This is a genomic window from Pseudonocardia sp., from assembly GCF_035305885.1.
In the GTDB taxonomy this organism is placed as follows: Bacteria; Actinomycetota; Actinomycetes; order Mycobacteriales; family Pseudonocardiaceae; genus Pseudonocardia.
Window position 1 is genome coordinate 1 of sequence record NZ_DATGOP010000076.1, and the last position, 56015, is coordinate 56015.

55 protein-coding genes, 1 tRNA gene and 1 pseudogene are annotated in these 56015 nt (G+C 73.7%); 28 read left to right on the forward strand and 29 right to left on the reverse strand.

Annotated features, from left to right (window positions below; genetic code table 11):
- From VKZ81_RS15820 to VKZ81_RS15845, 6 genes and pseudogenes are all read left to right on the forward strand, one after another.
- A pseudogene (locus tag VKZ81_RS15820) lies at positions 1-301 on the forward strand (hypothetical protein); the annotation flags it as partial.
- Positions 298-1611 carry a glycosyltransferase gene (locus VKZ81_RS15825; protein ID WP_324242327.1) on the forward strand — a complete coding sequence of 438 codons (1314 nt, stop codon included), beginning with the start codon at positions 298-300 and terminating at the stop codon, positions 1609-1611. The pseudogene VKZ81_RS15820 and the gene VKZ81_RS15825, both read left to right, overlap by 4 nt.
- Entirely contained in the window at positions 1608-3557 is a 1950-nt protein-coding gene (locus VKZ81_RS15830) for a right-handed parallel beta-helix repeat-containing protein (RefSeq protein WP_324242328.1), read from the forward strand. Before VKZ81_RS15825 ends, VKZ81_RS15830 begins: the two co-directional genes overlap by 4 nt.
- A 26-nt stretch (positions 3558-3583) precedes the next feature.
- Positions 3584-4939, forward strand: coding sequence for a right-handed parallel beta-helix repeat-containing protein (locus VKZ81_RS15835; protein WP_324242329.1), 1356 nt, complete (start codon positions 3584-3586; stop codon positions 4937-4939).
- Between the two features lie 106 nt (positions 4940-5045).
- Positions 5046-5444, forward strand: a complete 399-nt coding sequence (locus tag VKZ81_RS15840) for an STAS domain-containing protein (RefSeq protein ID WP_324242330.1) — start codon at positions 5046-5048, stop codon at positions 5442-5444.
- Between the two features lie 115 nt (positions 5445-5559).
- Positions 5560-6930 (forward strand): amidase, encoded by a 1371-nt coding sequence (locus VKZ81_RS15845; RefSeq protein ID WP_324242331.1) that lies wholly within the window; start codon positions 5560-5562, stop codon positions 6928-6930.
- Positions 6931-6938: 8 nt separating this feature from the next.
- Here VKZ81_RS15845 and cds1 read toward each other — a convergent pair whose 3' ends face one another.
- Positions 6939-8054, reverse strand: coding sequence for an L-cysteine desulfhydrase Cds1 (gene cds1, locus VKZ81_RS15850; RefSeq protein WP_324242332.1), 1116 nt, complete (start codon positions 8052-8054; stop codon positions 6939-6941).
- Positions 8055-8180: 126 nt separating this feature from the next.
- Here cds1 and VKZ81_RS15855 point away from each other — a divergent pair, with 126 nt between their 5' ends.
- Positions 8181-8573, forward strand: a complete 393-nt coding sequence (locus VKZ81_RS15855; RefSeq protein WP_324242333.1) for a group I truncated hemoglobin — start codon at positions 8181-8183, stop codon at positions 8571-8573.
- Positions 8574-8597: 24 nt separating this feature from the next.
- Here VKZ81_RS15855 and VKZ81_RS15860 read toward each other — a convergent pair whose 3' ends face one another.
- On the reverse strand, positions 8598-9908 hold the full coding sequence (locus VKZ81_RS15860; RefSeq protein WP_324242334.1) for an alkaline phosphatase PhoX: 1311 nt from the start codon (positions 9906-9908) through the stop codon (positions 8598-8600).
- 419 nt (positions 9909-10327) lie between these two features.
- On the opposite strand from VKZ81_RS15860, the gene VKZ81_RS15865 reads away from it, so the two are divergent.
- From VKZ81_RS15865 to VKZ81_RS15875, 3 genes are all read left to right on the forward strand, one after another.
- Positions 10328-11113: a coiled-coil domain-containing protein gene (locus tag VKZ81_RS15865; protein WP_324242335.1), complete on the forward strand. Its 786-nt coding sequence runs from the start codon at positions 10328-10330 to the stop codon at positions 11111-11113.
- A 285-nt stretch (positions 11114-11398) separates the two neighbouring features.
- On the forward strand, positions 11399-11812 hold the full coding sequence (locus VKZ81_RS15870) for an STAS domain-containing protein (protein WP_324242336.1): 414 nt from the start codon (positions 11399-11401) through the stop codon (positions 11810-11812).
- A 139-nt stretch (positions 11813-11951) separates the two neighbouring features.
- Complete coding sequence (locus tag VKZ81_RS15875) at positions 11952-12245, forward strand: WhiB family transcriptional regulator (protein ID WP_324242337.1); 294 nt, start codon at positions 11952-11954, stop codon at positions 12243-12245.
- Between the two features lie 68 nt (positions 12246-12313).
- Here VKZ81_RS15875 and VKZ81_RS15880 read toward each other — a convergent pair whose 3' ends face one another.
- Together VKZ81_RS15880 and VKZ81_RS15885 are read right to left on the reverse strand one after the other, a co-directional pair.
- The gene (locus VKZ81_RS15880; protein ID WP_324242338.1) at positions 12314-12829 is read right to left on the reverse strand and encodes a hypothetical protein; all 516 of its coding nucleotides are present in this window, start codon (positions 12827-12829) and stop codon (positions 12314-12316) included.
- 204 nt (positions 12830-13033) lie between these two features.
- On the reverse strand, positions 13034-14761 hold the full coding sequence (locus VKZ81_RS15885) for a SpoIIE family protein phosphatase (RefSeq protein WP_324242339.1): 1728 nt from the start codon (positions 14759-14761) through the stop codon (positions 13034-13036).
- A 68-nt stretch (positions 14762-14829) separates the two neighbouring features.
- On the opposite strand from VKZ81_RS15885, the gene VKZ81_RS15890 reads away from it, so the two are divergent.
- Complete coding sequence (locus VKZ81_RS15890; RefSeq protein ID WP_324242340.1) at positions 14830-15549, forward strand: FadR/GntR family transcriptional regulator; 720 nt, start codon at positions 14830-14832, stop codon at positions 15547-15549.
- Here VKZ81_RS15890 and VKZ81_RS15895 read toward each other — a convergent pair.
- Genes VKZ81_RS15895 through VKZ81_RS15910 form a run of 4 tightly spaced genes read right to left on the reverse strand, consistent with a single transcriptional unit; the run spans position 15542 to position 20018 of the window.
- The gene (locus tag VKZ81_RS15895; RefSeq protein ID WP_324242341.1) at positions 15542-16945 is read right to left on the reverse strand and encodes an Nramp family divalent metal transporter; all 1404 of its coding nucleotides are present in this window, start codon (positions 16943-16945) and stop codon (positions 15542-15544) included. The two genes, VKZ81_RS15890 and VKZ81_RS15895, sit on opposite strands and share 8 nt — an antisense overlap.
- Positions 16946-16996: 51 nt before the next feature.
- Positions 16997-18502, reverse strand: a complete 1506-nt coding sequence (locus VKZ81_RS15900; RefSeq protein ID WP_324242342.1) for a tripartite tricarboxylate transporter permease — start codon at positions 18500-18502, stop codon at positions 16997-16999.
- Between the two features lie 2 nt (positions 18503-18504).
- A complete protein-coding gene (locus VKZ81_RS15905; protein ID WP_324242343.1) occupies positions 18505-18999 on the reverse strand; it encodes a tripartite tricarboxylate transporter TctB family protein in 495 nt (164 codons plus the stop codon).
- Positions 18996-20018, reverse strand: coding sequence for a tripartite tricarboxylate transporter substrate binding protein (locus VKZ81_RS15910; RefSeq protein WP_324242344.1), 1023 nt, complete (start codon positions 20016-20018; stop codon positions 18996-18998). Before VKZ81_RS15910 ends, VKZ81_RS15905 begins: the two co-directional genes overlap by 4 nt.
- Positions 20019-20170: 152 nt before the next feature.
- Between VKZ81_RS15910 and VKZ81_RS15915 the strand changes: the two genes are divergently transcribed.
- Positions 20171-21121, forward strand: coding sequence for a 2-hydroxyacid dehydrogenase (locus VKZ81_RS15915; RefSeq protein ID WP_324242345.1), 951 nt, complete (start codon positions 20171-20173; stop codon positions 21119-21121).
- Here VKZ81_RS15915 and VKZ81_RS15920 read toward each other — a convergent pair.
- Genes VKZ81_RS15920 through VKZ81_RS15935 form a run of 4 tightly spaced genes read right to left on the reverse strand, consistent with a single transcriptional unit; the run spans position 21111 to position 25328 of the window.
- Complete coding sequence (locus VKZ81_RS15920) at positions 21111-23582, reverse strand: ABC transporter permease (protein ID WP_324242346.1); 2472 nt, start codon at positions 23580-23582, stop codon at positions 21111-21113. The two genes, VKZ81_RS15915 and VKZ81_RS15920, sit on opposite strands and share 11 nt — an antisense overlap.
- Positions 23582-24295 carry an ABC transporter ATP-binding protein gene (locus tag VKZ81_RS15925; RefSeq protein WP_324242347.1) on the reverse strand — a complete coding sequence of 238 codons (714 nt, stop codon included), beginning with the start codon at positions 24293-24295 and terminating at the stop codon, positions 23582-23584. The genes VKZ81_RS15920 and VKZ81_RS15925 overlap by 1 nt, the downstream gene beginning before the upstream one ends.
- The gene (locus VKZ81_RS15930) at positions 24292-25044 is read right to left on the reverse strand and encodes a M15 family metallopeptidase (protein ID WP_324242348.1); all 753 of its coding nucleotides are present in this window, start codon (positions 25042-25044) and stop codon (positions 24292-24294) included. Before VKZ81_RS15930 ends, VKZ81_RS15925 begins: the two co-directional genes overlap by 4 nt.
- A complete protein-coding gene (locus VKZ81_RS15935) occupies positions 25041-25328 on the reverse strand; it encodes a hypothetical protein (RefSeq protein WP_324242349.1) in 288 nt (95 codons plus the stop codon). Before VKZ81_RS15935 ends, VKZ81_RS15930 begins: the two co-directional genes overlap by 4 nt.
- A 146-nt stretch (positions 25329-25474) precedes the next feature.
- On the opposite strand from VKZ81_RS15935, the gene VKZ81_RS15940 reads away from it, so the two are divergent.
- Positions 25475-26152 carry a response regulator transcription factor gene (locus tag VKZ81_RS15940; protein ID WP_324242350.1) on the forward strand — a complete coding sequence of 226 codons (678 nt, stop codon included), beginning with the start codon at positions 25475-25477 and terminating at the stop codon, positions 26150-26152.
- Entirely contained in the window at positions 26145-27236 is a 1092-nt protein-coding gene (locus VKZ81_RS15945) for a sensor histidine kinase (RefSeq protein WP_324242351.1), read from the forward strand. The genes VKZ81_RS15940 and VKZ81_RS15945 overlap by 8 nt, the downstream gene beginning before the upstream one ends.
- A 456-nt stretch (positions 27237-27692) precedes the next feature.
- Here the strand turns inward: VKZ81_RS15945 and VKZ81_RS15950 are convergent, their stop codons facing one another.
- From VKZ81_RS15950 to VKZ81_RS15965, 4 genes are read right to left on the reverse strand one after another with little or no spacing between them, the layout of a single operon-like run.
- Positions 27693-27908, reverse strand: coding sequence for a hypothetical protein (locus VKZ81_RS15950; protein ID WP_324242352.1), 216 nt, complete (start codon positions 27906-27908; stop codon positions 27693-27695).
- A 5-nt stretch (positions 27909-27913) separates the two neighbouring features.
- Complete coding sequence (locus VKZ81_RS15955; RefSeq protein WP_324242353.1) at positions 27914-29230, reverse strand: ABC transporter permease; 1317 nt, start codon at positions 29228-29230, stop codon at positions 27914-27916.
- Positions 29227-29928, reverse strand: coding sequence for an ABC transporter ATP-binding protein (locus VKZ81_RS15960; RefSeq protein WP_324242354.1), 702 nt, complete (start codon positions 29926-29928; stop codon positions 29227-29229). Before VKZ81_RS15960 ends, VKZ81_RS15955 begins: the two co-directional genes overlap by 4 nt.
- A complete protein-coding gene (locus tag VKZ81_RS15965) occupies positions 29928-31592 on the reverse strand; it encodes an HlyD family efflux transporter periplasmic adaptor subunit (protein ID WP_324242355.1) in 1665 nt (554 codons plus the stop codon). Before VKZ81_RS15965 ends, VKZ81_RS15960 begins: the two co-directional genes overlap by 1 nt.
- A gap of 221 nt (positions 31593-31813) precedes the next feature.
- Here VKZ81_RS15965 and VKZ81_RS15970 point away from each other — a divergent pair, with 221 nt between their 5' ends.
- Entirely contained in the window at positions 31814-32503 is a 690-nt protein-coding gene (locus tag VKZ81_RS15970) for an alpha/beta fold hydrolase (protein WP_324242356.1), read from the forward strand.
- Between the two features lie 76 nt (positions 32504-32579).
- On the forward strand, positions 32580-34412 hold the full coding sequence (locus VKZ81_RS15975) for an HNH endonuclease signature motif containing protein (RefSeq protein ID WP_324242357.1): 1833 nt from the start codon (positions 32580-32582) through the stop codon (positions 34410-34412).
- Positions 34413-34443: 31 nt separating this feature from the next.
- Here the strand turns inward: VKZ81_RS15975 and VKZ81_RS15980 are convergent, their stop codons facing one another.
- The 7 genes from VKZ81_RS15980 to larE are packed head-to-tail and all read right to left on the reverse strand — an operon-like array spanning position 34444 to position 42592.
- Entirely contained in the window at positions 34444-36231 is a 1788-nt protein-coding gene (locus VKZ81_RS15980; protein ID WP_324242358.1) for an IlvD/Edd family dehydratase, read from the reverse strand.
- 11 nt (positions 36232-36242) lie between these two features.
- Positions 36243-37031, reverse strand: a complete 789-nt coding sequence (locus tag VKZ81_RS15985; RefSeq protein WP_324242359.1) for an SDR family NAD(P)-dependent oxidoreductase — start codon at positions 37029-37031, stop codon at positions 36243-36245.
- Positions 37007-38554 carry a UxaA family hydrolase gene (locus tag VKZ81_RS15990; RefSeq protein ID WP_324242360.1) on the reverse strand — a complete coding sequence of 516 codons (1548 nt, stop codon included), beginning with the start codon at positions 38552-38554 and terminating at the stop codon, positions 37007-37009. Before VKZ81_RS15990 ends, VKZ81_RS15985 begins: the two co-directional genes overlap by 25 nt.
- Positions 38545-39852, reverse strand: coding sequence for a nickel pincer cofactor-dependent isomerase, group 22 (locus VKZ81_RS15995; protein WP_324242361.1), 1308 nt, complete (start codon positions 39850-39852; stop codon positions 38545-38547). Before VKZ81_RS15995 ends, VKZ81_RS15990 begins: the two co-directional genes overlap by 10 nt.
- Positions 39853-39909: 57 nt before the next feature.
- Positions 39910-41058 carry a nickel pincer cofactor biosynthesis protein LarC gene (gene larC, locus VKZ81_RS16000; protein ID WP_324242362.1) on the reverse strand — a complete coding sequence of 383 codons (1149 nt, stop codon included), beginning with the start codon at positions 41056-41058 and terminating at the stop codon, positions 39910-39912.
- A complete protein-coding gene (gene larB, locus VKZ81_RS16005) occupies positions 41055-41768 on the reverse strand; it encodes a nickel pincer cofactor biosynthesis protein LarB (RefSeq protein ID WP_324242363.1) in 714 nt (237 codons plus the stop codon). Before larB ends, larC begins: the two co-directional genes overlap by 4 nt.
- On the reverse strand, positions 41765-42592 hold the full coding sequence (gene larE / locus VKZ81_RS16010; protein ID WP_324242364.1) for an ATP-dependent sacrificial sulfur transferase LarE: 828 nt from the start codon (positions 42590-42592) through the stop codon (positions 41765-41767). Before larE ends, larB begins: the two co-directional genes overlap by 4 nt.
- Before the next feature lie 81 nt (positions 42593-42673).
- Between larE and VKZ81_RS16015 the strand changes: the two genes are divergently transcribed.
- The 4 genes from VKZ81_RS16015 to VKZ81_RS16030 all read left to right on the forward strand — a co-directional run bounded on the left by VKZ81_RS16015 (position 42674) and on the right by VKZ81_RS16030 (position 45598).
- Complete coding sequence (locus VKZ81_RS16015) at positions 42674-43045, forward strand: STAS domain-containing protein (RefSeq protein ID WP_324242365.1); 372 nt, start codon at positions 42674-42676, stop codon at positions 43043-43045.
- A 78-nt stretch (positions 43046-43123) separates the two neighbouring features.
- Positions 43124-43564, forward strand: coding sequence for an ATP-binding protein (locus VKZ81_RS16020; protein ID WP_324242366.1), 441 nt, complete (start codon positions 43124-43126; stop codon positions 43562-43564).
- Positions 43561-44340: a SigB/SigF/SigG family RNA polymerase sigma factor gene (locus tag VKZ81_RS16025; RefSeq protein WP_324242367.1), complete on the forward strand. Its 780-nt coding sequence runs from the start codon at positions 43561-43563 to the stop codon at positions 44338-44340. The genes VKZ81_RS16020 and VKZ81_RS16025 overlap by 4 nt, the downstream gene beginning before the upstream one ends.
- Positions 44341-44374: 34 nt before the next feature.
- Positions 44375-45598, forward strand: coding sequence for an NAD(P)/FAD-dependent oxidoreductase (locus VKZ81_RS16030; RefSeq protein ID WP_324242368.1), 1224 nt, complete (start codon positions 44375-44377; stop codon positions 45596-45598).
- A gap of 19 nt (positions 45599-45617) precedes the next feature.
- On the opposite strand, the gene VKZ81_RS16035 is transcribed toward VKZ81_RS16030, so the two are convergent.
- Positions 45618-45839 carry a DUF3618 domain-containing protein gene (locus VKZ81_RS16035; RefSeq protein ID WP_324242369.1) on the reverse strand — a complete coding sequence of 74 codons (222 nt, stop codon included), beginning with the start codon at positions 45837-45839 and terminating at the stop codon, positions 45618-45620.
- An 80-nt stretch (positions 45840-45919) separates the two neighbouring features.
- Here VKZ81_RS16035 and bcp point away from each other — a divergent pair, with 80 nt between their 5' ends.
- Positions 45920-46387, forward strand: a complete 468-nt coding sequence (gene bcp, locus VKZ81_RS16040) for a thioredoxin-dependent thiol peroxidase (RefSeq protein ID WP_324242370.1) — start codon at positions 45920-45922, stop codon at positions 46385-46387.
- 4 nt (positions 46388-46391) lie between these two features.
- On the opposite strand, the gene VKZ81_RS16045 is transcribed toward bcp, so the two are convergent.
- Positions 46392-47714 (reverse strand): 6-phospho-beta-glucosidase, encoded by a 1323-nt coding sequence (locus tag VKZ81_RS16045; RefSeq protein ID WP_324242371.1) that lies wholly within the window; start codon positions 47712-47714, stop codon positions 46392-46394.
- Complete coding sequence (locus tag VKZ81_RS16050) at positions 47711-48487, reverse strand: DeoR/GlpR family DNA-binding transcription regulator (RefSeq protein ID WP_324242372.1); 777 nt, start codon at positions 48485-48487, stop codon at positions 47711-47713. The genes VKZ81_RS16045 and VKZ81_RS16050 overlap by 4 nt, the downstream gene beginning before the upstream one ends.
- Before the next feature lie 149 nt (positions 48488-48636).
- Between VKZ81_RS16050 and VKZ81_RS16055 the strand changes: the two genes are divergently transcribed.
- The 6 genes from VKZ81_RS16055 to VKZ81_RS16080 all read left to right on the forward strand — a co-directional run bounded on the left by VKZ81_RS16055 (position 48637) and on the right by VKZ81_RS16080 (position 53351).
- The gene (locus VKZ81_RS16055) at positions 48637-49779 is read left to right on the forward strand and encodes a carbohydrate kinase family protein (protein WP_414709389.1); all 1143 of its coding nucleotides are present in this window, start codon (positions 48637-48639) and stop codon (positions 49777-49779) included.
- Positions 49780-49788: 9 nt separating this feature from the next.
- Complete coding sequence (locus VKZ81_RS16060) at positions 49789-51144, forward strand: extracellular solute-binding protein (RefSeq protein ID WP_324242373.1); 1356 nt, start codon at positions 49789-49791, stop codon at positions 51142-51144.
- Positions 51137-52057, forward strand: a complete 921-nt coding sequence (locus VKZ81_RS16065; RefSeq protein ID WP_324242374.1) for a carbohydrate ABC transporter permease — start codon at positions 51137-51139, stop codon at positions 52055-52057. Before VKZ81_RS16060 ends, VKZ81_RS16065 begins: the two co-directional genes overlap by 8 nt.
- Positions 52054-52854: a carbohydrate ABC transporter permease gene (locus tag VKZ81_RS16070; RefSeq protein ID WP_324242375.1), complete on the forward strand. Its 801-nt coding sequence runs from the start codon at positions 52054-52056 to the stop codon at positions 52852-52854. The genes VKZ81_RS16065 and VKZ81_RS16070 overlap by 4 nt, the downstream gene beginning before the upstream one ends.
- A gap of 16 nt (positions 52855-52870) precedes the next feature.
- Entirely contained in the window at positions 52871-53230 is a 360-nt protein-coding gene (locus VKZ81_RS16075; RefSeq protein ID WP_324242376.1) for an MmcQ/YjbR family DNA-binding protein, read from the forward strand.
- A gap of 46 nt (positions 53231-53276) precedes the next feature.
- Positions 53277-53351: transfer RNA gene (locus VKZ81_RS16080), tRNA-Leu, on the forward strand.
- Between the two features lie 7 nt (positions 53352-53358).
- On the opposite strand, the gene VKZ81_RS16085 is transcribed toward VKZ81_RS16080, so the two are convergent.
- Positions 53359-54015, reverse strand: a complete 657-nt coding sequence (locus tag VKZ81_RS16085) for a TVP38/TMEM64 family protein (protein WP_324242377.1) — start codon at positions 54013-54015, stop codon at positions 53359-53361.
- Between the two features lie 92 nt (positions 54016-54107).
- On the opposite strand from VKZ81_RS16085, the gene pcaC reads away from it, so the two are divergent.
- Positions 54108-54506: a 4-carboxymuconolactone decarboxylase gene (gene pcaC, locus VKZ81_RS16090; protein ID WP_324242378.1), complete on the forward strand. Its 399-nt coding sequence runs from the start codon at positions 54108-54110 to the stop codon at positions 54504-54506.
- A 108-nt stretch (positions 54507-54614) separates the two neighbouring features.
- On the opposite strand, the gene rdgB is transcribed toward pcaC, so the two are convergent.
- The gene (gene rdgB, locus VKZ81_RS16095) at positions 54615-55211 is read right to left on the reverse strand and encodes an RdgB/HAM1 family non-canonical purine NTP pyrophosphatase (protein WP_324242379.1); all 597 of its coding nucleotides are present in this window, start codon (positions 55209-55211) and stop codon (positions 54615-54617) included.
- 4 nt (positions 55212-55215) lie between these two features.
- A complete protein-coding gene (gene rph, locus VKZ81_RS16100; RefSeq protein WP_324242380.1) occupies positions 55216-55968 on the reverse strand; it encodes a ribonuclease PH in 753 nt (250 codons plus the stop codon).
- Between the last annotated feature and the right edge of the window lie 47 nt (positions 55969-56015).

Genomic DNA, 56015 nt, shown 5'->3' on the forward strand with positions numbered 1-56015 from the left:
CGTCGACCTCGACCCGATCGCCGCCACCGTCGCGCGCTCCGCGGAGGGCTCGATCAACCCCGAGTACGGCATCCGCGGCGGCGCCCCCTACGGCGGCGTCTGCCTGCCCAAGGACACCCAGGGCTTCCTCGGCTTCGCCGAAACGATCGGCGTCGACATGCCGCTGCTGTCGGCCGTGGTGGAGACCAACGAGCGCCTCGCGGCGATCGTGTCGAAGGAGGTCGACACCGCCACCCACGCCGCCGCCGCCGACCAGATGCGGGCGCGCGCCATGGCGGGCTCGGACCGCGAGCCGGCATGAACCTCCCCGTCTACTACTACGTCCTGGGCACGCCGCTCGGCGTGCTGGGCCTGTTCCGCTGGGCCTGCTGGCTGGTGCGGCGCATCCCGGCGGTGCTGTACCGCCCGGTCCTCGACGAGCACCGCATGTCGCTCAGCGTGGTCGTGCCGGTCTACCAGGAGGACCCGCAGATCTTCGCGGCGGCGATCGAGTCGTGGCTCGCGAACGACGTCGACGAGATCATCCTCGTGATCGACGCGTCGGACCGCATCTGCCTGGAGATCGCCCGCCGCTACCCGGTGACGGTCGTCGTCACCACCGTCCCCGGCAAGCGGGACGCCCTGCGCCGCGGCTGGCGCAAGGCGAAGACCGACCTGGTGGCCCTGGTCGACTCCGACACCGTCTGGGCGCCCGACGTCGCGGTCGAGGTGTGCAAGCCGTTCGCCGACCCCCGCGTCGGCGGCGTCGGCACCCGGCAGTCGGTCTACGGCGCGCGCGGGTTCCTCGCGCGGATCACCGACATGTTCCTCGATCACCGCTACTTCGACGAGAACGCGAGCCAGACCTACCTGGGCAAGGCCGTCTCCTGCCTCTCCGGGCGGACCGCGATCTACCGGCGCCGGCTGCTGCTGGAGATCGAGGACGAGTTCATGGACGAGACGTTCTGGGGCGTGCCGTGCCTGTCCGGCGACGACAAGCGGCTCACCACGCTCGTCCTCGAGCGCGGCTACCTCACCTACATGCAACGCACGGCCGAGGTGTGGTCCACCTTCCCGAGTTCCTGGCGGATCTTCTTCCGGCAGCGGCTGCGGTGGGCGCGCAACACCTGGCGGTCCGACCTGCGCGCGCTGTCGCGGCCGTGGGTGTGGCGCCACCCGTTCCTCGCCTACACGATGGTCGACAAGGCGGTCTCGAGCTTCACGCTCCTGCTCGGGCCGCTCTTCATGATCGCCGCGCTGGTCGCCCAGAACTGGATGTTCGCGGTCGTACTGGCGCTGTGGTGGCAGATCAGCCGCTCGGCCAAGCTGCTCCCCCACATCTGGCGCAGGCCGTCGAGCTTCTTCCTGGTGCCCGGGTACGTGCTCGTCTCCTGGATCATGGCGCTGATCAAGATCCAGGCGCTGCTCACGATCCGGCGCCAGCGCTGGCTCACCCGCCAGGTCGCCGTCGAGAACGGCGAGGTGGTGCGCACGACCTCCAACGGTTCGGCGTCCTCCAACGGTTCGGCGCCGCAGCCGCACCACGCCGCGCAGCAGGCGGCCGAACCGGCGTCGGAGGCGCCCGGCGACGGCGAGCGGTCGAGCCAGCCGCGAGCGGAGGCGCCGGTATGACCGCCCACACCCGGCTCGGCGTGCTCGTCGCGGCGGGCGCGCTGCTCGGCGCCGTCGGCGTCCTGCTCTCCGGCGAGCTGCCGGGCGCGGTCGCCCACGCCGCCCCCGCACCCACCGTCACACCCCTGCAGCCGCACCAGCCGAGGCCCCAGCCGGACCCCGACGCCGCCGAGCGGGCCGCCGCTGCCGCCAAGGCGCGGGCCCAGGCCGCGGCGCGGGCTGCGCGGGCGGCGGCCAAGCGCGCCGAGGCGGCCCGCAAGGTCCGCGCGACGTGGGAGAAGCGGGGCAGGCCGCACCGGCTGGCCGTCGTGCGGCCGGACCGGATCGACGTCGTGACCGACGGCCGCCTCACCCGCCAGTACGGCCGCGGCGGCCGCACCGTCACGATCAACACGCTGGACCGGGCGCTGCCCGACGACTGGGTCTCGGTGTCGGAGGGCACCGCGGCGCTCAGCGCCATGATCGTCCTGACCCCGGGGATCACGCTCGAGATCGCCGATCCGGTGAAGCGGCTGGAGCTGGTCGGCGGGGCCACCCCGCAGGACGCGGCGGCGATCCACACCGGCAGCGGCCGGGTGCTGCTGAACGGCGTGACGGTCACCTCGGTGGACCCCGCCACGGGCCAGGTCGTCGCCCCCACCTCACCCGGCCGCCCGTACTTCGCGGTGTCCGGTCGGCTCGAGGCGGTCGACTCCACCATCAGCGACCTCGGCACCCCGTCCACGGGGCTGGAGAGCGCGCGGGCGGCCGTGACGTTCAACCGGGGCTCCACCGGATCGCTCGTGCGGACCACGCTGGCGCGCAACACCATCGGCCTGGAGCTGTCCCGGTCCGAGGGCGTGCACCTCGAGGACGTCACCGTCACCGAGTCGGTGGGCGACGGGCTGCTGCTCACCGGCGACCGGGACACGACGATGAGCGGCATCCGCGCCGTCGGCAACGGCGAGAACGGCGTGGTGGTCGCGGGCGAGAGCACCGGCAGGCCCGTCACCGGCATCACCACCAGCGGGAACGGCGACTTCGGCGTGGTCGTGGTCGCCCAGACCGGCACCAACCTGTCCGGGATCGCCACCGAGCGGGACCAGGCGGGCGGCCTGCGGATCAACCGGTCGACCGACGTGCACGTCACCGACTTCAGCGCCACCGAGCAGCCGGCGGGCGTGTACGTCCACGTGGGCTCGAAGCAGATCCTGCTCGACCACGTCCGGACCACCGGCGGCAGGCGCGGGGTCGTGGTGGAGAAGAGCACCGACGGGCTCGAGCTGCGCGACTCCACGATCGAGGGGACCCGGGTGACCGGCGTCGGGATCGGCGGCAAGCACGTGCTGCTCAGCGGCGTTCAGATCAAGGACGCGCGCGCCGCCGTCCGGGTCGAACGCGGCGCGGTCGGCGTCCGCCTGGCCGGGGTCGCCGTCGAGGGCGGCCGCGACGGTGTCGTGACGACCGCGGGCACCACCGGTGTCGTGATCGCGGACCTCGTGGCGCGCAACGTCGCGTCGGACGCGATCCGGACCGCCAGCACGGACGCCGAGATCATCGGCGGACACATCACAGGCGGGACGACCGGGATCGACGTCCTGGCCGCCACGACGATCTCCGGCATCACGATCGAGGGTGCCGACGAGGGCATCCACTCCCGCTCGCCGGACCTCGTGCGGGCCGACGAGGTGAACATCGACACGCTCAGCCTCGGCATCAACGCGGCGCCGGGGACGCCGTTCCAGCTGACCGGGTCCAGCGTGCACGCCCTCGAGGCGCTGCGCGGGCCGATCGAGCAGCGCGGGACGAACGACGTCAGCCTCCCGCCGCTCAACCTGCTCAGCGCGATCGGCGTGCCGCTGATCGTGCTGGCCATCGTGCTCGAGCAGGTGCACGCAGCGCGGCAGCGGCGGGCGGGGGTTCGCAGGCGACGGGCGCCGCCGGTGCCCGTCGGCGCGACGAGCTAGGGCAGCGCCGCCCCGAGGAGGGACCCATGAGAACGACATCGACACCGGCCAGGGCGGCCCTCGTCGTGGCGACCGTCGCGGTGCTGGGCTGCGCGGTCGTGCTCGCCGTGATCGGCAGCATCCCCCCGGAGCCGCCGCAGCTGGTCCGCCAGGAGGCGGCGCCCCCGGTCGAGATCGACCCGACCCACCCGTGCACGCGCGAGGCTCCGGCCGGGCAGGGCGCCCCGCCCACGGAGGGCGGCGTGGAGGCCCGCTTCGACCCCGCCCAGAACGCGGTGGTGCTCTCCGGCGGTCAGGGCGTCACCCTCCCCGCGCTCGCGCAAGCGGTGGGCAACCCGGACCTGCTGCGCGAGGAGGCGCCGGGCGAGTGGCTGCTCGGCGCGGACCTCGTGCTGATGCCCGGCACGTCCGTGCAGATCTCGGCCCCGACCACCCGGTGGCTCAAGCTGCTGAGCACGGCCGAGCGGTTCGCGTCCGTGAAGTCCTTCGGCGGCGGCATCGACGTGACCGGGGCGTGCATCACCTCGTGGGACCCCGCGACGGGCACCGTCGACACCACCGTCGAGGACGGCCGCGGCTTCCTGCTCGCCCGCGACGGCGCGCAGATGACCATCGACGGGTCGGAGCTGCGCTACCTCGGCTTCGGGGCGGTGGAGTCCTACGGCCTGTCGTGGCGCACGGCCGGCACCACAGGCAAGATCACCAACAGCGTGGTGTCGCACAACTACTTCGGGCTCTACAGCCACGAGATCGACGGCCTCGTCGTCGCCGACAACGAGTTCCACGACAACCACCTGTACGGCATCGACCCGCACACCGGCTCGCACAACATGACGATCGAGCGCAACGTCGTCCACGACAACGGCAAGCACGGGATCATCCTCGCCGAGGACTGCGTGGACAGCGTGGTGCGGCAGAACGTGGTGTACCGCAACCACCACCACGGCATCGTGCTCTACCTGCGCTCGGACCGGAACACCGTCGAGGACAACGACACGTTCGCCAATGCCGCGCAGGGCATCAACGTCAACGAGTCCCACGACAACGTCATCCGCGGCAACCGGGTGTACGACAACGTCGAGTCGGGCATCGGCATCACCCAGACCTCGAAGAACAACCTCGTCGAGAACAACCAGAGCCGGGGCAACGCCCAGGACGGGATCCGCGTCGTCAGCGAGGCGGCGCTGACCACCGTCCGCGCGAACGCGCTCGGCGAGAACGGCCGCTACGGCGTCTACGTCGACATCGACGGCGACGTCGACATCGCGGGCAACATGATCTTCGCCAACCGGTCGGGGATCATGCTCAAGGGCTCCGCGGTGGTGCCCGACGACGACAACGAGATCTTCGGCAACCACGAAGCGGCGGTCATCGCGGGGTAGGGGGGTGCCGTTGTGGTCCCCCTGGGGCGTCCGTAGGGTTGAACGGCGGCTCGCGAGGACAAGACCGCATCCCGTGTCCACGACACCCACATCGAGGAGCCGGTGCATGAGCGGCGACATCCCCGCCGACCGCGGGACCAGCGACGAGAACGACGAGATCGGCGAGGTCATCCGGTTCGACGTGGTCAGCCACGGCCCGGACGCGCGGGTCGTGCACGTCGTCGGCGAGATCGACACCCTCACCGCGCCGGTGCTGCGCACGCGCCTCGACGAGCAGGTGGCGGCCGTGCCGCTGCTGGTCCTCGACCTGACCGACGTCACGTTCCTCGGCTCGGCGGGCCTCGCCGTGCTCGTCGCGGCCAAGGACGAGGCCGACCGCAGGCGGCACACGCTGCGGCTGGTGCCCGGCTCCCGGATCGTCACGCGCGCCCTGGAGGCCACCGGGCTGCTGGGCATCTTCGACGTCGCCGAGGGCGTGCCGCAGGCCCTCGAGCCCGCCGGCTGATCCCGCCGCCATGCCGCCGCCCGAGGGGCCGGGCGGCATGATCGACAACGCCCGACCGGGGGTCCCCACGGCGGGTCCTCCCCATGATCAGGTCTTTTGGTGCCATGGTTGGCGGATGGACGCCCTCGACCTGACCGGGCTCACCGCAGCAGACATCGTGTCGCGAGTGCGGGACGGGCGCAGCAGCGCGGTCGACGTCGCCCGCGCGCACGTGGCCCGGATCGCCGAGCTCGACCCGGAGGTCGGCGCCTTCGCCGAGCACGACCCGGCGCGGGTGCTGGCCGAAGCGGGTGCGGTCGACGCCCGCCCCGACCGGTTCGCGCTCCCGCTCGCGGGCGTGCCGGTGGCCGTACCGGACGACATCGACGTGGCGGGCTACCCCACCCGCCACGGGTCGGCGGGCACCTCGGCCGACCCGGCCCGCCGCGACGACGAGCTGGTGAAGCGGCTGCGCGCCGCGGGCGCCGTCGTCATCGGCAAGGTGCGGATGCCCGAGCTCGCGGTGTGGTCCTTCTCCCAGGCCACGCAGGCCGCGCCGCGCAACCCCCTCGACCTGTCCCTGGACCCGGGCGGCTCCGGCGCCGCGGCGGCCGTGGCCGCTCGCATGGCGGTGCTGTCGCTCGCCGTCGACGGCGGCGGCGCGGCCCGGGTGCCTGCGGCCTGCTGCGGCCTGGTCGGGCTCAAGCCCGGCCCGCAGGTCGTGCCGCTGCCCCGCGGCGCCGAGGAGCACTGGTGCGGGCTCGGCGCGACCGGCCCGATCGCCCGCACCGCGGGAGACGCCGCGCTCATGCTGGGCGTGCTGGCGGGCACGCCGGTCGACCTGGACGCGCCCGGGCCACGCCGCATCGCGCTGTCGCTGCGCGCGCCGTGGCCCTGCCGCGGCCTGCACCCCGACCACCGGGCCGCCGCGATCGGGGCGGCCGCGCGGCTGCGCGCCGGGCCCGGCGGTGCGCTCGTCGGCTTCGCCGACCCGCCCTACCCCCGCGGGCTCGCTCGGCAGTGGGTGCGGCGCTGGCAGGCGGGCGTGGCCCGCGACGCCGAGGCGCTCGACCTCGACCTGGGCGCGGTGGGGCGGTGCACCGCCACCGTCGTGCGCAAGGGCCGCCGCGTCCTGCGCTTCGCCCCGCCCCGCCCGGCCGCCGCCGCGGCGTGGCGCGACCGGATGCTCGCCTGGATGGACGAGGGCGGCTACGACGTGGTGCTCGGGCCGGCCACCACCCAGCCCCCGTTGCGCGCCGGGGCGATGCTCGGCCACGGCTACACCTCGAGCCTGCTCACCACGGCCGCCCGCCTGTCCTGCACCCCCGCCTGGAACCTCGCGGGACTGCCCGCCGTGGTCGCCCCGGTGCTGATCGGCGACCGGCCCGTGGGCGTGCAGCTGGTCGGGCGCCCGGGCGCGGAGGCGGCGTTGCTCGCGGCGGCGGCCAAGCTCGAGCGCCGCGCGGTCCCCACGGCGGGCGCCGCCGCACCCCGGGTGTACGCGTAGCCGCGGCGTCACGGCTCCGGCGGCTTCCACTCCCCCGTCGCGAAGAAGTGCTCCAGCGTGGCGGTGTAGGGCGCGAGGTCCAGCCCGTTGCGGCGCAGCCAGCCGTCGTCGTAGTAGCTGTGCCGATAGCGGTCGCCACCGTCGCAGATGAGCGTGACCACACTGCCGCGGATCCCGCGCTGCAGCATCCGCGCGACCAGCTGCCAGACGCCCCACAGGTTCGTCCCCGTCGACCCGCCCGCCCAACGCCCGGTGACGTCGCGCAGGTGGTGGGCCGCGGCGATGCTCGCGGCGTCCGGCACGGGGATCATCAGGTCGATCACGCTCGGCACGAAGCTGGGCTCCATGCGGGGCCTGCCGATCCCCTCGATCCGCGACGGCATGCCGGTCGTGTAGTCCGCGGCGCCGGTCGTCCAGCCGGGGAAGAACGCGGAGTTCTCCGGGTCGACGACGGCGAGCCGGGTGGGGTGGCGGCGGTAGCGCAGGTAGCGCCCGATCGTCGCCGAGGTGCCGCCGGTGCCCGCCCCGACGACGATCCACTCGGGCACCGGGTGGCGCTCCATCGCCAGCTGCTCGAAGATCGACTCGGCGATGTTGTTGTTGCCGCGCCAGTCGGTGGCGCGCTCGGCGTAGGTGAACTGGTCGATGTAGTGCCCGCCGCACTCGTCGGCGAGCCGCTGGGCCTCGGCGTACATGTCCGGGGCGCGGTCGACGAAGTGGCAGCGCCCGCCGTAGCGCTCGATCAGCGCGATCTTCTCCGGGCTCGTGCTGCGCGGCACGACCGTCACGAACGGCACGCCGATGAGCTGGGCGAAGTACGCCTCCGACACCGCCGTCGACCCCGAGCTCGCCTCGACCACGGTGGTGCCCTCGACGATCCAGCCGCTGGCGAGCGCGTAGAGGAACAGCGAGCGGGCGAGCCGGTGCTTGAGGCTGCCGGTGGGGTGCACCGACTCGTCCTTGAGGTACACGTCGACGCCCCACTCCGGGGGCACCGGGAAGACGTGCAGGTGCGTGTCCGCCGAGCGGTTGGCGTCGGCCTCGACCCGCCGGATGGCCTCGGTGACCCAGGCGCGGGTGCGGTCGCAGGAACGGTCGACGGGCCCGGGGGTGCGGTCGGTCACGGCGCCATTGTGCTGGGTGGGATTCCGCCCGCTTCACAGCCACCGGCGGGCCGCGGTGAGGCACATTTCACACCCGTGTTGCGCGGCGGTGATCGGTGAGCAATTGCGCGAATCTACCAATAGCGCATGACGTCGACCGGGAAAGTCAGCATCTACGACTCCATCGGCGGCGCCGCAGCGGTCGCGGCGGCCGTCGACCTCTTCTACGAGCGCGTCCTCGCGGACCCGGACCTGGCCGGCTACTTCACCGGGGTCGACATCGCGAAGCTGAAATCCCACCAGCGCAGCTTCATCGCCGCCGCGATCGGCGGCCCCGAGGTCTTCAGCGGCCGTTCGATGAAGGACGCGCACGCCCACCTGAACGTCCGGCCCGAGCATTTCGACCGCGTCGTCGACCACCTCGTCGCCACCCTCACCGAACTCTCCGTGCCCGCCGACGTCATCGGACGGATCGGCGCCACGCTCGCCCCGCTGAAGGCCGACATCGCCCCGACCCCGCTGCCCGCGGCCGGGGACTGACCCGGTCGGCTCGCGCCGCCGCCGTCAGACCCAGGGCCCGGTGATCGCGAACATGGTCCCCGGCACCTGGACGTTCGCGAACAGCACCCGTCCGTCGGCGCTGAAGACGGGGCCGGTGAACTCGCCGCCCCGCTCGCTGCGGGCGAGCCGGTACGTCGTGCCGTCCTCGGCCGCGGCGACGAGGTGGTTCGCCCCGTTGCCGTCCTCGGCGACGATCACGCCGCCGTACGGCGAGACGCTGATGTTGTCCGGTCCGTCGGCGCCGTCGTCGTCGCCCCGGAACGCCAGGCGCAGGGTGAGCGTCGAGCGGCGCGGGTCGTAGAACCACACCTGCCCCCGGTGCCCGCTGGAGTAGCTGGACACGATGTAGGCGCCCCCGTGGCCCCACCACGCGCCCTCCAGCTTGTGGGCCCGGGTGACCCGGCCGTCGCCGAGCTGTTCGCGCACCGGCTCGTCCCGGGCGTCGCGATCGGGCACCTCGACCCACTCCACGCGGTAGGTCGTGCCGGCCGAGCGCGCCCGCGCGAGGTCTGGCACGTGCTCGCCCGCCTCGTCGGTGCAGCGCATGGCGGCGAGCACGCCGTCGGTGTCGCCGAGGAGGCGCAGCGCACCCCGGCCGCCGCGGAAGCCCGCGGGCGGCGCCCAGCGGTAGACGAGCCCGTTCGGCCCGGACGCGTCCTCGGTGAGGTAGATGTCGCCGGTCGCCGGGTCCACCGCGAGCGCCTCGTGGGAGTAGCGCCCGAGCGCCTTCACCGGGCGCGGGTCGACGAGCGCCGCCCGGTCGAAGGGGTCGACCTCGAAGACGTAGCCGTGGTCGCGCTCGTACCCGCGCTCGCCCGCCCGGGCCTCGGTCTCCTCGCACGTGAGCCACGTCCGCCACGGCGTCACGCCGCCGGCGCAGTTGGTGGACGTGCCCGCGATCCCGACCCGCTCGGACACGCGCCGCCCCGCCGCGTCCGTCGTGACGATCGTGCAGCCGCCCGCCGCGCCCGGGTCGTAGACGAGCCCGTCGAGGTGCGGCACGGCGAGCTGCGTGCCCGCCCCCTCGCGGATCTCGTGGTTCAGCACGAGCACCGTGCCGCCGCCCGGGACCGCGAACGCGCCCGTTCCGTCGTGGTTGCGCGGGGTGGGCTCCCCGGTCTCCAGCGCGGTCTTCCCCGCCTCCGTCACGATCGCGTAGGAGAAGCCCTCCGGCAGGGCGAGCCGCCCTTCCGGGTCGTCGACGAGGGGGCCGTACCCCGCCCGCGGGGCGGCGGCGCGCAACAGGTCGGTGCTCCCGGCCAGGAGGACCCCCGCCGCCGATCTCTGGAGGAACGCCCGCCGCGACAACCGCATGGGGGCGATGAAAACCGACGGCCGCCCGGCTGCGCCGGAGGCAGGCGCGCGCTTCGCCCGATCGGGCGGCCGCCTGCGGCGCGCGGCCAGGGCCGTCCGGAGCAGCCGATGTCACCACTCAGAGCAACCGGCAATTACGCAGCGTGTTCAATGCGAGGGGTGCCCGGACCCCGCGGAGAGCCGCCCCACCGCGCCCGCACGGCCGAGCCGCCCCGCCCGCGAACGCCGGAGCGGCCGCCCCGCAGACGATCTTCGCACGTCACGGGCCCTCACCGAGGAGCCGCAGGCCGCACCTCGTCGACCGCACGCCCCACGAAGCCGTGCGCTGCAGTGATGCCGAACACCGCCGGACGCATGAAGACACCCGCCCGTCGACGCCATGTGGAGGCGCACCGGTTCGAGCGAACACACTACCCGCCGTGACGATCAGCACCCCCCCGAACTCCGTCCACAGCAGTGGGGGCGTCCCGTCCCCCGCCGGAGCCTCGTTCGACATCGTGCGGCGCGGCTACGACCGCGACCAGGTCGACGCGCAGATGCGCGAGCTCCGGGAGCGCATCACCGCCGCCGAGACCGCGCGCAAGGCCGCGGAGCAGCATGCCCGCGCCCTCGAGAGCGAGCTGCGCACCCTGCGCGCGCAGCAGCCCGACGGCCCGATCTCCCAGGAGAGCTTCGGCTTCCGCGCGGAGAAGATCCTGCGGCTCGCCGAGCACGAGGCGGCGGACGTCCGCAACCGGGCCGCCCAGGAGGCCACCGCGCTCGTCGAGCAGGCCCGCGCCGACGCCGAACGCCACCGCCACGAGGTCGAGCAGAAGCTCATCGCCCGCTCCGCCGAGCTGGACCAGGAGGCCGCGAAGCGCAACGTGGCCATCCAGGAGCGGGAGCAGCAGGCCGCCGCCATGCTCGCCGCCGCGCGTGAGGACGCCGCCCGCATCACCGACGACGCCCGGGCCGCCGCCGACAAGGTCGTCTCCGAGGCGCAGGCCCGCGCCAAGGAGATCCTCGACCGCAGCGACCAGGACCTCAAGCGCCGGCGCGACGCCGCCGAGCAGGAGCTGCGGCGCATCAACTCGCTCCACGAGAACGTGCGCAACGAGATGGCGCGGCTGCACAAGCTCCTCGGCACCGAGCTCGGCGAGAGCACGTCCGGTAGCTCCGGCGACTCCGCCGACCGCAACGGCGCCGCCGCGGCATCCCGCAACTGACGGGCCGTTCGCGAAGTCCGCGCTCTTCGCGCCCCAGGCGGCCGCTGGCTGCGTCGCAGGGCCGACCGGGTGATCCGGCCCGGCCCGCCCTCCGATCTGGCCAGCGGCCGCCTGGACCACGAAGCCCGGTTCTCGAACCGCGCCCCACCACGACCTGCGCGCTGATCGTCCGCATCCGATCCGCGCCCCCGGGCGGCCTGGACGGCTCCACTCCGCCCACCCCGTCCAGGCCGCCCCGCCGCTTCCGGTGGCACGGGACGGCCCCGAGCCTTACGGTGGCCACCGATGTCCGAGACGCGCGAGAACCTGCAGGCCGATCCCCCGTCGATACGACGCGGGGCCGACGCCGACGACCAGATCACGTTGGCGACCGCTCGCCCCGCCGCCGGGCAGGTCGTCATCACCGTCGGCGGTGAGGTCGACATGCTGACCTCCCCCCAGCTGCGCCTCGCCGTGCTCGACAAGTTCGAGCCCGACGCGGGGGTGGAGCTCGTCGTGCTGGACCTGGACGGGGTCACCTTCCTCGGCACCAGCGGGCTCGCCGTGCTCATCGAGGTGCGCGAGGCCGCCCACGCGGCCGGCGTCGAGCTGCGGCTGGCCTGCACGGCCCGCCGCGTGCTGCGGCCGCTCACCATCGCGGGCCTCGTCCCGCTGTTCGACATCCACGACTCCGTGGAGCGCGCGCTGGCAGCCACCTGAGCAGCGGAAAACGGACACCAGAGTGTGAGCTGGGTCACATCTGGCCGCATCGCGCCCTGAGGCGTTTGGTCGTCCACCGGCCTGGGAATCAGCACCTCGGTCGCCCGGAACGTTCGGGCACGAGCGACAAGAGGTGACGATGAGCGACGTTTCGCGGCTCCCCGGCCCCCTGGACCACGCGTGGCAGTGGCAGCGGCTCGGGGCGTGCCGGGGCATGGACAGCGGCGTCTTCTTCCACCCGGACGGGGAGCGGAACCCCTCACGCGCGCGACGGACCGCGCAAGCCAAGGAAGTGTGCCGGCGTTGCCCGGTGATCGAGCAGTGCCGCGAGTTCGCGCTGCAGACCCGCGAGCCCTTCGGGGTGTGGGGCGGGCTGGCAGAGGCCGAACGGCGTGTGATCCTCGAGCAACGCGGCATCGCCATGGCGAGCTGAATGGTCGGGACGGGGAGGGCGGGTCCGGGAAGCACCGGACCCGCCCTCCGTCGTTCCAGGCCTCGTCGCTACGTGACGATGGCGAGCTCGAGGCAGCGGTAGCGCAACAGTGGGATCCCGTAGACGCGGGCGATCCGCTGGACCGCACGCTCGACGACGACGCGCGCCGGGTCGGCGGGCGCCGGGACCGGGGCGAGGCAGTACAGGCCCGGCTCCGGGTCGAAGCCCACCAGCTCGCTCATCGCGGCGACGAGGTCGTCCTCCGCGGCGGCGGGCAGCGGGTCGAGCAGGCCCAGCCGGTGCAGCGCGAGCCCGGGCAGCCCGAGCCGGGCGACGCTCGCGCGCAACTCCTCCCCGTACTCGTCGACGTCGTCGTCCTCGGCGTCGGGGCGGGTGTCGTCGACGGCGACGAGCAGGTCCGACTGGGGGAAGCCGGCGATGAGCTCGGCGAGGTGCGACTCGGGCCGGAACAGCTCCATCGGGCTCACGGTGACCGCCACCGCGCGAGATGCCGGAACAGCCGAACCGCCGGTGGCGGCCTGCACCACCGGCTCGGAGAGCGGCATCTCCGGAACCGCGACCATCTGCAACACGTCCCCCTCGACCGGTCGCCGCCCCGCCCCCTGGGACGCGCGATCCGCCGCAGAGTCAACTCCCACCGGACCCGCTCCAAACGCCGTACCGGCGGTCCGTACGGCGAACGGCCGGAGCTGATCCGTGAGTGGCGCCTTCCCGCGGGGTGGGCGGTGGAACGGTAGGTGAACGCCGTTCGGCGCTCCCACCAGCACTTACTCCGCGCCCACCGGCGGTCGGCGGTCCAGCCGGACGGCGAGCAGCGCGACGTCGTCGCGCAGGCGCTGCGGGCTGCACACGTCGAGCACCCGCTCCACCACCTCCTCGGCCGCGGCGCCGAACGGCAGCTCGGCGAGGGTCCGCTCCAGCAGCGCGGTGCGCTTGTCGGCGTCCTCGCCCACGACGTCGGTGAGCCCGTCGGTGTAGAGCAGGAGCAGCGTGCCGGGCAGGCAGCGGTGCGCCCCCTCGCCGCGGCAGCCGCTGCGCGAGGGCCGGATCGCGCCGATCATCGGCGAGCTGTGCGCGTCCAGCCGCACCAACGTGCCGTCGGGTTCGACCAGCAGCGGGGCCGGGTGACCCGCGTTCGCGTAGCGGAGCATCCGGCCGCCGTCGGCGTCCGGCGGGTCCACGCGCGCGTAGACGGCGGTGGCCATCGTCGCCATCGCGAGGCCCTGCACCAGCTGGTCGCACCGGTCGAGCACGGAACCGGGCGGCCCGCCGTCCCACGCGTAGGAACGCAGCACGCCGCGCAGCTGGCCCATCGCGGCGGCCGCGCGCAGGTCGTGGCCGGCGACGTCGCCGATCGCGAGGCCGAGCGCCCCGTCGGGCAGGTCGAGCACGTCGTACCAGTCGCCGCCGACCTGGTTGCCGTCGACGCCCACCAGGTAGCGGGCCGCGACCTGCACCCCCGGCACGCCGGACACCTCGGGCAGCAGGCTGCGCTGGAGCGTGGCCGCGGCCGCGTGCTCGGTCTCGTAGAGCCGCGCGTTGTCGATCGCGAGGCCGGCCCGGCCGGCCACGTCGGTGGCGAGGTGCAGGTGGCGCGGGCCGTACCGGCGACCGTACGGGTGTTGGGTGATCAGCGTGAGCGCGCCCAGCACGCGGCCCCGCGCCCGCACCGGGACGACCATCACCGACCGCAGGCGCAGCGTGTCGTACACGGCGGCGGCCGCCGGGTCCTCCGGGTAGCGGTCGGCGCCGCGCTCGGGCAGCTCCGGCACGAGCACCGGGCGGTCGCCCGCGAGGACGTGGCCGGTGTCGCTGCCGCCGCCGACGTGGTAGTTGCGCAGCCTGCCGAGCTCGTGCAGCCGATCCTCGTCGGCCGGGTCCCGCGCGGCCACGGCGAGGCGGCGCGGCACGCCGCGGCCGGGCACGTCCAGCACGTCGACGGCGCACAGGTCGGCGAGCTCCGGCACCAGGCTGCGGGCCAGCCGCTTGCACGCGTCCACCACGCCGAGCGCGGCCGTCATCTGTGTGGTGGCCTCGGCCAGCATCCGCAGCTGCGCGCGGGCCTCCTCGGCCTCGGTGAGCGCGGCCCGGCGCTCCTGCTCGACGACCACCCGCTCGGTGACGTCGTTCTGCACCCCGACGAAGTTGACGAGCTCACCCCAGTCGTCGAAGACCGGCGAGATCGCGATCTCGTTCCAGAACGCCGTGCCGTCCCGTCGGTAGTTCAGCAGCACCTCGGTGACCGGCCGCTGCTCCCGCAGCGCGTCGGCGATCCTGCGCACGGCGCCCGGGTCGGTGTTGCGCCCCTGGAGGAACCGGCAGTTGCGCCCGAGCGCGTCCTCGACCGGGTAGCCGGTGAGCGCGGTGAACGACGGGTTGACCCACACCAGCGGGTTGTCGTCCTGCCGCGGGTCGGTGATCGTGAACGACATGTTGCTGGCGACGACGGCGCGCTCGCACAGCCCGTCCGGCTGTCCGTCTCCGCCGTACCACACGCACCCAGAGTAGGAGAAGCGTCACGGTAGGCGCGCCCCCCAGCACGCCGCCCCTCTAAAGTGGATGAATGCGCCCCGGGCGAGCCGATGTGGTGGCCGAACAGCTGCTCGACCTCGTGCTCGATGGCACGTTCCCGATCGGTGGGCCGTTGCCGAGCGAGTCGGAGCTGGCCGCCCGCTTCGGCGTCAGCCGCCTCACCGTCCGCGAGGCCATCCGCTCGCTGGTCCCCACCCGCGTGCTGGACGTGCAGCAGGGCCGCTCCACGCTCGTCAACCCCACCAGCATGTGGTCGCCGCTCGACGGCAGGCTGCTGCTCGCGCGCAGCCGCGCGGGCAGCGACCCGCTGCTGCTGCCGCGCAGGCTGATGGAGGCCCGCCGGGCGGTCGAGGTCGCGATCGTCGAGCTCGCCGCGGTGCGCAGGCAGGAGCACCACATCGAGCGCCTGCGCACCCTCCACCAGAAGATGCTCGACGGCCACGCCCGCGGCGACGTCACGGCCAGCGCCGAGGCCGACCTCGCCTTCCACGCCGCGCTCTTCGACGCCGCCGACAACGTCTTCCTCGACGCGCTGTTCGAACCGCTCACCTCGGTCCTGCGCGCGATGCGCGAGGAGACCTCCGCCGTGCCGGACTTCCGCAGCCACGCCATCGACCGCCACGCCGCGATCCTGCAGGCGGTCGAGGCGGGCGATCCGGTCCAGGCGCGGGCCGCGATGGAGGCCCACCTCCAGCAGACCGAGGAGGACTTCGAGCGCTACCTCAACCCGGCCGAGCTCGGCGCTAGATGACCCCGAACACGTCGAGCAGCGAGTAGACCCCGAGCAGGGCGATCGCCGCGCTGCTCACCGCGAGGAACACCGAGAACCCGCGCCCACCGTGCAGCCGGGGGTCGGTCTCGTTGCGCCGCAGCCAGTAGACGGCCCACACCACGCCGACGAGGAAGATCCCGGTCATCACGCCCGCGATCTGCACCATGATCACCGGCGACTGGATCGTCAGGTACAGCACGCCCCACAGCAGCGGCAGCGCCACGGTGAAGACCCGGATCCACTTCAGGCGGGCGACCGGGTCCTGCCAGTCGAGGACGCCGAACGTGGCCAGCAGGTTGGTGTACATCCGCGACCAGCTGGGGATCGACGCCCACATCGTCGAGCCGAGCACCGCGATCGCACCGAGCAGGAAGATGATGTTGACCCACTCACCGAGGGTGTCGGTGTACATCCGCGAGAGCGTGGTGATCATCCCGTTGCCCTCGGGGGTGAGGCCCTGCGGGTTCAGGACGGCCGCACCCATCAGGTAGAACGCCAGCGTCCCGAACGTGTAGATCACCCAGGACACGAACGCGTCCTTGTACATCACGCGGATCCAGCCGTTGGCCCGCCGGACCCACTCCTCGCTGCCGTCGTTGGGGCCCACCCAGCGCGCGTAGCCCTTCTCCACGCACCAGTAGGTGTAGAAGGTGATCTCGTCGGCCCCGACGCCGGTGATGCCGAACATCGCCAGGGCCGCACCGAGCGCACCGGCCGGGATCAGGAACTGCAGGCCGCTGCCGAGGTCGTCGATGCCGTAGGCGAACGGCGTGGCGGGCAGGCCGAGCGCGATCAACACGGTGACCGCCGTGAAGATCACCACGAGGACCGCGGCACCGCGCTCGATGAGCGAGTAGCGGTTGGAGTACAGCAACGCGATGCTGCCGATGGCCAGCACCGCGGTCCAGACCAGCAGCGACTGGAAGGCGAGCGGGTCGCCCCCGATCGGCAGCAGGATGCTGAACGCCACCGCGGTGCCGCCGATGATGCCGCCGAGCTGCAGCAGCTTGGACAGCGCCAGCACGGCCCAGAGCAGGTTGACCCACCCGATCCCGAAGATCTTCGGGGGCACCTTGGCGTAGCCGGTGAGCGCGGGCTGGCCGGTGGCGATCGTCCACCGGGCCAGCTCGACCTGGACCGCCACCTTCACCAGCGTGCTGACGATCACCAGCCAGAGCAGGACGAAGCCGGCCTGGGCGCCCAGCGCCGTCGTCGCGATCAGCTCACCGGACCCGACGATCGAGGCGCTGAGGATCAGACCGGGGCCCAAGTAGCGCAGGCTTGCCCGCCAGCCGACCGGCGGCTCCTTGATGCCGTCCGCGGTGAGGGTGTACGGGTCGGCCGCGGGGGCCGACCGCTCGATGCTCTCGGACATCCTCGTCCTCTCGCGCTCAACTCATCAGATGTTTGAGCGATCCTGACTTCCTCACCCCGAGGCGTCAACCGTTCGCCGTCGTCGGACGAGCCCGCGCAGCAGCGGGTAGGCCAGCACCAGCGCCGTGAGCAGCACCAACGCCGCGCTGACCGGCCGCGTCAGGAACTGGGTGAGGTCCCAGTTGGTCTTGATCACACTCTGCATGAAGTTCTTCTCGACGATGGGCCCGAGCACGAGCCCGAGCACCACCGGGGCCAGCGGGAACCCGCCGCGCTCCAGCAGGTAGCCGAGCACCCCGAGCGCCAGCATGATCACGATCTCGAGGTACCCGTTGTTGATCGAAAAAGATCCGACCACGCAGAACGCCACGATCACCGGCATCAGCACCGAGCCGGGCACCCGCAGCAGCCACGAGCTGCCCTTGATCGCGAGGTAGCCCAACGGGACCAGCAACAGGTTCGCGATGATGAAGATCAAGTACACGCCGTAGAGCAGCGGCGCGTCGTTGGCGAAGAGCTCGGGGCCGGGCTGCACGCCCTGCACCAGCAGCACGCCGAGCAGGATCGCGGTGATGGTGTCGCCGGGGATGCCGAACACCAGCGTGGGGACGTACGCCGAGGCGAGCGCGGCGTTGTTGGCCGAGCCCGCCGACACGATCGGTTCGACGTGCCCCTCCCCCTTGCCGAAGAGGTGGCGCTCCCGCGAGGTGTTCTTGGTGGCCGCGTAGGAGACCCACGCCGCGATGTCCCCGCCCGCGCCGGGGAGCGCCCCGACCGTGCTGCCGATGACGTTGCCGCTGACCAGGCGCCGCCAGTACCGCCGCAGCGTCCGGAGCGTCTCGCCGAACATGCCCTGCGTGCGCAACCGCGCGACCCGCACCGGGCCACCGGGCCGCATCACGTTGCGCAGCACCTCCGACAGCCCGAACAGCCCGATCATCGCCGGGATGAAGCTGATCCCCTGCAGCAGGTCCGTGCTGCCGAACGTGAACCGCGCGTAGCCGAGGGCGATGTCGATCCCGACCGTGGCCAACAGCAGCCCGATGAGCAGCGAGATCGCGCCCTTCACCTGGGAACCTGCGGAGATGATCACCGAGGCGGTGAGGCCGAGGACCGCCACCCAGAAGTACTCGTACGAGGTGAACTGCAGCGCGAACTCGGCGAGCAGCGGCGCCGCGACCATCAGCACGACCGCTCCGACGACTCCGCCGATCACCGACCCGAGCAGCGCCACGCCGAGCGCCCGCGCGCCGTGGCCAGCCCGGGTCTGCAGGTAGGCGTCCTCGGTGTAGGCCGCGCTCGCCGGCGTGCCCGGCATGCGCACCAGCGCCGAGGGCAGATCGCCCGCGAAGATCGCCATCGCCGACATCGTGATGACGGCCGCGATCGCGGGCAGCGGGTCGAGGAAGAACACGAACGGGACGAGCAGCGCCGTCGCCAGCGTCGCCGAGAGGCCCGGGATGGCGCCGATGAACAGGCCGTACACCGCGGAGGCGAGCACCACGACCACGAGGGTCGGGTCGGCGAGCATCGCAAACGCCGTCGCGAGATCGCCCACCGCTATCCCAGGAACCCTCGCGGGAGCGGCACGAGCAGCAGCTCCCCGAACACCAGCACGATGAACCCGACCGTGACCGCCGTGGCGATCGCCGCGACCAGCGGGCGGGCCCCGAGCAGCCACATCAGCAGGAACAGCAGCACGCCCATCGTCACGGCGAACCCGAGCACCTCGGCCAGGAGCAGGTAGGCGACGACGAGCCCGAGCACGGCGAGCGCGCGCCACCGCCCCTGCGCGGTGACGCCCGGGGCCGCCGCCTCGGCGGTGGCCCGGCCCCTCGCCCGGACCGCGCGCACGACCAGCACCAGGCCGAAGACCACCAGCAGGGTCCCGACGATGCCGGGGAAGAGCGCGGGGCCGGGTTGGCCGTCCGGCAGCTCGGGGAACGTGCGGACGTGCAGCACGACCGCGGCGCCCAGAGCGGCGGCGAGCAGGCCGCCGACCAGGTCGTGGCGCCACGGCACGCCCGTGGCCGGCGCGGTGGGGCCCGACGTCATGCGGCCAGCCCGGCGGCGCGCATGATCTCGCCCTTCTCCGCGTCCTGCTGCTGCATGTAGGTGCCGAACTCCTCCGGTCCGCGCCAGACGATGCCGAAGCCGGCGGTGTTCATGAACTCCTCGTAGGCCGGGCTGTGCACGATCTCGTCGAGGTGGCAGCCCAGCTCGCCGACGATGTCCTCGGGCAGGCCCTCCGGCCCGACGATGCCGCGCCAGGCCTCCATCGTGAAGTCGATGCCCAGCTCACGCAGCGTCGGCACGTCCGGCAGGTTCGGCAGGCGCTCCTCGGCCATGACGGCCAGGGCCTTCACCCGGCCGGCGTCGAGCATCGTCTGGTTCTCGACCAGGCTCGCGGTCGACATGTCCACCCCGCCTGCCACCAGCTCCTGCAGCGCGGGCGCCGCGCCCTCGCTGGGCACCCAGCGGATCGCGTCCGGGGGCAGCCCCGCCTCGAGCAGCATGCCGGCCCGCGAGAGGTCCCAGATCCCGCCGCGCCCGGTGCCGGACGCCGTCAGCGCCCCCGGCTGCGCCCGCACCTGGTCGAGCAGCTGCGACAGGTCGGCCCACGGGGCGTCGCTGCGCACCGTGACCGCCGCCGGGTCGGCGTTGACCTGCCCGATCGGGGTGAGCTGCTCGTAGGTGACGTCGGTCAGGCCCTGCCAGTGCATCATCGTGATCTCGACGGTGGCCAGGCCGATCGTCGTGCCGTCCGGGCGCGCCGTGGCGATGGCGGTGTGGCCGACCGCGCCGCTGCCGCCCGTCCGGTTGACCACGTTGACCTGGGTGTCGAGGCGCTCGGCGAGCTGGGTGCCGATGAACCGGGCGACGCTGTCGGTGCCGCCGCCCGCGGCCCACGGCACGATGAGCTCGATCGGTCGGCGCGGGAAATCCGGGGAGGTGTCGCACGGCGAGGCCGGCGCGTCGGACGTCGAACTGCTCCCCCCGCCGCCGCACGCCGCCAGCACCAGGCTGAGCGCGGCCGGGATGGCGGCGAGGCGGATGCGGCTGATCAGCGGCATGGGTGAGGCTCCAGTCGGCGGTGACGGTGCGGGTCCGATGATCTGCACCGCCGGGAACCCGGTCAACCGCGATCTGGGGCTACGGGTATTCGCATTCCGCATACTCCGGGTCGGTGCAGGTCGCGGCCGGGTGGTTTAGCAGAGTTGCAGGCATGACCCGTCCGACCGTCCTGATGCCGTCCCGCATGCACGATGTCGTCGTCGAGGGCTGCGAGGAGCGTTTCGAGCTCATCCGCCTCTGGGAGGCCGCCGACCCGGACGCAGTGCTCGCCGAGCGCGGCGCCGACGTCCGCGGCCTCGCGACCGGGGGCCACCACACCGTCGACGCCGCCCTGCTCGACCGGCTGCCGAACCTCCAGATCGTGGCGAACTTCGGGGTCGGCTACGACACCGTGGACGTCGAGGCGGCCACCGAGCGCGGCGTGATCGTCACCAACACCCCGGGGGTGCTGGACGACGAGGTCGCCGACACCGCGCTCGGGCTGATGCTCATGACGGTGCGCGAGCTCGGACGGGCCGAGCGGTACCTGCGGGCCGGGCGGTGGGCGACGGAGGGGAACTACCCGCTCACGGACCTGACCATGACCGGGCGCAGGCTCGGCATCCTCGGGCTCGGGCGGATCGGCGAGGCGATCGCGAAGCGCGCCGAGGCGTTCAAGGTGACCATCGCCGGCTACCACAACCGCAGCCGCAAGGACGTCCCGTACCGCTACTACCCGTCGCTGGTGGAGATGGCGCGCGACGTCGACACGCTGGTGGTCGTCGTGCCCGGCAACGCGAGCACCCGCCACCTGGTGAACGCGGAGGTGCTCGAGGCGCTCGGCCCCGACGGCGTGCTCATCAACATCGGGCGCGGCACGGTCGTCGACGAGGCGGCGCTCATCGCGGCGTTGAAGACGCGCACGATCCGCGCCGCCGGGCTCGACGTCTTCGAGGACGAGCCGAACGTCCCGCAGGAGCTGATCGACCTCGACAACGCCGTGCTGCTCCCCCACGTCGGCTCGGCGAGCAAGCCGACCCGCCGGGCCATGGGACAGCTCGTCGTCGACAACCTGACCACGTGGTTCGCCGAGGGCCGCGCCCTCACCCCGGTCAACGGCTGATCACCTCGCCGGAGAGCCCGTCGGCCGGGGGCACCCGGGCGGCGCGGCGGGCCGGGAGCACACCGGCGAGCACCCCGGCCAGCGCGGCGACCAGGGCGACGGCGACCAGCTGCGGCCAGGGGATCACCATCGTGGCGTGGGTGAGGGCCCGCCGCACGACGGTCGCGTAGCCCAGCCAGGCGAAGGCGACGCCGAGGGCGGAGCCGAGCAGGGTGGCCACCGCGGACAGCAGCAGCGCCTCGATCGCCAGCATCCGCCGCAGCTGCCCGCGGGTGAGCCCGAGCGCGCGCAGCAGCGCGTGCTCGCGGACGCGTTCGAGCACCGACAGACCCAGCGTGTTGCCGACCCCGACCAGGGCGATCGCCACCGAGACCCCCACCAGCCCGAGCACGGCCGCCGCGAGGATGTCACGCTCCCGGTTCGCCGCCGCCTGCGCCTGCAGCCGGTCCTCCAGGCGCGCCCCGGCCGCGTCGGCGACCTCGTCCAGGGCGTCGACGAGCGTGAGCGGGTCGGCGTCCGGGTCGGCGCGGACCCAGATCACGTGGGGCCGGGGATCGTCGGTGAGCTGGGCCAGGGTCTCCGGGGCGACCAGGCCGGCCCGACCCCCGCCGGGGAGTGCGATCACGCGCAGCCGCGCCTGCCGGTCGCCGACGGCGACCGTGACCACATCGCCCGGTCCGACGTCCGGGGCGACGAACGCGCCGAGGTCGAGGTGGATCGTCCCGGGCTCCACCCGGCCGAAGCGCTCACCGCCGCGGGCGACCCGCACCGCGTCCCCCGCGGTGAGGACCGGCAGCGGCGCGTCGAACCCGGAGATCGTGGCGACGGCGCCGTCCACGGTGGCGGCCTGCTCGACCCCGGGGGTGCGGCGCACCTCGGCCAGCAGGTCGGCGGTGATCGGCGCGTCCAACGACGTGATCGAGGCGTCGACGGGGTGGTGCCGGGTGTGCACCTCCTCCATCCCGGCCCGGTAGGTCGCCATCCCGGTGAGCACGGCGGTCGTCAGGGTGACGCCGGTCAACAGCGCGGCGGTGGTGGCGGCCGTCCGGCGCGGGTTGCGCACCGCGTTCCGGGTGGCGAGCCACCCGGCGGGGCCGAGCAGCGCACCGGCCACCCGGACCAGACGGGGGACGAACACCGGCCCGAGCAGCAGCACGCCGGTGAACGTCGCCGCCCCGCCGAGCAGCAGGACGGCCGTGCCGCCGCGGGCCACCGCCACCCCGAGCAGGGCGGGCCCGGCGAGCAGCAGCAGCGCCGCGAGCACCGTCCGGGCCCGGCCGGCGGCGGTGCGCGGGTCGAGCGCGGGGCGCGGGCGCAGGGCGGCCAGCGGGCTCACCCGCACCACCTGCCGGGTCGGCAGCCAGGACGCGACGAGGGTGACCAGCAGGCCGACGGCGAACCCGCCCAGCAGCCAGGGGGCCGGCGGGGCGGGGGCGGCCAGCGGGGTGGTGACGGCGAGGGAGTTGACCAGCGGGATCAGGCCGTAGCCGAGCCCGGTGCCGGCCAGCGTCCCGGCGAGCGATGCGAGCGCGCCCACCGCGGCCGCCTCGCGCCGCACCGCCCCCAGCACCTGGCCCCGGGTCGCGCCGACGCAGCGCAGCAGCGCGAACTCGCGCAGCCGCTGGGCGAACAGGATCGAGAACGTGTTCGCGACGACCAGCACCGAGACCACGAGCGCGACGCCGGCGAACAGCAGCAGCATCACCGCGATCACGTCCGTGCCGTTGCTGAGACCGGCGAGGCCGTCGCGGACGTAGGCGTCCGCCGTCCACACCCGCATGCCCTCGGGCACCGGCCCCACGTCCCCGCGCACCGCCACGCTGCCCACGTGGAAGGTGGGTTCGTCGCGCCACTGCAGGTACTGCGGCCACGTGACGTACATCGAGGCCTGGGTCCAGGTGGAGGGCGATTCCACGAGGCCGACCACCTCCAGATCCGTCGCGCCGGGCCCCGAGCCGACCCGGATCCGGTCCCCGATCGCGATGTCCTGCTCCAGGGCGGCCCACACGTGCACCACCACCTCGCCGAGGCGTTCCGGGAAGCGGCCCGCGACGAGCTCCTGCCAGCGCAGCTCCTCCGCGGCGGCGACCGGCCCGACCGTCGTCCACCCCCGCACGTCGCCCACGCCGAGCGGGGCGCCCCCGTCCCGGTGCGCGGGCAGGTCCACCCGGCCGAGCGGGGAGGCGTTCTCGCCGAGGCGCTCGACGAGCGCGATCGCGTCCGACACGTCCAGGGTGTCCGGGCAGCACGCGGGCGCGCGCTGGGGGCCGTCCTCGGGGGCGTCGACCACGTGGTCGGCGCCGCGGTACGGGGCACCGGCGCCGTCCATGAACCCGGCCCGCGCGCCTGCGGTGAGCACGCCGATCACGACGACGAAGGCGACCGAGGCGGTCACCGCGATCGCCGCGGCGACGTAGCGGCGGCCGTGGACGCGCAGGGAGGCGGAGAGGACGGTGCGCATCAGGCGATCCGCCCGTCCTGCATCGTGACCACGTCGTCGGCGTAGGCCGCCGCGGCGCGGTCGTGGGTGACCATCACGACGGTCTGGCCCAGCTCGCGCACCGACCGGCGCAGGTGCTCGAGCACCTCGGCCGAGGCGGCGCTGTCGAGGTTGCCGGTGGGCTCGTCGGCGAACAGCAGGTCCGGCTCCGTGACCAGGGCCCGGGCGATCGCGACCCGCTGCTGCTGGCCGCCCGACAGCTCGTCGGGCCGGTGGCGGAGCCGGTCGGCCACGCCGAGGGCTTCGGCGATCCCGTGCGCGCGCTCCCGGATCGCGTCGTCGACCCGGCCGGAGCCCAGCTCGAGCGGGAGCAGGATGTTCTGCTCCGCGGTGAGCATCGGCAGCAGGTTGAACGACTGGAACACGAAGCCGACGTGCTCGCGGCGGAAGACGGTGAGCGCGTCGTCGTCGAGCGCACCGAGGTCGGTGCCGGCGACGGTGACGGTGCCGCCGGTCGGCTGGTCGAGCCCGGCGAGGCAGTGCATCAGCGTCGATTTGCCGGACCCGCTCGGGCCCGTGATCGCCGTGAAACGGCCTCTGGGCAGGTCGAGGTCGACGCCGTTCAGGGCGCGCACCTCCGTGTCGCCCCGGCCGTAGGTCTTGGTCAGCCCGCGCGCGCTCACAGCCACGGCCTCCCGGGTCGCGCGCTGGGCTCCGGTCACGTCTGCGGTCACTTCATCCTCGGATCGTGCGTGGGGTCGGCGTACATGCGCGGGCACCCGCGGTCGGCGGCGTCGGGGCGCAGCTCGAAGTGCCAGGGCTCGTTGCGGTAGACCTGGCACAGCCCGTGCTCGGCGCCGTGCTCCGACAGCCAGGCGGCGGCGCTCGCGCCGAGGTCGACCGCGTCCCCCGACACGTGCGGGGACGTGTCCGGGGTGGCCACCCACCGGGCGGCTTCGGCCTTCGAGCCGTACCGCGAGATCGCCTCGTCGAGCAGGCGCTCCTGGTAGGCCGCGGAACGCCAGCCGCTGTTGACCACGAACGCGACGCGGTCGTCCGCGGCGTCGGTCGCGGCCTCGCGCAGCGCCGCGAGCAGGTCCGGGTCGAGCTCGGCCACGGCCGGGACGTCGTCGTCGAAGACCGTCACCCCGTCGGGCACGGCGCCGTCGGCGAGCCCGAGCGCGCCGCGGCGTTCCGGGCGGCGTTCGTCGGACCGCGGTGGCGGGCTCGGTCGCGCTACGTCACCCGCGTGCGGCGACGGCCGGGTCGTGGTGGGGGCGGGGAGCGCGGAGACCGTCGGCGGCGGCGAGGTCGCTGTGACCAGGTGGCCGACGACCCCGGTCACCACGGCGACGACCACCGCCACCACGAGGACCGTCAGCAGGCCGGAGCGGGCTCGGCGGGCCGGCGGGACGACGGCGATCGGCTGCGTCGGGCAGCGGTCGTCGAGCGCGTCCGCGGGCGGCCACGTCGTCCGGCTCACCCGCCGTTCCCCTCCTGCCCCGCCACGGGCGGCGAGAGGTGCCGGCACATCTGCTGCGCGGACTCGAAATCGGGGTCCTCGCCGTGGTACTGGATGACGCCGTCGGCGTCGGGGTCCGGGAAGTCCGCGACGCCGTTCTCGCGGATGCACCGGGCGAAAGCGGCCCTGTCCTCGGCGACGGGATTCGCAACCGGATCCGCGGTGTTCTCGTCGGCGGGCGGGTTCTCGGCGGGCGCCTCCGCACAACCCGCGCTGACCAGGCCGGCGAGGGCCACGGCCGCCACCAGCCGTCCGGGCGGCACCACTCGGCGCGCCCTTCCTGCTTCTCCGCTTCGGATCATGCGGCCAGTCAAAGCGGCGCGGTGTTGCCGGACCGTATCCGCTTTTCGATATGCCGACGATATGCGCGGGCCCCTACCATCGGGGCCTCATGCGCGTTCTGATCGTCGAGGACGAGCCCTACCTGGCCGAGGCCATCCGCGACGGCCTGCGTCTCGACGCCATCGCGGCCGACGTCGCGGGCGACGGCGACACCGCGCTGGAGCTGCTGAGCGTCAACACCTACGACATCGCCGTCCTCGACCGGGACATCCCCGGCCCCTCCGGCGACGAGGTCGCCCGGCACATCGTCGCCGCGGGCACCGGCACGCCCATCCTCATGCTCACCGCGGCCGACCGGCTCGACGACAAGGTGTCCGGGTTCGAGCTCGGCGCCGACGACTACCTCACCAAGCCCTTCGAGCTGCGCGAGCTCGTCCTGCGGCTCAGGGCGCTCGACCGCAGGCGCGCCCACAACCGGCCGCCCGTGCGGGAGATCGCCGGGCTGCGGCTGGACCCGTTCCGCCGCGAGGTCTACCGCGACGGCCGATACGTCCCGCTCACCCGCAAGCAGTTCGCGGTGCTCGAGGTCCTCGTCGCCGCCGAGGGCGGCGTGGTGAGCGCCGAGGAGCTCCTGGAGCGGGCGTGGGACGAGAACGCCGACCCGTTCACCAACGCCGTGCGCATCACGGTCTCGGCGCTGCGCAAGCGCCTCGGCGAACCCGGGATCATCGCCACCGTGCCCGGCGTCGGCTACCGCATCGCCACCGAGGGCCGGGCCGGTGGGTAGGGCGCCCGGCCTGAGCGTGCGGCTCAAGCTCACGCTCAGCTACGCCGGGTTCCTCATGCTGGCCGGCGCGCTGCTGCTCGCCGCCGCGCGGGTGTTCCTCATGCCCGACGCCCCCGAGGTGCGGTTCGACTCGTTCCGGAACGTGATCTCGAACGTCCTCCTGCTCCAGGGCAGGGGACCGCTCGTGTTCGTCCAGGCGGCGGCCATCGTGCTGGCGTTCCTGCTGGTGTTCGGCCTCGTCGGCGGGTGGATCCTCGCCGGACGCATGCTCGCGCCCCTGACGCGCATCACGGCCGCCACCCGCCTGGCCGCGCAGGGGTCGCTCACCCACCGCATCCGGCTGCCGGGCCGCGAGGACGAGTTCCGCGAGCTCGCCGACGCGTTCGACGCGATGCTCGCCCGGCTCGAGGCGCACGTCGCCGAACAGCGCAGGTTCGCGGCGAACGCCTCCCACGAGCTGCGCACCCCGCTGGCGATCACGCAGGCGCTCCTCGACGTTGCCGGCAAGGACCCCGACCGCGACACCGGCGAGCTCGTCGACCGCCTCCGCGCCGTCAACACCCGCGCGATCGACCTCACCGAGGCGCTGCTCGTGCTCAGCCGGGCCGACCAGCGCTCCTTCGCCCGGGAGCCGGTCGACCTGTCGCTCGTCGCGGAGGAGGCGACCGAGGCACTCCTCCCGCTCGCAGACAGCCGCGGCGTCACCCTCACGACCTGCGGCGACGCCGCACTCACCCGCGGTTCACCCGCGCTGCTGCAGCAGCTGGCGACGAACCTCGTGCACAACGCGATCGTCCACAACCTGCCCGAGAGCGGCGCGGTGTGGGTGCGGACCGGTGCCCATCCCGACGGCGTCGCCCTCACCGTGGAGAACACCGGCGAGGCGATCGCACCGGAGGTCGTCTCCACGCTCGCCGAGCCGTTCCGGCGCGGCACGGACCGCATCCGCGGCGACCACGCGGGGGTCGGGCTCGGCCTGGCGATCGTCAAGAGCATCACCCAGGCCCACGACGGCACCCTCACCCTCGCCGCCCGGCCCGCGGGCGGGCTCTGCGTCACGGTGCGCCTGCCGGGCGCCGGCTGAGGTCGCTGCCGTTCACACGTCGGCCCGGCTCGCCGCCTTCGCGGCGACCCGCTCGATGGACCCGACGGTGAGCTCGGGTTGGTCGACGTCGATGTCGTGCGCGCTCTCCTCCGCCACGGTCAGCGTGCTGTCGCCGGACAGGCTCAGCCGCTGCCCCGGCCGCCCAGGCCCGCTCCCGCTCAGGCCCCGCAGGTGGGCAGCGCCGCGAGGCACTCCTGGCTGTGCGCGAGCACCTCGACCGGGATGTCGCCCGCCGAGGCGACCGGCCCGCCGGGCGTGCCCAGCCGCTCCGTGTTCAGCCCCGTGGCGATCGCCGGGATCTGCGGGCGCAGCTCGCCCGCCGGGCCCCGGCGTCCGCCGGGCTCACCTCCTCCACATCGCCGAGCAGCGTGGGCACGACGGCGAGGCGGGCCGGGAGAACGATCTTGCGGCACGCGGGGTGGGCCCCTACCCGCCCTACGGCCCGGCGCGGCGTACCGCTCCCGCGGGTGGTGCGCCGCCCGGGCCGCCGGTGACCGTCGCCGGGGCGTCCGGGGCGACGGCCCGCTCGGTCAGCACGCCGCAGGCGAACCCGAGCACGAAGATCAGGGCAGCGGCCAGCGCGAGCGTCAGCCCGCTGGCGCGCTTCGGCCGGTCCCACTCGAGATCCAGCAGGTCGTCGTCGGTGTCCATCGGCATCACTCGTAACGGAGGGCGTGGATCGGGCGCAGGTTCGCCGCCTTGTTGGCGGGGTAGAAGCCGAAGAACAGGCCGATCGCCACGGACACGGCGAAGGCCAGGACCACGGAGAACGGCGCGACGACGAGTTGGAACCCGCCGATCGACATCGAGCCGACGGCGACGCCGATGACGATCCCGATCAGGCCTCCCGCGACGGCCAGCATCGTCGCCTCGACCAGGAACTGGCCGACGATGTCCGCCTTCTGCGCGCCGACCGCCTTGCGGATGCCGATCTCGCGGGTCCGTTCCGTGACGGTGACGAGCATGATGTTCATGACGCCGATCCCGCCGACCAGCAGCGAGATGCCCGCGACCGCCCCCAGCAGCAGGGTGAACGTCGCGTTGACCTCGGACACCGCCTCGAGGATCGAGGTGGGGCTGGAGATCGAGAAGTCCGGCACGCCCGTGCCGTGGCGCGCGTTCAGGATGGCGGTGACCTCCGCGGTCGCCGCCGGGACGGCCTCGGCCGACACGGCCCTCACCGAGATGCTCGACAGCGGCCCGTAGCCGGTGAGCGTGTCCTGCACCGCCGTCATCGGGGCGATCACCCGGTCGTCCTGGTCCTGGGGGCCGCTGCTGCCCTTCGCGGCCAGCAGGCCGACCACCTGGAACGCCGCGCCGTTCAGCTGGATCGGCTGTCCGACGATCGCCCGCCCGTCCCCGCCGACCAGAGCGGTGGCGACGGTGACCCCGACGAGCGCCACCCGGCTGCGGGCGAGGTAGTCGGAGTCGGTGAACGCCGCGCCGGCCTGCACCGCGTCGTCGTGGTTGGTGAGGTAGCTCGGGGTCGTCCCGGTCAGCGTGGCCACCTCGTGCGAGGCGCCACCGCGGGTGGCCGTCACCGACGTGGCCGAGACCACCGGCGCCACCGAGGCGACGCTCGGGGCCAGTTCGGCGTCCACGAGCGCCTCGGCGTCCGCCAGGGTCAGCTGCGCGGCGCGGATCTCGGTGCCCCGGTCGGTCTGCGTCGACGGTCCCGCCTGGCCCGGTGGCGTCACCGGGCGCGGACTGCCGCCCACGACCAGGCCACCACCGCTGATGCGCACGCCGCCCCGACCGCCGCCGCCCTGGTCGGACTCCGGGGTGATGGTGAGCGTGTTGCTGCCCAGCGCGCTGATCGACGCCGCGGTGGCGGCGCCCGCCCCGGTGCCCACCGCCACGAGGATGATCACCGCGGCGACGCCGATGACGATGCCGGACATCGTCAGCGCCGACCGCAGCTTGTTGGCCAGCACCCCGGCCACGGCGAACTGCAGGATCTGCCCCGGGTTCACGACGCCACCGCCGGCGCCACCCGCTCGTCGGACACGATCCGGCCGTCGCGCATGTGCAGCACGCGCCGCGCGCGCTGTGCGACGTGGTCCTCGTGGGTGATCACCACGAGCGTCCGGCCGTCCGCGTTGAGGTCGTCGAAAAGCGCGAGGACCTCGTCCGTGCTGCGGCTGTCGAGCGCGCCCGTCGGCTCGTCGGCCAGCAGCAGCACGGGGTCGGTCACGATCGCCCGGGCGATCGCCACGCGCTGCTGCTGCCCGCCGGACAGCTCGGACGGGCGGTGGTGGGCGCGCTCGCCCAGCCCCACCCGCTCCAACGCCCGCAACGCCCGGCGGCGCCGCTCCGGCCCGCGGACGCGGGCGTAGGCCATCGGCAGCTCGACGTTGCGCACGGCCGTGGTGCGCGGGATGAGGTTGAACGACTGGAAGACGAACCCGATCTTGCGGTTGCGGATCAGCGCCTGCTGCCGTTCGTCGAGCCGGCGGGTGTCCACGCCGTCGAGGGCGTACCGGCCCCGGGTCGGGACGTCGAGACAGCCGAGGATGTTCATCAGCGTCGACTTGCCCGACCCCGACGCGCCCATCACCGCGACGTAGTCGCCGCGTTCGACGACGAGGTCGACCCCGTCCACGGCGCGCACCACCGCGTCGCCGCTGCCGTAGGTCTTCGCGACGCCGCGCAGCTCGATGACCGGGCGCATCAGCGGCCTCCCGTGCGGGGGAAGCCCGAACCGCCGGTCGCGGCGGCCGGCGTCGGCAGCACCAGCACGTCACCCTCCGAGACCCCGCTGATGATCTCGGTCTCGGCGGGGCCGGAGACGCCGATCCGCACGGGGACGACCGCGTCCACACCGTCGCGGCGCACCGTCACCGTGCTCCGGTCGCCGGTCGTCGTGATCGCCTGCGTCGGAGCCTTCAGCACGCCCGTGGCGGTGCCGGTCGTGATGGACACGTTCGCGGTCGCCCCGACCCCGACGCCGGGGGGTGCGGTCTCCAACGAGATCGTGACCGGGTAGTGGACGACGTCGTTCGACACGGTGCTCTGCGGGTTCTTGCGGGTCACCGTTCCGGTCGCGGTGGCGCCGGTCGCCGGGAAGGAGATCGTCGCCCGTTGGCCGAGCTCGAGCTTCGCCGCGTCGGCCTCCGGGATCTCGGCGGTCACGGCGAGCTCGCTGAGGTTGGCGATGACGACGAAGCCGTCGCCCGCCGACGTCGCCGCGTCCGACGCGGCGGAGTCGCCGCCCTCGGCGTCGGCGCCCGCGGACTCGCCCGAGCCCTGCCCGTTCGCGTACTCGCCCACCTCGCCGTTCACGGCGAGCACCACCCCGGCCTGCGGTGCCTTGAGCGCGGTCTGCTCCACCGCGCGGCGAGCCCGGTCGACCTCGACCTGCGCGCTGTCCACCGTGGCCTGCGCCTGGGCGATCTCCTCCGGGGTCCGCGGGTGCGCGTTCTCCTCCGCGGTCAGCTTCGCCGCGGCGAGATCCCCCTCGGCCTTCGTCACGGCCTGCTTGCTGGTCTCGATCGCCGTCTGCCCCTTCAACAGGGTGTCCGCCCGCGCCTGCTCGGCCTGCGTGACGGCCTGGCGGCCGCGGTCGAGGGTCGCTTCGCGGTTCTGCTTCGCCGTCTCGATCGCCTGCTCGTCGGCCAACAGGACCGCGGCGCGGGTGTTCTTCGCATTCTCGGTGGCGAGCTTCGCCCGGGTGCAGTCGACGGAATCGTCGTCGGAATCCGCGGTCGAGCCGCCGCACGCGGCCTCTTCCTCCGCCTCCGCCTGCTCGACGAGCGTGTTCTGCGTCTTCGTGTCGACCTCGAGCTTCTCCTCGGCGTTCTCGACCGCGAGTGCGGTGGCCTCGTCGTCGTTCGCGAGCTGGGTCTTGGCGTCGTCGATCGTCGTCTGGGTCGCCGCCCGGTCCAGCTCGAGCTGCTTCTCCGCCGCCGTGACCGCAGCGCGCGCGTCAGCGAGCGCCTGCTCCGCCTGGGTGATCGCCAGCTGGTCCCGCTGCGACTGCACCTCGGACGGGCCGGCCCGGGCCTGGTCGAGGGCGGCCTGCGCGCCCGCGAGCTGGGCCTCCGCGGTGCGCAGCTGCGCCTGGGCCTCGGCGTCGTCGATCGTGGCGAGCACCTGGCCGAGCTCGACGGTGTCGCCCGGCTCGACGGCGACGGACGTGACCGTGCCCGATTCCTCGAAGCTGACCGGCGTGCGCAGCGACGACTCGGCGTTGCCGCTCGCGGTGACCGTCGCCGTCACGTCCCCACGGGTGACCGTCGCCGTGCGCACCACGGGTTGCGGCTCCCCCGGGTCGGCGATCACCAGGGCCGTGGCCACCACCGCCACCACGAGCAGCAGGAACAACCCGACGTTCACCCGATGCGTGCGTGCCCATGCCAGCACGCGTTCCCCCCGCACGTTCGACACCCCTTCAAACAATTCTTGGAATGCGCTTGGAGAGAGCTGTGCGACAGCTATGAATTTCTTCTTCTGTGCATTTCACAGCTGCGAAAGATAGCGGCTGGAAAACGGCAGCGGCGACGGGGCTGCATTCCGCCGCGATTGCCATCAGGAGTTGTGCGGCCGACAATCGTGCGATGTCGAGCTACGTCCTCGTCCCCGGCGGACTCGTCGGTGGCTGGATCTGGAGCGGCGTCGCCGACCGGCTGCGGGAGGCCGGCCACCACGTCGTGGTCGTCGAGCGGTTGCCGAGCGTCGGCCCGGGCGCGGTCGGCGACCTCGCGGCCGACGCGGAGGCCACCGCGCGGACCGTGGAGGGGGTCGGGGAGCCGGTCGTCCTCGTCGGGCAGTCGTACAGCGGGATGGTCCTCACCGAGCTCGCCGACCACCCCGCGATCGCGCACAGCGTCTACGTCGCGGCGCTGTGGCCGCAGCGGGGGCGGTCGGCGCTGGACGTCACGGGGGCGACAGGCCCGCCGCCCGGGTGGGTCACGCTGCACGACGACGGCACGGTCGGGGTCGTCGACGACCTGGAGCTGGTCCGGCGGACGCTGTGTGCCGACGTCGACGCCCGGCACGCGTACCCCTACCTACGCAGGTTCGAGCCGCAGTCGGTCCGCAGCCTCGTGGCGCCCTGCACCGCGCCGGATCCCGCCCACCCCACGACGTACGTCATCTGCGAGCAGGACGCGAGCCTCGCCCCAACCACCCAGGAGGAGATGGCGGCCGCCGCCGACCACCGGCACCGGCACCGGCTGCCGTCGTCGCACATGCCGATGCTGTCGATGCCGGACGCGCTCACTGACCTCCTGCGCCGGGTGCACTGACGATCGTTGCGCTCTTCGGGTGATGCCCGTCCGGAACGGCCGCGAGGCTGTCGGGGGGCGAACGTAGGTTCGAAGCGTGGGCGGAGTGGCGGAGCTGATGGACCGGGCGGGTGTGCTGCCGCCCGGGCCGGAGCTGTCCGCCGTCCTCGGCGCGCTGGCGCGGGAGGAGGTCCCCAACGCTCGGCTGGTGGAGCTGCTCCGCGCCCGCGCCCGGCAACTGGCCCATGAGCAGGCGGAGCTGTTCGCCGACCTGGTGGAGATCTCGCACGCCGTGGCCGCCGCCGACGTGGCCGGCGATCCGCTCGAGGCCGTCCAGCGGGCCGAGGAGCAGTTCGAGTGGGCCGCCCACGAGATCGCGGCCGGGCTCACCTGGACCCCCACGACCGCCGACCGCGAGCTGGAGATCGCCACCGCGCTCGTCGAGCGGTTGCCGCTGGTGTTCGCTGCGCTGCGCGCCGGGCGCATCGACCGCGGGAAGGCGCGGGTCTTCGTCGAGTACCTCGACCCGGCCACCGGCGACGTGACGGAGGCGCAGAGCCGGTGGCTGTGCGAGCGGTTCGTGCCACTGGCGCCGGGGCTCACCACGCGCCAGCTCGCCGACCGGCTGTACCGGGCGCTGCATGCGCTCGACCCCGGGCTGCGGCGGCGCCGCTACGAACGGGCCGTGCGCGAGCGCGGGGTGGCGCTGTACCTCGACCCACGCACCGGCACCGCGGTCCTGGCCGCCAACGGGCTTCCCGCCGACGAGGCCGCCGCCGCGGCCGAGCGGATCGACCGGCTCGTCGAAGCCACCAAGCGAGCCGGGCACCCCGGGCGGCGGCCCCAGATCAGCGCCGACCTCTACCTCGGCATGCTCAACGGCACCTTCCACGGCCTCACCGAGCGCGAGATCATCGCCCGCCTGCTCGGCAAGCCGCGTCCGGAGGACGGGGCCGACCCCGAGGACGACGCCGATCAGCCCGCGAGCGCCGCACCGGACGATCGGGCCGACGAGGACGCGCCCACTCCCGGTGGGGACGCCGAGCGGTGGGCCCGCGACCGGGTCGGCACCCGCGAAGGTGTCGAGATCCGGGTCGGGCTCTCCACGCTCGCGGGGCTCGACGACCGCCCAGGCGAGATCCCGGGCCTCGGGCCGGTCGGCGCCCACGTCGCCCGCGCCACCGTCGCCGCCCAGCAGCGGGGAGCGGCATGGCGGTTCGCCATCGTCGACCCCGACGGCTACCTGCTGCTCGCCGGCCCGCTGCGGCGGCGACCGCGCACGCCGGCCCCCGGGGCGCCGGTGCGGGGCGGAGTCGTCGAGGTGCACGTCACCGTCGACGAGCTCCACCGTTACGCCGGCGACCCGCCCGACGAGATCTGGGCCGGGGTGGTGGCCGAGATCGCCGACGCGTGGGCGGGCCGCGACGACCTCCGGCGCCGCCTGGCCGCGAACCCGCGCGCCCGGTTCGTGCGCGGACCGCTCGCCGACCACGTCCGGATCCGCGACCGCAACTGCTGCGGTCCCGGTTGCACCCGGCCGGCGCGGCGCAGCGACCTCGACCACACGCGCGAGCACGCCCGCGGCGGGCCGACGATCGCGGCGAACGTGGGCCCCGTCTGCGCACGGCACCACCCGGACAAGGACCGGGGCTGGTCGCTCGCCCAGCCCCAGCCCGGGCTGTTCCTGTGGGTCAGCCCGCTCGGGCGCCTCTACGTCACGCGGGGCGAACCCGTTCGTCCCGAACTGCCCGATCCGGACCCGGCACCGCCGCCGGCCGCGGGCCCACCACTCGACTGCTGCCGCGGGCCGACCGGCTCGAAGGACCCGCCGTGCGAGCGGCGCCGGCGGATGAGCCACCCGCGCCGCGTCGCGCGCCGCCGGACCCAGCAGGCGGTGGTGCGCCGCCGGGCGCGGCTACGCCGCCGCTGAGCCGCGGCTCAGCGGCGGATGCCGCACGCCCTCAGTGGTTGTCCCGCGGGAGGCCCTTGGACGCCACGCGCTGGTAGGCCACCGCGGGCTTGAGCACCATGCCCGCCGACAACTGGTCCACCATGCCGCGCTGGATCTCCTGCCACGGGGTCTGGGACGCCGGGATCGGGTAGCCGCCCGCCTCCTCCAGCTTGCGGCGCCGCTCGGCGAGCTCCTCCTCGGGCACGAGGATGTCGGCCGTGCCGGCGTTCAGGTCGATGCGGACCCGGTCGCCGGTCTGCAGGATCGCCAGGCCGCCACCCGCCGCGGCCTCCGGGGAGGCGTTGAGGATCGACGGCGAGCCGGACGTGCCGGACTGGCGACCGTCCCCGATGCACGGCAGCGCGTGCACGCCCCGCTTGATCAGCTCGGCAGGCGGCTGCATGTTCACGACCTCCGCGGCGCCGGGGTAGCCGAGCGGACCCGCACCACGCATGAACAGCAGGCAGTCCTCGTCGATCTTGAGGTCCGGGTCCTCGATGCGGTGGTGGTAGTCCTCCGGCCCGTCGAAGACGACCGCGCGCCCCTCGAGGACGTTCGGGCGCTCCGGGTCGGACAGGTACCGCTCCCGGAACTCCTTCGAGATCACGCTCGTCTTCATGATCGCGCAGTCGAAGAGGTTGCCCTTCAGGACGAGGAACCCGGCGTCGTCCTGCAGCGCGTTGTCGAACGTGCGGATCACGTCGCGGTCGGTCGCCTCCGCGTCGCGGCAGTTCTCGCCGATCGTCTTGCCGTTGGCCGTGCGGGCCTCCTCGCGGATGAGACCGTGCTGCATCAGCTCGTGGACCACCGCGGGCACACCGCCCGCCCGGTGGAACTCCTCGCCGAGGTACTTGCCGGCCGGCTGGAGGTCGACGATCAGCGGGACGTGGAAGCCGATCCGCTGCCAGTCGTCCATCGGCAGGTCGACGCCCATGTGCCGGGCGATGGCGGTGATGTGGATGGGCGCGTTGGTGGAGCCGCCGATCGCGGAGTTGACGACGATGGCGTTCTCGAAGGCCTCACGCGTCATGATGTCCGACGGCTTGAGGTCCTCGTGCACCATCTCGACGATCCGCCGCCCGGTGAGGTAGGCGTTGCGGGCGCGGTCGCGGTGCGGGGCCGGGATCGCCGACGACCCGGGCAGGCTCATCCCGAGCGCCTCGGCGAGCGCGTTCATGGTGGACGCCGTGCCCATCGTGTTGCAGTGCCCCGGCGACGGCGCCGAGGAGGCCACGAGCTCGACGAACTCGGCCTGGTCGATCTCCTCGGCGGCGAGCAGCTCGCGGGCCTTCCACACGATCGTGCCCGACCCGGTGCGCTTGCCCTGGTACCAGCCGTTGAGCATCGGCCCGCCGGACAGCACGATCGCCGGGATGTCGACGGTGGCGGCGGCCATCAGGCAGGCGGGGGTGGTCTTGTCGCAGCCGGTGGTGAGCACGACCCCGTCGAGCGGGTAGCCGTGCAGCACCTCGACCAGCCCGAGGTAGGCGAGGTTGCGGTCGATCGCGGCGGTGGGCCGCTTGCCGGTCTCCTGGATCGGGTGGACCGGGAACTCGAACGCGATGCCACCCATCTCCCGGATGCCCTCGCGCACCCGCTCGGCGAGCACGAGGTGGTGCCGGTTGCACGGTGACAGGTCGGAGCCGGTCTGCGCGATGCCGATGATCGGCTTGCCGGACTGCAGCTCTTCGCGCGTCAGGCCCCAGTTCATGTAGCGCTCGATGTAGAGCGCGGTCATGCCCGGGTTCTCGGGGTTGTCGAACCACGCCTGGCTGCGCAGGCGCCTGTCCTTGGTCACGTTGCCCTCTTTCACGGGGTCAGCTGGCCGCCGTTGATCTCGATCACCTGGCCGGTGATGTATCCGCTCATCGCTGGATCGGCCAGGAAGAGTACGGTGCCGACGCACTCGTCGGGTGTGCCGGCGCGGCCCATCGGGATGCCCGCCACCATCGCCGCCATCTGCTCGTCGGACGTGTTCCGCTCGTGGAACGGGGTGGTGATGATGCCGGGCGCGATGGCGTTCACGCGGATCCCGGTGCGCGCGACTTCCTTGGCGAGGCCGCGGGTGAAGGTGCTGACCGCGCCCTTCGCGGTGGCGTAGGCGACGGACCCGCCCGCGCCGCCGGTGCGCGCGGCCACCGACGTGACGTTGACGATCGCGCCGCCGCCGTTGCGCTGCATGACGGGCACGGCCTGGCGGCAGGCGGCGAAGACCGACGTCATGTTGAGGTCCATGACGCGGGCGAACTGCTCGTCGGTCATCTCGGTGACGGGCGTGCGGCCCAGCAGGTCGCCTGCGTTGTTGACGAGCACGTCGAGCCGCCCGTGCCGCGCGGCGACGTCGTCGACGAGCCGGGTCGCCGACGCCGGGTCGGTGAGGTCGGCCTGGACGACCGACCCCCGGCCGCCCGCCTCCTGGATCGAGCTCGCGACCTTCTCCGCACCCTCGCGGTTGCGCCCGTAGTGCACGACGACCTGGGCGCCGCGGCGCCCGAACCCCTCGGCGACGGCGGCGCCGATCCCGCTGCCGGCGCCGGTGACCAGCACGACCTGGTCGGAGAAGTCCAGCATCGTCACATCACCGCGCCGAGCTGCCACGGGACGAACTCCTCCTGTCCGAATCCGAGCTCCTCCGACAGCGTCTTGCGGCCGGACGCGGTGTCGAGGATCAGCTGGAACACCCGTTCCCCCACCGACTCGACGGACTCGCCCTTGGAGAGGATCACGCCGCAGTCGATGTCCATGTCGCCGGACATCCGCTCGTACATCTCGGTGTTGGTGGCGAGCTTGATGCTCGGGGTCGGCTTGCAGCCCAGCACCGAGCCGCGGCCCGTGGTGAAGCACATGACGGTGGCCCCGCCCGCGACGATCCCGGTGACCGACACCGGGTCGTAGCCGGGGGTGTCCATGAACGTGAAGCCCTTGGCGGTGACCTTCTCGGCGTACTCGTAGACGCCGGTGAGGTTGGTCGTGCCGCCCTTGGCGACGGCGCCGAGCGACTTCTCGAGGATCGTGGTGAGCCCGCCCGCCTTGTTGCCCGGCGACGGGTTGTTGTCCATCGACCCGCCGTGCTTGGCGGTGTACTCCTCCCACCACCTGATCCGCTCGATGAGCTTCTCGGCGCTCTCGGGGCTGACGGCGCGGCGGGTGAGCAGGTGCTCGGCGCCGTAGATCTCCGGGGTCTCGCCGAGGATCGCGGTGCCGCCGTGGCGCACCAGGATGTCGACGGCCGCGCCGAGCGCGGGGTTGGCGGTGATGCCCGAGTAGGCGTCGGAGCCGCCGCAGTTGAGGCCGAGCACGAGCTCGCTGACGGGCACCGGTTGGCGCTTGACGTCGTTGGCCTGCGGCAGCATCGCCTTGAGCGCCTCGACGCCCGCGCGGACGGTGGCGACGGTGCCGCCCTGGTCCTGGATCGTCATGGTGGCGACGGGCCGCGACGGGTCGACCCGCCAGCCCTCCGAGACGCCGCGGATCTGGTTGACCTCGCAGCCCAGCCCGAGCATGAGGAACCCGGCGAAGTTGGGGTGCTCGGCGTAGCCGGCGAGGGTGCGGCGCAGCACCCTGATGCCCTCGCCGTCGTCGGCCATGCCGCAGCCGGTGCCGTGGGTGAGCGCGACGACGCCGTCGACGTTCGGGTAGTCGTCGAGCAGGCCGGGGCGGCGGAACTGGTCGGCGATCATCTTCGCGGTGTGCGCCGAGCAGTTGACCGACGTCAAGATGCCCAGGTAGTTGCGGGTGGCGACCTTGCCGTCGGCGCGCACGATGCCCTGGAACGTGGCCCGCTCGGACTCCGGGACGTACTGCGTCTCCGTGACGTCGGCGCCGACGGCGTAGTCGCGCTCGAACGTCCGGAACTCGACGTTGTGGGTGTGGACGTGGTCGCCGGGCGCGATCGGCGCGGTGGCGAACCCGATGATCTGGTTGTACTTGCGGACCGGCTCGCCCTCGGCGATGTCGGCGACGGCGACCTTGTGCCCCCGCGGCACGTCCCTGCGCAGCGTCACCCCGTCCACGGTCGTGCCCGCGGGCAGGGCCAGCGCGGCCACCACCACGTTGTCGGCGGGGTGGAGCCGGACGCTCGGCTCCCCGCGTCGCTGGATGCTGACAGGTGTCACTGCCACGGCTGCAGCCGTCCCTCCTCGTCGAACGCCATCGGTGCGACGTCTCCGGTGATCTCCAGGTCGGGGTGGGCGTCGACCGCCGCGCGCAGCGACTCCGACACCTGCAGGTGCTCGAGGTCGAGCGTGTTGGGCATGCGGACGAGCGTGACGGCCTCGACGTCGGCCCGCCCGCAGGTGAGGAGGGCGGCGGCGATGGCGTCGCGGTCGGTCGGGAACGCCATCGGGATCTGCGCGCGCTGCGGTCCGCCGAGGCCCGAGGTCATCGCGTTGATGTAGACGCTGCGCAGGTCGATGCGCTCCAGCAGCCGGAAGGGGACGAAGTCGGCGAGCCCGAGCCCGACGGCGTTGCCGTGGGAGGCGTCGCTGACGTCCAGCACCGCGATGTTGCGGATGCGGGGGCGGTCGAACTCCGCGCTGCCGCGGATCATCATCCGGCCGATGACGTTGGTGTCCATCCCGGCGCCGGAGTAGTTCTTGCCCATCTCGTCGATCACGGCGACGTCGATGTCGTCGAACGGGAGGCGGGCCATGCGGCGCTTGGCGTCGGCCAGCAGCGCGGCCTCGGCGGGCCCCGCGATGTCGGCTGCCTGGAGGAGCTCGATGCGGGCGGCGCGGTCGTAGGCGTTCTCGACGATCGCCAGCCCGCCGAGGATCTTGCCGGTGTCGACGACCCGGCGCGCCACCCGCGGCACCCAGACGGCGAGGTTCGCCGGGCCGAAGCGGTGGATGCCCTCGGCGCCGCGCTGTTTGCCCAGCCCGATCGCGATGATCTTCGAGATGCCGCTTTCGATGTCGCCCTGGAAGTCGGTGTGCGCCTTCACGCGGTTGACGGCGAGGATGCCGTCGGCCTTGGCGGCGTTGGCGTCGAGGTGCACGGCGGGCCCGTCGGGCAGCCGGTCGATCTCGACGGTCTCCATCGTGGCGCGGATCGGCATGCCGAGGCTCTCCTCGGTCATCCCGAGGTCGGCGAGCAGCTCGACCTGGCCCTCGGCCGTGGCGCCGCCGTGCGAGCCCATGGCGGGCACGACGAACGGTTCGGCGCCCGCGGCGCGCAGCCATTCACCCGCCGCGCGCACGACCGCGGGCTTGTCGTGGATGCCACGGCTGCCCGCGGTGATCGCCACGGTCATGCCGGGCCGGATCCGGCCGCGCAGCGGTTCGAGCGCCTGCGCGGTGGCCGCGGCGACGTCGGCCACCTGTTGCGGGTCGAACCTCTGCCGCACCGGCAGCAGCCGGGGGAACGGCGCGTCGTAGGTCAGGTTCCGGACGGCCTCGAAGGGACCGAGATGCGTGCTCACGACGTACCCCCTTGTGCGCGGCCTGCCACCCGAGGCTATGTGGGCACCGGGGGCCGGTCAACGGAACTCCTCTGATGTGTGAGGAGCCAAACGTCCGATGTCTGCTGCCCGTCGCACCACCTCGCGCAGCGGGAGCCCGAGGGCGGCCGCGGCGGCGGCCACGTCGTCGTGCTCCGGCTTCACGCCCCACGGGCCGTGCTTGAGCCGGATCCGGTGGCCCTCGACCTCCACCGCGGTCGAGCGCCGGGGCAGGGCGGCGCGGTCCACCGGCGTGCGGCGCAGCCCGAGGCTGCCGGTCTCGGCGAGCACGATCCGCTCGCAGTCCGCGGCGCGCTCGGGCGCCACCAGCACGTGGACGGTGTGGGCGGGCCTGCCCTTCTTCATCACGATCGGCGACAGCCACGCGTCGGCGGCGCCCGCGTCGAGCAGCCTGCCGACGAGGTGGCCGAGCACCTCACCGGTGACGTCGTCGACGTTCGTCTCCAGCAGCAGCATCCGCTCGCCCGCCCCGGCGGCGACGCCGAGCATCGCCTGCAGCACGTTGGCCCGCTCGGCCGGGTCGCGCCCGCCGGCGCCATAGCCGACGGCCTGCAGCGTCATCGCGGGCAGCGGCCCGAACCGCGCGCCCGCCGCGACGAGCAGCGCCGCGCCGGTGGGCGTCACCGTCTCGCCGTCGCCCGCGCCGACGACCGGCGCCCCGGCCCGCGCCAGCAGCGCCGCGGTGGCCGGCGCGGGCACCGGCAGCACACCGTGGCGGGTCGAGACGGTGCCGGACCCGAGGGCGAGCGGACCGCAGTGCAGCTCCTCGACGCCGAGCAGGTCGAGGGCGGCGGCCACGCCGACCGTGTCGACCACGGTGTCCAGTCCGCCGATCTCGTGCAGGTGGACCCGGTCGGGGTCGATGCCGTGGATGCCGGCCTCCACCTCGGCGATCTCGCGCACCGCGCGCGCCGCGACCGGCACGTCGGCGACGCGCGCGAGCAGCTCGGCCGCGGCCCGCTCGGTGGCCTGGTCGGTGACGTCGACGACCGCGCGGGTCGCCCCGATCCCACCCCGCGTCACGCGCTCGGCGCGCAGGTCCCACCCGTCGAGCCCGGTGCGGGCTACGGCGGCCTTCACGTCGTCGAGGGGCGCGCCGAGGTCCAGCAGGGCGCCCAGCAGCATGTCGCCGGAGATCCCGCTGACCGGGTTGAGCCAGAGGATCACCGGGCGACCCGCAGCGCCATCCGGTGCGCCGCGAGCGCGGCGGCGAAGCCGGAGTCGATGTTCACGACGACCACGCCCGCCGCGCACGAGCTGAGCATCGCCAGCAGCGGCGTGACGCCCTCGAGCACCGCGCCGTACCCGACGGACGTGGGCACCGCGATCACCGGGCAGCCGACCAGCCCGCCGACGACGCTGGGCAGCGCGCCCTCCATGCCCGCCACGCAGATCACGGCGTCGGCGGCCGCAAGCCGATCCTGCTCGGCGAGCAACCGGTGCACGCCGGCCACGCCCACGTCGCGCAGCTCGTCGACCTGCAGTCCGATCGCGGTCGCGACGGCCGCCGCCTCGGCGGCCACCGGCCAGTCCGACGTGCCCGCCGACGCCACCACCACGCGGAACGGCCGCGGCGGCGCGGGCCGCCACACCAGCAGCCTGGCGACCGGGTCGTAGCGGCCGCCCTCGACCGCAGCGACCGCCTCGGCCGCCTGCTCCGGGTCGACGCGGCTGACCAGCACCGGGCCGTCGTTGCCCGCGAGCAGCGAGCGCACCACGCCCACGATCTGCTCGAGCGTCTTCCCCGGCCCGTACACGACCTCGGGCAGCCCGAGCCGGGCCTCGCGCCCGGTGTCCGGCCGCGCGTACCCGAGGTCGTCGAACACAGCGCCTGCCGGCCTCCGCTGCGCTCCGGCGTGCTCGTGATCGGTCGTCATCGGGGCGTCGGCATCCCGAGCAGCACGTTCATGCGCCCGCTGGCGAAGCCCTGCATGTCGAGCGCGCAGAACTCGAAGCCGGCGCCGCGGACGGCCCGGTCCAGCTCGGCGCGCAGCTCGGCGGCGCGGGGGACGTCGTCCGGCGGCACCTCGACCCGCGCCACCGCGCCGCCCCCGTGGGCGCGCACCCGGCAGACCGGGAACCCGAGCCCGCGCACCGCCTCCTCGGCCAGCTCGATGCGGTGCAGCACCTCGGGCGTGACCGGGTCGCCGTAGGCCACGCGCGAGGCGAGGCACGCGGCGGCGGGCTTCTCCGCCGTGGCGAGCCCGAGCGCCCTGCTGACCCGGCGCACGTCCTCCTTGCCGAAGCCGGCGTCGAGCAGCGGCGCGATCGCCCCGCGGGCGCGCGCCGCGGCCTGGCCGGGACGGTGGTCGCCCAGGTCGTCGGTGTTGGTGCCGAGCGCGATCCGCGCCCCGGAGAGCGCGGCGATCGGGGCGAGCGCGTCGAACAGCGCGGACTTGCAGTGGTAGCAGCGGTCCCCGCCGTTGGCGACGTACTCGGGACGGTCGAGCTCGTCGGTCGCGACCTCCACGTGCGCGATCCCGTGCGCGGCGGCGAACGCCCGCGCCGCGGCCCGCTCGCTGCGCGGCAGGCTGGCCGACACGGCCGTGACGGCCACCGCGCGCTCCCCGAGCTCCTGCGCCGCCACCGCCGCCACCAGCGCGGAGTCGACCCCGCCGGAGTAGGCGACCAGCAGCCGCGACTCGGCGCGCACGCGCTCCCGAAGCGCCGCCAGCTTCACCTCATCAGACGTCTGGGCCACGACCGCACTCTAAGCGCGTCACAGGGGTGTTGGCACCGGGAGCAGGATGTATGGTCGGCCGCCCGAGCGCGGAGGTGCGTGATGAACGAATCGACCCAACCCTGCGCCGATTTCCTGGAGACGTCGCTGACCCGGCCGCGCCCGGGCGCCGTCGTCCTGACGGTTCGCGGCGAGATCGACACGCTCACCGCGCCGGAGTTCACGGCCGCCACCGACGAACTGCTCACCTCATCGGGCGAGATCCTGGTGATGGACCTCACCGATGTGCGGTTCCTCGCGTCGAGCGGCCTCGCGGTGCTGATCAGCGCGGCGCACCGGGCCGAGGACCGCGGCACCCGGCTGCGCCTGGTCGTCACCAGCCGTGCGGTGCGCCGTCCGCTCGAGATCACCGGCACCGCCGGGATGTTCGACCTGTACCCCGACCCCGAGTCCGCTTGCGGGGGGCGCGATTGAACCCCAATGCGGCAGGTAGCAAGATGAACCCGCCGGTGCCGTGACCGCGCCCGGCTGACCGGAAGGAGACCCGGCAGCGTGTCCGATCTGGACTCCCCCTCGCCCGCCGACGCACTCGACGGGGCATCGACCGTGGAGGTCCGGACGTCGGCCAGCGCCGCGCTGATCCCGACGATCCGCGCGGTCGCGTCCGACCTCGCCGCGCGGGCCGACTTCGACCTCGACGCCATCTCCGACCTGAGGATGGCCGTGGACGAGGCCTGCGCGACGCTCGTCGACGTCGCCGCCCCCACTTCGTGGCTGCGGTGCACGTTCCTGGTGCGCCCCGAGCGCATCGAGGTGCACGCGCAGGTGCAGACGAAGCACTCCGACGCCGTCGTCTCCACCGACACCTTCGGCTGGCGGGTGCTGCAGACCCTCGCCGACGAGGTGACCGTGCACCACGACCCCGGGGTCGACGGTGCCGGGCCCACCGTGGGCATCCGGTTGGACAAGCGCTCCGGCGACGTGATGCGGTGACCCGAGCAGACCCCGAGTACGGACACCTCTCGCCCCTCCTCGAGCGCTACGCTGCGCTCCCGGCCGACCACCCCGACCGGGAGCAGCTGCGGGACGAGCTCGTGCGCGGCTTCCTCCCGGTGGCCCAGCACATCGCCCGCCGTTTCTCCAACCGCGGTGAACCCCTGGACGACCTCGTGCAGGTCGCGACCGTCGGGCTGATCAACGCGATCGACCGGTACTCCCCCGAGCGCGGCACCGACTTCTTCTCCTTCGCCGTGCCCACCATCAGCGGTGAGGTCCGGCGCCACTTCCGCGACCTCGGCTGGTCGATGCGGGTGCCGCGGCGGCTGAAGGACCTGCACGTCTCGATCAACAGCGCCGTGTCCGAGCTGTCGCAGAACCTCGGCCGGGCACCCAAGCCGAGCGAGATCGCCGAGCGGCTGGGTGTGCCCGTGTCCGAGGTGCTGGAGGGCCTGGAGGCCTCCGAGGCGTACCGCAGCTCGTCGCTGGACGAGATGCTCTCCTCCGAGCAGGGCAGCGCCACGGTCGGCGAGCTGGTCGGGGAGGCCGACGCCGAGCTCGACCGCGTCGACTTCCGGCAGGCGCTGCGCCCGGTGCTCGCCGAGCTCGCCGAGCGCGAGCGCACGATCGTGCTGTTGCGGTTCTTCGGCAACATGACCCAGACGCAGATCGCCGACCGGGTCGGGATCTCCCAGATGCACGTGTCCCGGCTGCTCGCCCAGACCCTCGACCGGTTGCGCACGCGGCTGGACCCCGAGACCCGCGTCGGCTGAGCCTTCGACAGAATCCGGGCCCGGAGGGAGCGTGATGACCGGTCAGCCCGAGCACGTGGTGATCGTCGGCGCCGGGTTGGCCGGCTTCCGCACGGCCCAGCAGCTGCGCGCGGCCGGGCTGCAGGGCCGGATCAGCCTCGTCGGCGCCGAACCCCACCCCCCGTACGACCGGCCACCGCTGTCGAAGCAGGTGCTCACCGGCGAGTGGGAGCCGGACCGCACCTTCTTGGCGGGCCCCGACACCTTCGACGAGCTGGGGGTCCGCACCCACTTCGGCAACCCGGCCGTCGCCCTGCGCCCGGGCGAGCGCGACCACGAGCTGGAGCTGGCCGACGGCGCGGCCCTGCACGCCGACGCCGTCGTGATCGCCACGGGGCTGGTGGCGCGCGAGCTGCCCGACCAGCCGGCGCACGTGCACACCCTGCGCACCCTCGACGACGCGCTCGCCCTCCGCGCGACCCTGGAGAGCGCGAAGTCGTTGCTGGTCGTCGGCGCGGGGTTCATCGGGGCCGAGGTGGCGAGCTCGGCCCGTACGCGCGGGGTCGACGTCACGGTCGTCGAGGCGCTCGATGTGCCCGCCGCCCACGCGCTCGGCCCGCAGCTGGGCCCGGTGGCGGGCCGGCTGCTCACCGAGGGCGGGGTGGAGCTGCACACCGGCGCCGCGATCACGCGCTTCGCCGACGCGGCCGAAGGCGTCGCGGTCGAGCTCGCCGACGGCAGGAGGCTGGCCGCGGACGCCGCCGTCGTCGGGATCGGCGGCGTGCCGCGGCTGGAGTGGCTGGCCGACACCGGGGTCGACGGCTCCCGCGGCCTGGCCTGCGGACCGACGGGCCGGGTGCACGGCCTCGACGGCGTGTGGGCGGTCGGCGACGCCGCCGCCTGGGACGACCCGGTGCACGGGGGCCGGCACCGGCACGAGCACTGGACGAGCGCGGGCGACCAGGCCGCCGTCGTGGCCCGGGACATCCTCGGGGCCCCGCCCCCGCCACCCGCCGTGCCCTACTGCTGGTCCGACCAGTTCGGGATCAAGATCCAGATCCTCGGCCGCCCGGAGCTGGGCGACGAGGTCGTACCGCTGCACGGCGCGGGCCTCGACGGTGGGCCGGTGCGCGGGACGGTCGCCGCCTACCTCTCGGGCGACAAGGTGGTGGCGGTCGCCGGGTTCGGCGCCGCCCGCCTGGTGGTCCGCTACCGCCCGCTCGTGGCCGCGAACGCCCCGGTGTCCGAGCTGAAGGCCACCGCGGCGGCGCTCTCCTGACCGGCCCCCGCGGGCGCGGTCAGCGGAAGAGCTTGCGGAGCAGGGCGAACGCGATCAGGGCACCGAGGGCCATCAGGCCGTAGCGGATCCGCGGGTCGGCGAGCCGGTGCTGCACGCTCTCCTTGCCCGCGTCGACGAGGTGCTTCGGGTGGGCGCGCTCGGTGAGCTCGTCGAGGCTCTCCGCGAGCGCGTTCCTCGCCTGCTCGATCTCGCGCTGGATGGTGTCCGGGTCGCGGGGCACGACGCCTCCTGGTGCTGCGGTCGACTGGTGTTGCGGAGGGTGCCACCGTAGATCAGCGGCTGGGGTGCCAGTATCGCGGCATGACCACCCGTCTGGCCCCCGGCGACACGGCTCCCGACTTCACCCTTCCCGACGCGGACGGCAAGCCCGTGTCGCTGTCGGACTACCGCGGCCGCCGGGTGATCGTCTACTTCTACCCCGCGGCAGGCACGCCCGGCTGCACGAAACAGGCCTGCGACTTCCGCGACAACCTCGCCGAGCTGAATGACGCCGGGCTCGACGTCATCGGCATCTCGCCGGACAAGCAGGCGAAGCTCGCGAAGTTCCGCGACTCCGAGGGCCTGACGTTCCCGCTGCTCTCCGACCCCGACAAGGACGTCCTCACCGCGTGGGGCGCCTTCGGGGAGAAGACGATGTACGGCAGGACGGTCACCGGCGTCATCCGCTCGACGTTCCTCGTCGACCCGGAGGGCAAGATCGAGCGGGCGCTCTACAACGTGCGCGCGACCGGGCACGTGGCGAAGCTGCGCAAGGACCTCGGCATCTGAAGCCCTACCGGAGGACCTCGGCGATCCCGGGCAGCCGCTCGCGGTAGCCGTCGAGGAGCTGCTTGGCCACCCCCACCGAGTCGACGAGCGGGTGCTGGGCGAAGGCGCGCAGCGCCAGCGTGGTCGAGCGGGTGACCGCGGCCTCGATCGTGTCCTGCTCCACCGCCTTGACCTGCTGCAGCAGGCCCAGCATGGCGCCCGGGAGCGGGTTGGTGGAAAGCGGCGTGACGCCGTGCGGGCCGACCAGGCAGGGCACCTCCACCACCGCATCGGCGGGGAGCCCCGGCACGGCGGTGCCGTTGCGGACGTCGAGGATCATCGTGCGCGGCGGCCCGCCCGACAGCGCGGTCATGAGCTCGATCGCCACCTGCTGGTAGCCGCCGCCCGCGACGTCCTCGGCCGCCCGCTCGCCCGCCCCGCTGGCCTCGCGGCTCTCGGCCATGTAGCTGGCGTCGCGCTCCTCCCGCACCCGCGTCCAGCGCTCGAGGGCGCCCGCCGGGTCGGCGGCGGTGTCGGCGTAGAACCGTTCCTGCTGGGCGAGCAGGTACTCCCCGCGCGTGCTGTCCGCGGCGCCGATCGCCGCCACGGCCTCCCGGTTCCGGTAGAAGTAGTACAGGTACTCGTTGGGCAGCGCCCCGATGGCGCGCACCCAGTCGGCGCCCACCAGCCGCACCTCCTCGATGGAGGCGAGCGCCGCGTCGTCGGCCAGCAGGTCGGGCAGCCGGTCCACGCCGTCCACGCGCAGCCCGCGCAGCCATCCGAGGTGGTTGAGCCCGACGTAGTCGACGACCCGCTCGCCGCCCTCCAGCCCAAGCGCCCGCGCCGCCCGCTTCACGAGCCCGATCGGCGAGTCGCAGATGCCGACGACGCGCTCACCGAGCACCCGCTGCATGGCCTCGGTGATCATCCCGGCGGGGTTGGTGAAGTTGATGACCCAGGCGTCCGGCGCGACCGCGGCCACCCGTTCGGCGACGCGCAGCGCGACCGGCACGGTCCGCAGCCCGTAGGCGATGCCGCCGGGGCCGGTGGTCTCCTGGCCGAGGACGCCGCACGACAGCGCCACCCGCTCGTCCACGGTGCGCCCGGCCAGCCCGTCCACCCGGATGGCGGAGAACACGAACCGGGCGTCGCGCAGGGCGTCGTCCAGGTCGGTCGTCGCCCGCACCGGCGGGCCGCCCGCGGTCTGCTCCAGGACGGCCTGGATCGCGGCCAGTCGCTCGGGTGCGACGTCGTGCAGGACCACCTCGCGGATCGGGGAGGTTTCCCCCAGCGCCCGGTAGACCAGCGGGACGCGGAAGCCGCCACCACCCAGGATCGCGAGCTTCACGAGTTCTCCCCGGCGGCCGGGGCCAGCCGGATCTCGGTGCCTGCCGCCTCGCAGGCGGCGAGCGTGTCGGCGTCGGCGCCGGAGTTCGTGACGATCACGTCCACCTTCTCGGGCCCGCACACGGTGAGCAGGCCGGTGCCGGGGAACTTGCCGCGGTCGGCGACCACGACGGTCTGCTCGGCCGCCTCGATCATCGCCCGCTTGACCGGGACCTCGACGAGCGTGGAGTCGCGCACCTCGCCCTCGCGGGAGATGCCGCTCGTGCCGAGGAACAGCCGGTGCGCGCGCACCTCGCGCAGCGCCTGCTCGGTGAGCATGCCGACGAGCGAGCGGTAGTTGCGCCGCAGGATGCCGCCGAGCACGAGCAGCTCGACGGCCGGGTCGTCGCGCAGCTCGTCGACGACGGCGAGGCTGCTGGTGATCACGGTGATCCGCCGCCCGCGCAGGGCCCTCGCCAGGCGGGCGGTGGTGGTGCCGATGTCGATCAGCACGACCTCTCCGTCCTGGACGAGGGCGGCCGCCGTCCGTGCGACGCACTCCTTGTCGTCGGCGGCCACGGTGGCGACCTGCGCGAACGGCACCGGGTCGTCGTCCGGGACGCACCCCGCACCGCCCCGAACGCGACGCAGCGCCCCCTCGGCGTCGAGCGACTGCAGGTCGCGCCGGATCGTCGAGGGGCTCACGCCGAGGTTCTCGGCCAGCGCCTCCACCGAGACGACGCCGGAGGAGCGCACCAGGCGCAGGATCTCCCCGTGACGGCTCGCCGGAAGCACGCGCATACCGTAACCCAAGAAGAAGCAGCCGACCAAGCAGCGATGAGCAACTCCGATCACATCTGCGCAAATTTGCGCACGAACAGTTGCCTGTTGCGCAGCTCGGCGGCACTATCCCGGCAGACGAGCCGACGGACAGGTGGTGCAGCGTGACCAGCGCGATCGTGGAGACCCCGCACGAACCCGTGTGGTGGGACCCGCTCGCCGACCTGCGCGACGCCGACTCCCCCGCGATCGACGTGTTCATGTCCGGCACGGTGTTCCTGGACATCGTGTTCACCGGCCTGCCGACGGCCCCGGAGGCGGGCACCGAGGTGTGGGCCTCGGGCATGGCCTCCTGCCCGGGCGGGATCGCCAACCTCGCCGTCGCCGCCGCCCGGCTCGGGCTGCGCACCAGCCTGGCCGCGGGGTTCGGCGACGACGTCTACGCCGACTTCCTCTGGCAGACCCTCGCCGACCAGGAGCGCGTCGACCTCTCCCGGTCCCGGCGGTTCACCGAGTGGCACTCCCCCGTCACCGTGTCTATGGCCGTGCAGCGCGACCGCAGCATGGTCACCCACGGCCACGACATGCCGATCAGCTTCGACGAGCTGATCGGCACCCCACCGCGCAGCCGCGCCGTCATCACGAGCATCGGTGAGGGCGCGGGCGCCCCGGTCCTGCCGGACTGGGTGGCGCGGGCCCGCAAGGAGGGCGCGCTCGTGTTCGCCGACGCCGGCTGGGACCCGACCGGCGTCTGGGACCCGGCCCTCCTGCGCACGCTCTCCGGCTGCGACGCGTTCATGCCCAACGCCGTCGAGGCCATGCGCTACACCCGCACCGACAGCCCGCAGGCCGCCGTGCGCGCGCTCGCCGAGCACGTGCCGCTCGCGGTCGTCACGATGGGCGGCGACGGGGCGATCGCGATCGACGGCGTCACCGGCGAGACGGCGGAGGTGCCCGCCCTCCCGGTCGACGCGCTGGACCCCACCGGGGCCGGTGACGTGTTCGGCGCGGCCCTCGTGCTCGGCACCATCGCCGGCTGGCCGCTGGAGCACCGCCTGCGGTTCGCGGGCGTCTCGGCCGCGCTCGCCGTCCACGAGTTCGGCGGCTCGCTCGCCGCGCCCGGCTGGGGCGACATCGGCGACTGGTGGCGCCGCACCCGCGCCTGCGCCGCCGAGGGCAACCCCACGGCCGTCGAGCTCGCCTCTCGCTACGGGTTCCTCGAGGACCTCGTGCCCCGCACGCACGTCTGCGGCGTGCGCCGCGCCGCCGCCACCATCGCCCGCCACTCCGACGTCACCCGCCCCTGAGGAGTCCTCATGACCAGTCGTCGCGTCGCCGTCGCCGCGCTCGCCGGAGCGCTGGGCCTCCTCGCGGCGGCCTGCACACCGGGGTCGGAGAACGCGGCCGCGCCGCCGCCGACCGAGCGCGAGGTGCAGACCGACATCGCCTCGCTCGGGCCGGTCACGCTCACCGTGTGGGACCAGGAGGTCCGCGGCGGGCAGAACGAGCAGATGGAGCGGCTCAACGCCGCGTTCCAGGAGCGGTACCCGAACGTCACCATCGAGCGCGACTCGCGCTCGTTCGACGACCTCACCACGACCCTGCGCCTCGCCCTGTCCAGCAACGACGCCCCCGACGTCGTGCAGGCCAACAACGGCCGCGCCGACATGGGCGCGTTCGTGGCGGCGGGCGAGCTGCTGCCGTTGACGCCGTGGGCCAACGCCTACGGCTGGGACCAGCGGTTCCCGGACTCGGTGCGCCAGTACGTGAGCTACACGACCGACGGCAAGGTCTTCGGCGAGGGCGAGATGTACGGCCTGCCGCAGGTCGGCGAGGTCGTCGGCATCTACTACAACGTCGCGGAGCTGCAGCGGCTCGGCATCGCCGTCCCCACGACGTGGGAGGAGTTCGAGGCCGCGCTCGCCGCGGCCAAGGCCGCCGGGGCCACCCCGCTCGCGCTGGGCAACGTCGAGGGCTGGCCCGCCCTGCACGTGTTCGGCACGGTGCAGAACCAGCTCGTGCCCGCCGACCAGATCAGCGACCTCGCGTTCGGCCGCAAGGGCGCCTCGTGGCTCACGCCGGAGAACACCCAGGCGGCGCAGCGCGTCGCGGAGTGGGCGCAGGCGGGCTACTTCAACGAGGGCGTCAACGGCATCGACGACAACCAGGCGTGGCAGGCGTTCGCCCGCGGTGAGGCCGTGTTCCTCATCGGCGGCTCCTGGTACGCGCCCGACCTGGAGGCGGCGATGGGCCAGAACGTGCGGTTCATGCCGCCCCCGGCGGCCGCGGGCCGCCCCGTGTCGGCCACCGGGGGCACCGGCCTGCCGTTCGCGATCACCAGCGCCAGCGACGTGCCCGACGTCGCCGCCGCCTACCTGGACTTCATCACCAGCCCCGAGGCGATGCAGGTGCTCACCGAGACCGGCAACCTGCCCGTCGTCGACACCGGGGCGCAGACCCCGCCGCCGGGGCTGTCGGAGGACGTGTTCGCCGCGTTCTCGGCCGTCGCCGAGGGCGGCCAGCTGCTGCCCTACCTCGACTACGCCACCCCGACCATGGGCGACACCATGGGTGCCGCGCTGCAGGAGCTGATCGCGGGCACGCAGCCGCCGGAGGCGGTCCTCGCGACGGTGGAGGCCGACTACGCCGCCTTCGTCGAGCAGAATGGCTGACACCCTCGTCGCGAGCACGGCGAGGGGCGGTTCCGCCGCGAGGAGGGACCGGCTCGGGCCGTCGCCGTGGCACGCGCTGGCCTACGTGGCGCCCGCGCTCGCCGTGTACGCGGCGTTCGTGCTCTACCCGCTGGGGCGCGCCGTGCACCTGTCGCTGTTCGACTGGGACGGGCTCACGCTCGCCACGTTCGTCGGGCTCGGCAACTACGTCGAGGTGGTCACCGACGGCGACCTGCGGGCGGCGTTCGGGCACACGCTGGTGCTGATCGTGTTCTTCGCGCTCTTGCCCGCGGCGATCGGGCTGGTGCTCGCCGCGCTGCTCACCCGGGCGCGGGTCCGCGGCCTGCCGTTCTTCCGCACGGTCGTGTTCCTGCCGCAGGTCGTGGCGATGGTCGTGGTCGGCGTCGCGTGGCGGCAGCTCTACGCCCCCGACGGCTCGGTCAACGACTTCCTCGAGCTCGTCGGCCTCGGCGGCGTCACCCGGGCCTGGCTGGGCGACCCCACGTTCGCGCTGCCCGCCGTCGGCGTGATCGGCACCTGGGTGCAGACCGGGCTCGTCACCGTGCTGCTCATGGCGGGCATCAGCCGCATCCCCGACCAGCTCTACGAGGCCGCGCGCCTGGACGGCGCCGGGCCGGTGCGCGAGTTCTTCGCGATCACGCTGCCGTCGGTGCGCGCCGAGCTCGCCGTCGCGCTCACGCTCACCGTGATCGCCGCGCTGAAGACGTTCGACCTGATCTACATCACCACCGGCGGCGGGCCCGGGAACCGCACCTCGGTGCCCTCCTACGAGGTCTACAACCGCGCGTTCCGGCTGGGCGAGGTTGGCTCGGCGGCGGCCGTCGGCGTCACGCTCACGATCATCATCTTCGCGATCAACCTCGCGGTCGCCCGGATCGGTGAGCGCCGGTGATCTCCCGCGCCGAGCGCACGGCCAATTACGCGATCCTGCTGCTGTTCGCGACGTTCGCGCTGTGGCCGATCCTCGCGATCCTCGCCACGGCGCTCGGCCCCGACGACGCGGGCGGCGCGGGCGGCCTCGCGAACTTCCCCGCCGCGTGGGAGCAGGGCCGGTTCGCCGGCTCGATGCTCACCAGCATCGCGGTGTCGGCGTTCGTCGTGGTCGTGGCGGGCGTGCTGTCGATCATGGCCGGCTACGCGTTCGGCACCATGCGGGTGCCCTGGGCGGGCGTGCTGTTCCCGGTGTTCCTGCTCGGGCTGATGGTGCCCACCGAGGTCATCGTCGTCCCGCTCTACTTCGACCTGCGCACGTTCGGCCTCACGAACACGTTCTGGGGCATCGCGCTGCCGCAGGTGGCGCAGTCGGTCGCGTTCGGCACGTTCTGGATGCGGGCCTACTTCCGGTCCCGGCCCCCGTCGCTGATCGAGGCGGGCCGCCTCGACGGCGCGAGCTCGTGGCGCATCCTCTGGCAGATCCTGGTGCCGCCGGGGCGCCCCGCGATCGTGACGATGGTGGTGCTCACGTTCATGTGGACCTGGAACGAGTTCCTCATCCCGCTCGTCATGGCCACCGACGCGTCCCTGCGCACCGCCCCGCTCGGCCTCGCGTTCTTCCAGGGTCAGTACACCTCCGGCTACACGCTGCTCGCGGCGGGGGCGGTGATCGTCGCGGCCCCGGTCGTCGTCGTGTACCTGTTCCTCCAGCGGCACTTCATCCGGGGCATGCTGGAAGGCGCCGTGCGGGAGTGAGCCGAGGGGGTTCGAGGTGGCGACCGAGGACGACGTGCGCCGGATCGCGTGCGCGTTGCCGGGGGTCGAGGAGATCCCGAGCGAGGGCTTCGACTTCCGGGTGGGCGGCAAGGGGTTCGTGTGGTCCTACCCGGAGCGGGTGCCGGGCAAGCGGCGCGTGATCCGCACCGACGTCGCGGTCCTGTACGTGGGTGACGAGGCGGAGAAGCAGGCGCTCCTGCTCGGCGAGCCCGAGCTGTTCTTCACCCATCCCACCTACGACGGCCTGCCGCTGGTGATGGTGCGGCTCGAGGAGGTCGACGAGGCGCGGTTGGCGGAGCTGGTGCTCGACGCGTGGCGGATGCGCGCGCCGGCCGAGCTCTCGGCGGAGCGGTGACCAGCGTGTGCGGGGCGCGGCGGGCGACCCCGTAGTCTCTCCGCGAGCCGGCGTAGCCCAACTGGCAGGAGGCCCTCGGTTTAGGTCCGAGACAGTGCGGGTTCGAATCCCGCCGCCGGCACTCTCCCCTACCCCTCCGCCACGGGCGGGACCGCGGGCCGCCGCGCCGCGATCAGCGCGCCGGTGAGCCCCACCAGGCCTGAGGTCACCGAGACCAGCAGCATCGCCGGGTGCGGGTCGCCGCCCACCGCGGCGTCGCCGAGGATCACGATCCCGATCGTCCCCGGCAGGACACCGAGCACCGTGCCGAGCAGGTACGGGCTGAACCGGATGCCCGACAGGGCCGCGGCGTAGTTCATCGCCGAGAACGGCACGGCCGGGATCAGGCGCAGCGACACCATCGCGAGCAGGCCGCTGCGGTCCAGCCGGACCCGCACCCACGTCATGACGCGGTGGTCGGCGTGCTTCCGCACGAACCGGCCGCCCAGCAGCCTGACCAGCCAGAAGGCGACGGTCGCGGCGAGCGCGGTGCCCGCCACCGCGAGCAGCACGCCGCCGAGCCCGCCGAAGAGGACGCCCGCGGCCACCGTGAACACGGTGCGGGGCACCGGGACGACCGTGACCATGCCCTGCAACAGCACGAACAGCACCGGCGCCCACAGGCCCGCGGCCTTCACCGCCGTGCGGACGTCCAACAGGTCGGTGCCGGTGCGGTACATCAGGAACGCGACGACGGCGACCACGAGCACCGCAGCGCCCACCGCGGCGAGACGTCCCCAGCTCACCCGACCGAAGGTACCGACGTCCGCGACCGGGCGGGCGAGAAGGGTGGTGACCGCCACCGACAGTTGACCTCCGCGACGACTACGGTGCGGGCGTGACCTCGGAGCAGCGCACCCTCGACCTCGACCCCGACGGCCTCGCCGTGCGCCGCGAGGTGCTCGGGTCGAAGCACGTCGACGCCGCGATCGCCCGCGCCGACGCCACCACGGCCGACTTCCAGGAGCTCATCACCCGGTACGCGTGGGGCGGCATCTGGACCCGCCCCGGGCTCGACCGGCGGATGCGCAGCGCCATCACCCTCACCGCGCTCGTGGCGCACGGGCACTACGACGAGCTGGAGATGCACCTGCGGGCCGCCCTGCGCAACGGCCTCACCCGCTCCGAGATCGTGGAGGTGCTGCTGCAGAGCGCGATCTACTGCGGTGTCCCGGCCGCGAACTCCGCCTTCGCGGTGGCGCGCCGCGTGCTGGCCGAGCCCGACCCCACCGACTGACCCGCGCCAGAGCGCGACTCGGCCACACCCACACCGCGACTCGCCGGGCCACCCCGCGAGTCGCGGGCTCGGTGCAGGCGAGTCGCGCTCTGGGTGCGTATCGGGAGCTCAGGCCAGGGCGCGCAGGTGCGGCAGCAGCGCGCGCATGGCGCGGCCGCGGTGCGAGGCGGCGTCCTTCTCCTCCGGGCTGAGCTCGGCGGAGGTGCGCTCCTCCCCATCCGGGATGAAGATCGGGTCGTAGCCGAAGCCGTTGGTGCCGCGCGGGGCCCGCGCGATCCGGCCCGGCCACTCCCCGTGCACCACCGTCTCCTTCCCGCCCGGCACCACGAGCGCCGCCGCGCACACGAACGCGGCGCGGCGCCGCTCGTCCGGCACGTCGGCGAGCTGGCCCAGCAGCAGCTCCAGGTTGGCGCGATCGTCCCCGTGGCGGCCGCACCAGCGCGCCGAGAGCACCCCGGGCATCCCGTTGAGCGCCTCGACGGTGAGCCCGGAGTCGTCGGCGACGGACGGCAGGCCGGTGGCGGCCGCGGCGTCCCGCGCCTTGGCGAGGGCGTTCTCGGCGAACGTGGCGCCGGTCTCGGGCGCCTCGGGGAACTCCGGCACGTCGGCGAGGCCGATCACCTCGACCGGGCCGTCGGCGAGCAGGCGGCGCAGCTCGGCGAGCTTGTCGGCGTTGCGGGTGGCGAGCAGGACCTTCACAGCCACATCTTCACGATCGACCCGGCAGCTCGCGCGGGTAGGGCTGGGCGAGCACCTCCGCCTGCAGGTCCGCGAGCCTGCGGATGCCGGCGAGCGCGACGTCGAGCATCGCGTCGAACGTGCTGCGGGTGAACGTGGCGCCCTCGCCGGTGCTTTGGACCTCGATGAGCGTGCCGGTGTCGGTGGCGACGACGTTCGCGTCCACCTCGGCCCGCGAGTCCTCCTCGTAGGGCAGGTCGAGCCGGACCCGCCCGTCCACCACGCCGACGCTGACCGCCGCGACCTGGCACGACAGCGGTTTCGGGTCGGAGAGCGCCCCCTGCGCCCCGAGCCAGGTGACGGCGTCGGCGAGGGCGACGTAGGCGCCGGTGATCGCCGCGGTGCGGGTGCCGCCGTCGGCCTGGATCACGTCGCAGTCGATGGCGATCGTGTTCTCGCCGAGCGCCGCGAGGTCGATGCAGGCGCGCAGCGAGCGGCCGATCAGCCTGCTGATCTCGTGGGTGCGCCCGCCGATGCGGCCCTTCACCGACTCGCGTTCCGTGCGGGTGTTCGTGGCCGAGGGCAACATCGCGTACTCCGCGGTGAGCCAGCCGAGGCCCGATCCCTTCCGCCAGCGCGGCACGCCCTCGGTGACGCTCGCCGCGCACAGCACCTTCGTGTCCCCGAACTCGACGAGCACCGAGCCCGCCGGGTGCTTCTGGAAGCCCCTGGTGATCGTCACCGGGCGGAGCTGGTCGTCCGACCTGCCGTCTGCGCGTGTCACCCGGCCACCCTATGACCGGCGTGAACCCCCGGCGCCGGCCGCCCGTT

What these genes read in the sequence shown, in the direction of transcription:
- VKZ81_RS15960 (WP_324242354.1), bottom strand. Translation starts at nt 29,928, where the DNA reads ATGCGCCCGGTCATCGAGCTGCGCGGCGTCGCGAAGACCTACGGCAGC.
- VKZ81_RS16030 (WP_324242368.1), top strand. Translation starts at nt 44,375, where the DNA reads ATGACCGGTCAGCCCGAGCACGTGGTGATCGTCGGCGCCGGGTTGGCC.
- VKZ81_RS15880 (WP_324242338.1), bottom strand. Translation starts at nt 12,829, where the DNA reads ATGGTCGCGGTTCCGGAGATGCCGCTCTCCGAGCCGGTGGTGCAGGCC.
- VKZ81_RS16060 (WP_324242373.1), top strand. Translation starts at nt 49,789, where the DNA reads ATGACCAGTCGTCGCGTCGCCGTCGCCGCGCTCGCCGGAGCGCTGGGC.
- VKZ81_RS15895 (WP_324242341.1), bottom strand. Translation starts at nt 16,945, where the DNA reads ATGTCCGAGAGCATCGAGCGGTCGGCCCCCGCGGCCGACCCGTACACC.
- VKZ81_RS15970 (WP_324242356.1), top strand. Translation starts at nt 31,814, where the DNA reads ATGTCGAGCTACGTCCTCGTCCCCGGCGGACTCGTCGGTGGCTGGATC.
- VKZ81_RS15920 (WP_324242346.1), bottom strand. Translation starts at nt 23,582, where the DNA reads ATGCGCACCGTCCTCTCCGCCTCCCTGCGCGTCCACGGCCGCCGCTAC.
- VKZ81_RS15830 (WP_324242328.1), top strand. Translation starts at nt 1,608, where the DNA reads ATGACCGCCCACACCCGGCTCGGCGTGCTCGTCGCGGCGGGCGCGCTG.
- larB (WP_324242363.1), bottom strand. Translation starts at nt 41,768, where the DNA reads ATGACGACCGATCACGAGCACGCCGGAGCGCAGCGGAGGCCGGCAGGC.
- VKZ81_RS15940 (WP_324242350.1), top strand. Translation starts at nt 25,475, where the DNA reads ATGCGCGTTCTGATCGTCGAGGACGAGCCCTACCTGGCCGAGGCCATC.
- VKZ81_RS15825 (WP_324242327.1), top strand. Translation starts at nt 298, where the DNA reads ATGAACCTCCCCGTCTACTACTACGTCCTGGGCACGCCGCTCGGCGTG.
- VKZ81_RS16065 (WP_324242374.1), top strand. Translation starts at nt 51,137, where the DNA reads ATGGCTGACACCCTCGTCGCGAGCACGGCGAGGGGCGGTTCCGCCGCG.
- VKZ81_RS15910 (WP_324242344.1), bottom strand. Translation starts at nt 20,018, where the DNA reads ATGCCGCTGATCAGCCGCATCCGCCTCGCCGCCATCCCGGCCGCGCTC.
- VKZ81_RS15875 (WP_324242337.1), top strand. Translation starts at nt 11,952, where the DNA reads ATGAGCGACGTTTCGCGGCTCCCCGGCCCCCTGGACCACGCGTGGCAG.
- VKZ81_RS15870 (WP_324242336.1), top strand. Translation starts at nt 11,399, where the DNA reads ATGTCCGAGACGCGCGAGAACCTGCAGGCCGATCCCCCGTCGATACGA.
- VKZ81_RS15890 (WP_324242340.1), top strand. Translation starts at nt 14,830, where the DNA reads ATGCGCCCCGGGCGAGCCGATGTGGTGGCCGAACAGCTGCTCGACCTC.
- VKZ81_RS15845 (WP_324242331.1), top strand. Translation starts at nt 5,560, where the DNA reads ATGGACGCCCTCGACCTGACCGGGCTCACCGCAGCAGACATCGTGTCG.
- VKZ81_RS15860 (WP_324242334.1), bottom strand. Translation starts at nt 9,908, where the DNA reads ATGCGGTTGTCGCGGCGGGCGTTCCTCCAGAGATCGGCGGCGGGGGTC.
- VKZ81_RS15950 (WP_324242352.1), bottom strand. Translation starts at nt 27,908, where the DNA reads ATGGACACCGACGACGACCTGCTGGATCTCGAGTGGGACCGGCCGAAG.
- VKZ81_RS15915 (WP_324242345.1), top strand. Translation starts at nt 20,171, where the DNA reads ATGACCCGTCCGACCGTCCTGATGCCGTCCCGCATGCACGATGTCGTC.
- bcp (WP_324242370.1), top strand. Translation starts at nt 45,920, where the DNA reads ATGACCACCCGTCTGGCCCCCGGCGACACGGCTCCCGACTTCACCCTT.
- VKZ81_RS16015 (WP_324242365.1), top strand. Translation starts at nt 42,674, where the DNA reads ATGAACGAATCGACCCAACCCTGCGCCGATTTCCTGGAGACGTCGCTG.
- VKZ81_RS15835 (WP_324242329.1), top strand. Translation starts at nt 3,584, where the DNA reads ATGAGAACGACATCGACACCGGCCAGGGCGGCCCTCGTCGTGGCGACC.
- VKZ81_RS15905 (WP_324242343.1), bottom strand. Translation starts at nt 18,999, where the DNA reads ATGACGTCGGGCCCCACCGCGCCGGCCACGGGCGTGCCGTGGCGCCAC.
- VKZ81_RS15855 (WP_324242333.1), top strand. Translation starts at nt 8,181, where the DNA reads ATGACGTCGACCGGGAAAGTCAGCATCTACGACTCCATCGGCGGCGCC.
- VKZ81_RS15840 (WP_324242330.1), top strand. Translation starts at nt 5,046, where the DNA reads ATGAGCGGCGACATCCCCGCCGACCGCGGGACCAGCGACGAGAACGAC.